Origin of the sequence: Enterococcus devriesei, assembly GCF_001885905.1 — a bacterium.
GTDB classification, from domain to species: Bacteria; Bacillota; Bacilli; order Lactobacillales; family Enterococcaceae; genus Enterococcus_A; species Enterococcus_A devriesei.
Map to the genome: position 1 here is coordinate 57,672 of NZ_JXKM01000008.1, position 57,671 is coordinate 115,342.

Genomic DNA, 57,671 nt, shown 5'->3' on the forward strand with positions numbered 1-57,671 from the left:
CATTAATGCGAAGACCCCATAAGGTGTTAGACGCAAAACCAAAGTAACGATACGCATAACGATTTTATATAAGCTTTCAATCAAGTTTGCAAAAAATTCTGCTTCCTTCGGCGCCTTGCGACGAACACCTAAAAAGGCGATACCGACAAAGGCCGCGAAAATAACCACGCCAATAGTACTTGTTGGGCGTGTTCCTGCGAAGTCAGCAAAAACATTTGTTGGAATGAAAGATAAAATTTGTTGCGGAATTGAGAAGTTTTGGACCATATCCTGACGATCGGCTAATTCTTTGATCCGAGCAGTTTCTGCTGCTCCTTTGGTGAAGGTTGCCCCATCTAAATTGAAGATCATCACAGCTGCGATACCGATCAAGGCAGCGATTGCTGTTGTTGCTAACAGTGTAACTAAGACGTTCGCACTGATCTTCCCCAGTTTCTTACTGGATTTCATCTTCGTAAAAGCACCTACGATAGAAATAAAAACTAGCGGCATAACTAACATTTGTAATAAAGAAATATAACCATTACCGACGATCCCGATCCATTCCATCGCTTGAGAAATGATTTTGCTACCATTACCTAAAAGTAATTGTAAAATTCCGCCAAAAATAATTCCGGCACCTAATCCAGCGAAAACTCGATTAGAAAATTTCACATGTCTTTTTTGCATTTGGTAGAAAGCCACAAGCAACGCAACGAATACTAAGATCACTAATACAGTGAACAGAGTTGTCATTGTATTCCTCCTTAAAATAACTTTCTATAATGACAAGTCTGTCAAAGGAAGTAAAGGTTCCCGGTGTCCATTCTTCAATGGAACACCCTAAAATATGATTGCGCAAGTCCAATATTTTAGTGACTTTTTTAGTATAACTCAGTTAAAATAATCTGTCTTATAAAAAGCATTATTACAGGAAAATTTTCAAGAAAAATTCCGACTGGAAGGATATCTAAATTTCTAAGATATCTTTCCAGTCGGAGGAAAATAAATAATTAAATTGTATTAGACGAAAAATTAATTTTAACGCCTGGTTTATCTAAAGCAATTTCCGTGATCTCATAGACCATCCGCTCGATCAAATTTAAAATAGGTCGAATCATTTCATTAGCTTCCGCTTCAGTCAAATCACTCTTTTGATTGATTTGGCGACCGATCACATGAATTACTTGCGACAAGACCCCGCCAATAATAAATTCTTCAAATGGAAGAATAAATTCGATTCGAACTCCCATTATACTATTTCCAGCAGGATAGGCCGGATCCGTTGAGTCCAATGGGCTAAAATTGATTAATAATTTCTGTTCGACTTTTTGATCTCTTGGAGGCAATCCATAATTAAAGGATTCTACAACCTCTTGATCCCGTTGTAATTCCATTTCGCACCTCCTATCCTCTATACCTTATGAAAGCCGTTCATCTTATTTTTATGCTAAAAAATCGGATTGGAGCAGACATCTTTAATTTAATTATAGCTTTCTCCGACATAAATTTATAGCATTTCTTTCAAATTATTTATCCGATAGGTGGCGTTGATGTCTTGCTTAAAATAATCCAAATCATAAAAAACAGTTTTAGTTTTAGCATTATTCCCCGCTTCAATATCTAGCTTCCGATCGCCAATCATAAAGGTCTGTTCTCTATCAAGCTGATACTTTTCAATAAAATAATTGATCGCCGCTGGATCTGGCTTACGAGGAAAAGCAGAATCACTGCCTACCACCTCGGTGATCAATGAATCTAAACCGTCTCGCTCTAACAATTTCCACGTCGCAGCAATTTGTCGATGAGTCAAAATAAAGTGCTGGCCGCCATTCGCTTTTAATCCTGTCAACACTTCCTTTGTCTCCTTAAAAGGAAGTGATTGATTCATATTCCGCGCCTCGTATAAATGATAAGTTTCATCAAAGGTCGGCACCGGCAGCTGCCAATCGATAATCATTTGATGAATAGAATCTTCTTTGATTTTCCGATAAACCTTCGCCTCTTCTTGTGGCAAACTAAATTCCGTAAAAGTTTTCATTAATGCTTTAATCATCATCGGGTACGTATCATACAACGTCCCATCAAAATCCCAAATATAATTCATGTTGCGCCTTTCTAATTAACATAATATTTTTATAAAATTATTTTTTCTTCGATTTGTAGCTTTCGATCAAATTTATAAACCATTGGTGTAGCATTGGGAATATCAATCTGATCCACCTGATCGGTTGGAATATTCTCTAAAAACTGAACAAGCGCTCGCAGACTGTTGCCATGTCCACAGACCAAAACCGTTTTTCCGGCCAATAATTGTGGTGCCACTTGATCTTTCCATAGCGGACGAACACGCTTTGAAGTCATGTGCAAACTTTCACCTGTAGGGATCAAGCGCGGATCCAACTGATCGTAGCGACGGTCAAAATGATTATCTTGCGTTAAAGGCGGCACCTCGTCGAAGCCGCGTCGCCATTTTTTGACTTGCGCCGCGCCAAAATCGCGGGCGATTAAATCCTTATTTTTTCCGACTAACGCGCCATAATGCCGTTCATTTAAGCGCCAAGTTTTATATTCCGGCACAAAGCTGGCATCCGCTTCAGCTAAAATCATTTTAGCTGTTTTGATGGAGCGTTTTAGAACAGACTCATAAGCGACGTCGATCAGTAAACCGGCTTCCTTGATTTTTTTACCTGCGTCTTTAGCCTGCTGAATGCCTCGATCAGTTAAATTAACATCCAACCAACCTGTCCAATAATTTTCAAAATTTGCTTCACTTTCGCCGTGGCGAACCAAAATTAAGTTCATCTACTCACCTTCTCCTTGATAGGATAACAGAAAAAGCCTAGTTTTAGAAACTAGACCTTTTTGACAAATTGCGTATGACAATTTTTACACGTTACTTTGATTTTTCCCCGACCTTTAGGTGCCCGCATTTTTTGTTTACACTCTGGACACTTAAAATAAGTATAGGGACTTTTCTTGCCTTTGAAAAAATCCTTCACTCGATTGAGCCACAGAAGAAATTTTTGGTTTTCATTGCTGCGAGGATAGATTTTCTTTGAACAAAAACGACAAATGACCAGCAAAAACGCAGCTAGAGCAATGATGTTCCCGATATAGTAAGGGATCCAATGATCAAAGATCGTAAAGACTGCCCAGATGATCAGCAAAGCTTTATTGATTTGGTCTAGCCTACCATAACGTCCCCGCATCAAATACGCGTACTTTTGATACACATTCATCAAGCGCTGCATCCAACGATTTCCCAACAAAAATGCTCCCTTCCAAACTACTTACTTATTAAAAATTTTCGGACCTTTACGCATGTTTTTACGGTCATTCTTAGGTGTTTCCATTTTCTTCGAACGTCCGCCGCCTTGTTTATTTTTAATGATTTCTAGCATTTTTTCTTTTTGATTCATCCCTTACACCGCCTTTACTAATAATGTGACTGATTCCACATGATGGGTTTGAGGGAATAAATCAACTGGTTGAACTTTTACCGCTTGATACCCAAAAGCTTCATATCTTTTCAAATCGCGAGCCAATGTCGCTGGGTTGCAAGAGATATAAACAATTTTTTCTGGATTTGCGGCCACGGAAGCTTCAATGAATTTTTCATCCAAGCCTTTTCTTGGTGGATCAACAAAAACAACGGATGGTTCAATACCTTCACGAGCCCAACGTGGCATAATTTTTTCAGCTTTGCCAACTTCATAATTGGCATTTTCGATCCCATTGCGTTTCGCGTTGGCTTTCGCATCATCGATTGCTTGAGGAACGATTTCCACTCCGTAAACATGTTTGACTTTTTCTGCTAATGACAACCCAATCGTACCGATCCCACAGTAAGCATCTACGACGATGTCTTCTTTGTTCAAATCAGCCAGATCGATTGCGATTTGGTACAATACTTCAGTTTGCTCGGTATTGACTTGATAAAATGACTGAGATGAAATCCGATACGTTTTTCCTAACAACGTATCATCGATCGTCGTCTTGCCCAACAAGACTTTTTCTTCACGCCCCATAATAACATTGGTTTTTTCTGGATTGACATTTTGAATTACTGAAACTACTTCAGGCAATTCCTTTTTGATCACTTCTGCAATTTCCATGCCTTTAAAGAAACGCTCGGTCCGCGTGACCAAGATCACCATCATTTCATGGCTGTAATGTCCGCGACGAATCACGATATGCCGAATGAAACCGGTATTGTCTCGTTCGTTATAGGCCTTTACGTTGAAACGTTGCAAGATGTCTCGCACAGTGATGATCGCTTGGTCGATTGCTGGATCTTGGATCAAATAATTTTCGATCGGCAGCAACGTATGCGAATTTTTACGGTAAAAGCCCGTCGTCAATTTGTTTTCAACTTTTTGTACTGGAATCTGTGCTTTGTTGCGGTAACCAAAAGGATCTTTCATCCCTAATGTCGTTTCAACAGGAAGTTCAGGCATCTTAGCGATTGATTTCAAAACTTTTTGAATTTGTTCTTGTTTGAAACGCAACTGATAGTCATAGGTCATATGGCTCAAAGGTGCGATTCCGCTTCTTAATAAGTCTAAGTCTTTTACTTCTTGGCGTTCAGGATTGTCATTGAACCGTTCCATAACTTTTCCATAGCCGAATTTTTTGCCGACTTTAACTGCTTTGATCGTCACCTTTTCGTCAGGTAACGCATTTTCAACAAAGAGCGGGAATCCTTCGATATGTGCAACGCCTAACCCTTCGTAAGACAGGTCATCGATTGTCACTGTATAGGTTTGATTTTTTTCTATCGTCATTGTATTCTCCTTTAAGACTGATTCACCTATCATAATGAATTCAAGCAAAAAAAGCAAGGTAACACGCTAGTTTTCCTCATTAAGAGTTTTGTAAGAATCCGCCGCTTTCCTTTCTTCACAAAAAAGAAGTGTGACCCTACTCAGTCACACCTCCGCTTACTATTCATCTTGATCTAGATCTTCGTCTTTGATTTTCTCAAATTCTTTAACCAATTCAATTCCCGCTTCTTTTTCTTCTGGATCAACGGTTCCTAAAATGGCATTGTCATCGATCTCATCGGTATTCGCGTAAAACTCAATATGCTGATGCAGGTTTTCAAAACTCATTGGTGCATCGCCACCATACTCGCCGTCTAAATTGATCATCATTTTTTTATCTGTATCAATCAGGCTAGCATCTAAAAAGCTGGTTTTAACATAAAGAACCTTCGAATCATTCACATGCTTGCCGCCGTTTAAGACGAGGGTAATCAATCGAACGATTTCGAAAAGATTTGCCGTTTTAACGACGATCAATGAAAATTTTCCATCGTCTAATTTTGCATCCGGGGCAATCGTTTCAAAACCGCCGATGGAATTGGTTAAGCCTAAGAAAAACATCGAGGCATTGCCTTCGTATTCGCCGCCTTCATAAACTAAACGCATTTTAGTTGGCTTGATTCGAGGCAGCATTTCAGCACCCTTCGCCAAATAAGCCAAGTAGCCAAAAATGCTTTTTAACTCAGAAGGTACTTCATAGGTTAACTCAGTCAAAGAACCGCCAGCCGCAATATTAATAAAATATGTGTCTGCAGCTTTACCGATATCCATCTTGACTGTCTGCTGTTTCTGGATGACTTCCGCCGCAGCTTTTACATTGCTGCGAGGAACTTTTAAAGCCCGAGCATAATCGTTGGTCGTACCTGCGGGAATGATCGCCATCTTAGGTCGTTTTTTTAGTCCAGCGATCCCGTTGACTACTTCATTGATCGTGCCGTCCCCACCTGCGGCTACTACTAATTCAAAACCAGCTTTCGCTGCGCGGGTCGCCTCATTTTTTGCTGAATCGGGTTCCGGAGTCGTAGCAAAAGCACTAGCTTCATAGCCTGCTTTTTCAATGGCATCCAAGATATCCGCCAAATTATTACGCATGATCTCTTTTCCAGAAACTGGATTATAAATCAATCGTGCTTTCCTCATGATTTGCTCCTTGTTCATATTAAGGTATTCATTTTTCTCTCGAAAAATCAATCTTATTTTCACGCCGTATATCATTCCACTAAATAAACTGAAGCTCAAAGTAGAACTGACACCCTTGATCATATTAAGATACTCATTTTTTTAAAGTAAAACTGAATTTCTTATCGTTTTGCTAATTCCTCTTGCAGTAATTTATTTACGACACCAGGATTAGCTTTACCTTTAGTTGCTTTCATAATTTGTCCGACTAAGAAACCAACTGCGCGATCTTTCCCGTTCTTGAAGTCTTCAACGGATTGATCGTTGTTATCAAGCACTTCGTTGATCATTGGCAACAATTGAGCCGGATCAGATAATTGAACTAAACCTTTTGCTTCAACGACTTCTTTTGCTTCGCCACCGTTTTGGATCAACTCGCGGAAGACTTTCTTCGCGATTTTTGAGCTGATCGTGCCATCTGCGATCAATTTGATCATGCCGGCCAAATTATTCGGCGTTAATTTTGTCTCTGCTAATTCTAATTTTTCACTGTTTAGATAAGCGGAAACTTCACCCATCAACCAGTTAGAGGCTTGTTTAGCATCTGCCCCTTCTTTCAATGTATCCTCAAAGAAGTCCGACATTTCACGACTTAGCGTTAGAACCATTGAATCATATTCTGGCAAGCCAAGCTCATTCACGTAACGGTTTCGACGTGACGCTGGCATTTCCGGTAGTGATACCCGAACTTTTTCGATCCATTCATCATCAATCTCAAAACGTGGAATATCAGGTTCTGGGAAGTAACGATAGTCACTTGATCCTTCTTTGACACGCATTAAAATGGTTTTGTTCGTACCTTCATCGTAACGGCGAGTTTCTTGTTGGATCGTACCGCCAGAAAGTAAGACTTTCGTTTGACGTTGAACTTCAAAAACAAGACCTTTTTTCACAAAGCTGATTGAGTTCAAGTTTTTTAATTCAGTTTTTGTTCCAAATTCTTCTTGACCGTAAGGGCGTAAAGAAATATTAGCGTCACAACGCATTGAGCCTTCTTCCATCTTCACATCACTAACGCCGGTGAACTGGATGATTGAGCGTAGCGCTTCTAAATAAGCGTTAGCTTCTTCTGGTGAGCGCATATCTGCTTCGGAGACGATTTCGATTAATGGTGTTCCTTGACGGTTCAAGTCGACATATGAATAGCCGCCGATACCGTGCATATTTTTACCGGCATCTTCTTCTAAATGCACTCGCTCGATCCGAATCTTTTTCTTTTTACCGTTCACATCGATTTCAATCCAGCCATCATGTCCGATTGGTTCATCAAATTGAGAGATTTGATAAGCTTTGGGATTATCTGGGTAAAAATAGTTTTTACGGTCAAAGTGCATGTTTTTTGAGATTTCACAGTTTAACGCTAATGCGGCTTTCATCCCAAATTCAATTGCCGCTTTATTCATGACTGGTAGAACGCCTGGATAACCCCAGTCAATAATATTTGTATTCGTGTTGGCTTCCGCACCAAAGTGAGCGGGCGCTGGTGAAAAGATTTTAGAGTTTGTTTTTAATTCCACATGGACTTCAAGTCCAATGACTGTTTCTAAATTCATTATTTGTCCCCCCCTAAAATCACTGGTTTTTGTTTATGGAAATCAGTCGCTTGTTCAAATGCATAGGCTGCTTTATACATGGTTGATTCATCGAAGTGTTTTCCGATGATTTGTAATCCGACAGGTAAGCCTTCTGAGAATCCAGCTGGAACAGACATCCCTGGTAGACCGGCTAAGTTGACGGGAATCGTCAAAATGTCATTCATGTACATCGTGATTGGATCATTGATATTCTCACCAATACCAAAAGCAACCGTTGGTGAGGTTGGGCCAATGATTAGATCGTAGTCTGCAAATACTTTGTCAAAGTCTTGTTTGATCAACGTCCGAACTTGTCCGGCTTTCTTAAAGTAGGCATCGTAATAGCCGGCAGAAAGAGAAAACGTTCCTAACATGATCCGACGTTTGACTTCATCACCAAAGCCCTCTGTCCGTGTATTCACGTAAACATCTTCTAGATTTTGCACGTCTTCTGAGCGGAACCCGTAACGAATACCGTCAAAGCGTTGCAAGTTTGAGCTTGCTTCAGATGAAGCAATAATATAGTAAACTTCTACCCCGTATTTTGAGTGAGGCAAGCTGACTTCTTCAACCGTCGCGCCTAAAGCTTTAAAGGTCTCAACTGCTTTAACAATCGCTGCTTTAACCCCAGGTTCAATTCCTTCAGCCATGAATTCTTTTGGAACCGCAATTTTCATACCCTTAATGTCCCCAGTCAAACCGGCCGCGAAATCAGGGACTGAAGCGCCAGCAGAAGTGCCATCTTTAGGATCATAGCCACTGATTGCATTCAAAGCTAAGGCATTGTCCTTAACGGTCCGAGTGAATGGTCCAATTTGATCTAATGACGAAGCGAAGGCAATCAAGCCAAAACGCGACACGCGGCCATAGGTTGGTTTCAAACCAACGACCCCGTTAAAAGCAGCGGGTTGGCGGATACTACCACCGGTATCGCTACCTAAAGAAACAGGGACTTCACCAGCGGCCACTGCTGCTGCTGAACCGCCTGAAGAACCGCCGGGAACCTTCGTTTGATCCCACGCATTTTTTGTCTTTTTAAAATAAGAAGTTTCGCTTGAGCTACCCATCGCGAATTCATCCATATTTAATTTTCCAACTGGAATCAAGTCAGAGCTGTAAACTTTTTCCATAACAGTTGCATCGTAGATTGGATTGAAGTTTGATAGGATTTTCGATGCGGCAGTCGTTAAGATTCCTTTAGTAACGATATTGTCTTTAATTCCGATTGGAATACCCGCTAGCGGATTTTCCTCAGTGATTCCTTTTGCATCAACAGCTTTCGCCATTTCCATCGCTTTTTCTTCATTCAATGTGATGAAAGCATCGATCTCTGTTTCGGTCGCTTTGATTCGATCAAAGGTTTCGCTTGTTAGATCAGTTGCTGTGATTTCTTTTGAAACAAGCAAACTGTGTAGTTCTTCAATTGATTTATCGAATAATTTTTCCATTATGCACCAGCCTCTCCGTTGTCGATGATTGCCGGAACTTTAATGAAGCCATCTTCGCTTTCCGGTACGTTTTTCATTAATTCATCACGGGACCAGCCTTCTGTGGCTACATCTTCTCGCATGACGTTGATCGTTTCTAACACGTTTGAAGTAAAGGGTACACCTTCTGTATCCACTTCCCCAAGTTGTTCCACCATATCGATTATTTTTCCTAATTGATCGGTAAAACCGGTCAATTCATCATCTGAAAAAGAAAGTTTCGCAAGTTTTGCTACGTGTTTCACTTGTTCTTCATTGATTGCCATAATATCCCTCTTTCTTTTGTCAATTTTCAATCATTTTATCATAACTCTGTTAGAATTCACGTCTTTTTTCTTGAAATTTTTTGAAAAGTTGTACAATTCAAAAAAATTGTATAAAAAACCGGATTTCTGCAGACTTTACGCTTTTTTATAATACTCGTTCGTTAATAGAATCGTCAACAATCTTCTGACTTAAAATACTTATTCCTGATGACTTTCTTCGATTGCTTGGATCATTTGCTGTTCATCCCAGACTTCGATCCCCAAGCTTTGGGCTTTTGTCAATTTGCTACCCGCTTCTTCGCCGGCCACCACGATATCAGTTTTCTTAGAAACGCTGCCGGTGACTTTACCGCCAAGATTTTGGATTTTTTCTTTGGCATCTTCACGAGTGTACTCCACTAATTTGCCCGTTAAAACGATAGTCTTATCTTTGAAAGGAGATTCGACGTTTTCCAATTGGCTCGCTCGAATGCCTTTGTATGCTAAATTCACTCCGCGATCTTCGAGTTCCTGCATCAATTCGTGGACTTCCTCATTTTCAAAATAAGTGACCACGCTATCCGCGATCGTTTCTCCCATTGTATTTAATGAAACGATTTCCTCTTTTTCCGCTTTGCTTAATGCAGTTAAACTGCCGAAATGTTCTGCTAAGATTCCCGCCGCCTTTGCGCCTACATGACGAATACCTAAACCGAAGATCAATCGTTCAACTGAATTTTCACGACTGGCATCGATCGCTTGCAAAATATTTTCTGCTGATTTGTCTTTGATCTTATCTAAAGTCAACAGCTGTTCTTTATCTAAGGCATAAAGGTCCGCTACATCTGAAACCAAACCTTTATCAAACATTTGTGCTAGCACTCTCGGTCCTAAACCGTCAATGTTCATGGCGTTGCGTGAAACGAAGTGACTCAAGCCTTCTTTGATTTGGGCCGGACATTTGGGATTGATACAGCGGAGAGCGACTTCTTCATCCAAATGGACTAGCTCGCTATCACAAACGGGACAATGGGTTGGTACGGGATAAGGTTCGCTATCTGCCGGACGTTTTTCCAAAATGACTTGCGCCACCTCCGGTATAATATCCCCGGCTTTATAAACTAAAATCGTGTCTTTTAAACGAATATCTTTTTTCTCGATGTAGTCGCTGTTATGCAGACTTGCCCGGCCAACGGTTGTTCCCGCTAAGCGGACCGGCTCCATGATCGCAGTTGGGGTTAAGACGCCCGTTCGCCCAATCGTCCAATCAATATCGAGTAAGGTTGTTTGTGCTTCTTCTGGTGGGAATTTATAAGCCGTTGCCCAACGCGGAGCTTTTACTGTAAAACCTAAATCATCTTGCAAGCTGAACTCATTAACTTTAATGACGATTCCGTCGATCTCATAAGGTAATTGATCCCGTGTTTCATGGAAGTTCTCAATGTATTCCCAAACCTCTTCAATCGTTTCACAAACCCGATGCTCCGGATTGGTGCGAAACCCTAGACGAGCCATTTCATTCAAAGCATGATCTTGCGTCGTTGATTCTAGCGGTCCGAAATCAGCCAACGTGTATAAGAACGTGCTTAAATTCCGTTTGGCTGCGATTCGCGTATCTAATTGCCGCAAACTTCCAGCCGCAGCATTGCGGGGATTGGCAAAAACTTCTTTGCCTTCTTCTTCCCGCTGCTGATTTAATTTAACAAAAGAAGACTTAGGCATATAACATTCGCCTCGGACTTCGATTGATAATGGTTCTTTTAGCCGGATTGGAATCGATTTGACAGTTTTCAAATTCTCGGTGATGTTTTCACCGACGGAGCCATCGCCACGAGTAGCACCTTGGACAAAGACGCCATTCTCATATTTCAATGAAATCGAAAGCCCATCAATTTTCAACTCAACGCAATAAGAAACCGGATGCCCTACCGCTTTTTTTACCCGTTCATCAAAAGTAATCAGTTCTTCTTTACTAAAAACATCGTTCAGACTATATAGGGGAATGTCATGAACGACCTTTTCGAACCCCTCTAAGACCTTTCCGCCAACACGTTGAGTTGGAGATTCCGGTGTAATCAAGTCTGGGTATTCCGTTTCAATCTCGACTAATTCTTGATATTTTTTATCGTAAACAAAATCTTCCACTGAAGGCTGATCTTGTACATAATATTCGTGAGCATATTGATTCAATTCTGCTCGCAGCTCCGCTGAACGCGACTCGGCCGCTTGAAAAGTCATTGGTTCCAAGAAGATCCCTCCTAAAAATAATTCGTCTTTAGATTTTTTCAATCGGCGCAAAGGCAGCCAATAAACGTTTCACACCTTGCTGTGGAAAGGCAATATCCAATTCAACATCTTTTGAATTGCCGCTGACTTTCACCACGGTGCCGACGCCCCACTTTTTATGTTGGACTTTATCTCCGGGATTCCAGCTTTCATTCTCGCCGCCGGAGGCCGTTCTATTCATGACCGGTTCCCGTGTGGCATGCTGATACTTAGGCTTCATTTGATTGCTATTATTTTTAAATGGACTGCCAAAAGTTGCAGCTTTTTGTTGCGGCTGCATCCCAACCGGATTTAAGAGACTCTCATCGATCTCCGCCACAAAACGGGAAGGCTGATTGTACTGGGTCTTTCCGTAAAGAGTTCGAGAAAAGGCATTGGTTAAAAATAAACTTTCTTCAGCCCGCGTGATCCCCACATAAGCCAAACGCCGTTCTTCCTCTAATTCCGCTTCTTCCATCAAAGAACGCGACAACGGGAAGATTTTTTCCTCCATCCCGATCAAGAAAACAATCGGAAATTCCAGTCCCTTCGCAGCATGGAGGGTCATTAGCGTAACTTGGGAGCTTTCTTCTTGATAATCGTCTAAGTCAGAAACTAACGCCAAATCATTCAAGAAAATCGCCAGTTTTTCTTCTGGTGCGTTGTCTGCGTCATCCTCTTCCACAGCGTTGCGCTTATCAAATTCTTGTGTGACGGAACGAAATTCCTCCAAGTTTTCTAAACGAGATTCAGCTTCTAAGGTTCGTTGGTTTTTTAATTCGTCTAAATAGCCTGTTCGTTCCAATACTTGATCGACTAATTCCGTTACTGGCAAATATGCGACCATTTCTTGAAATTGTGTGATCATTGTCGCAAATTCGCCGATCATACGGCCAGCTTTTCCAGAAATATTGGCTAAGTCAACGTTTTGAGCCGCCTCCACCATTGACCAATCATGCATCGTAGCAAAATTCCGTAACTTTTCAACGGAAGCTGCGCCAATTCCACGCTTCGGTGTGTTGATCACTCGTTCAAAGCTGACACCGTCACGAGGATTATTGATAATATTTAAGTAAGCAATTATATCCTTGATTTCTTTCCGATCGTAGAACTTATGTCCGCCTACCATTGTATAAGGCACATTTGATTTTACTAGCGTGTCTTCAATCACCCGTGATTGAGCGTTGGTTCGATACAGCACGGCAAAATCATTATAGCTGCGATTGTTGGTTTGGATTTCTTCTTTGATCTTACTAACGATGAATTGTGCTTCATCCCGTTCACTATCGGCGCGATAATACGTGATTTTTTCGCCGCTTTGGTTGTCAGTCCAAAGGTTTTTGTCACGGCGATTGCTATTGTTCTTAATAACTTGATTGGCGGCATCTAAAATACTTTTAGTTGAACGATAATTTTGTTCTAGCAAAATGACCGTAGCATCATTATAATCCTTCTCAAAATCTAAAATATTTTGCATGTCCGCTCCGCGCCAACCGTAAATACTTTGGTCGGCATCCCCTACGACACATAAGTTGCGGAACCGGGCTGCCAACATATTTACCAAAGTGTATTGGGCATGGTTGGTATCTTGATACTCATCCACATGAAGATAATGAAATTTATTTTGATAATAGGTCAACACTTGATCATTATCTTCGAATAAACGAATCGTGTTCATGATCAGATCATCGAAGTCCATACTCTGATTGTTCCGTAACGCTTTTTGATACGCGTCATAACAACGAGCAACAATTTCCTCAAAAAAAGAGCCTTGGCGTTCGGCGTAGGTTTCCGCTGTCAATAATTCATTTTTCGCGTTACTGATAGCACCTAGAATCGAACGTGGATCGTATTTCTTCGGATCAATGTTCAATTCTTTTAGAATTCGTTTCATTAAGGTCAACTGATCAGATCCATCTAAGATCGTAAAGTTCCGATCATAACCAATTGCGTCTACATCCCGGCGTAAAATTCGGACACACATGGAGTGGAAAGTCGAGACCCAAACATCTTGTCCCCCTTGTCCTAAGATGCCATTCACTCGTTCCTTCATTTCCCGAGCGGCTTTATTGGTAAAGGTAATCGCTAAGATATTCCAAGGATTCACATTTTTTTCTTCTATTAAATAAGCAATTCGATGAGTCAGGACCCGCGTCTTTCCGCTTCCTGCTCCAGCCATAATTAATAGCGGGCCTTCTGTGTGAAGTACCGCCTCTTTTTGTTTAGGGTTTAGTCCTGCTAACAACTCCTGTTTGTTTGGCATGCAAAACGTCCTTTCTCTTTTCAATCTTTTTTATTATAGCATCTCAGAAAGTTTCGCGACACTAGCAACAATTTAAAAAAGCGAATTCATTGATTCATCCTTGTTTTTCTTTTAATTTCGCGCTAAATTTAATAAGGGTATGGAGGGAATTCATGAAAAACGAACACGAAATCAAACGTTTAGATAGTACGAAAGTTATTTTTATTTTAAAGGGTGTCCTAATTGGCGCGCTTGCAGGGATTATCGTCAGTCTGTTTCGCTTACTGATTGAAAAGATGATGGAACATGTGGTGACCCTCTATTTATGGTTTCACGACAATCCCCTATGGCTAATTCCTTGGGCCTTTGTGATGATCGCTTTTGCCGTTACGATCGGCGCCTTAATGAAGTCCGATCCGAACATTAAAGGCAGCGGAATTCCACAAGTCGAAGGTACACTCCAAGGCGAGATCAAATTAAATTGGTTCTCAATTCTGTGGAAAAAATTTGTTGGTGGTGTCCTTTCCGTTGGTTCGGGGTTATTTTTAGGCCGCGAAGGTCCTTCGATTCAATTAGGGGCAATGGTAGGGCAAGGCTTTAGTGAATACACCCACGCCTCCACTTCAGAGAAAAAAATCTTTATTTCTAGCGGCGCGGCAGCTGGTCTAGGAGCCGCTTTCAACGCACCGATTGCTGGTTTATTATTTGTAATCGAAGAAATCCACCATCATTTTTCACCCTTGATCTGGCTGACTTCACTAACAGCAGCGCTGACTGCGAATCTCGTTTCACTGAATTTTTTTGGCTTAAAGCCGGTACTTTTCATCGCGGACGTTCCTTCGCTGCCGTTGAAATACTATGGCTGGCTCGTTGTCTTAGGAATTATTTTAGGTATTTTGGGTTATCTATATCAAATTGTTTTATTGTCATTACCACGTTGGTACAAACATACACATTTGCCAGAGCATCTTTATGGACTCGTTCCTTTTCTATTGATTATTCCGATTGCTTTCTTTTTGCCAAATTATTTAGGCGGCGGCAATCAAATTGTCCTAATGATTGGGCAGCAAAATTTATCGTTGACCTTGTTGATTGGTTTATTTCTGTTACGCTTTATTTTTTCGATGGTTTCCTATGGAGCGAATCTTCCCGGAGGAATCTTTTTACCAATTCTTACCCTTGGCGCCTTAATTGGTGCGATCTACGGGACGATTTTGCATCAGTGGTTTGGGCTGGATAATAGCTTGATTCGTGACTTTGCCATTTTTGCCATGGCTGGCTACTTTACTGCCATTGGGAAAGCGCCTTTGACAGCTATTATTTTAGTGACTGAAATGGTGGGAAATATTACTCACTTGATGCCCTTAGCGGTTTGTTCCCTGACTGCCTATGTCATCAATGATCTTTTAGGTGGTAATCCAATTTATGAATCGCTACTTGAACGATTAGTCAAAGGTTATTTGCCTAGCATTACCGGCAATAAAACAATCATTGAATTTCCCGTCACCGCAGAAAGCACGTTAGACGGTACGATGGTTCGTGATTTCAACTGGCCAAAAGAGATGCTATTGATCTCGATTCGCCGCGGCTCCTCCGAAATTCTGACTCATGGCGATACCGTTATGAAGGTTGGGGATTTATTGATGATTTTAACCGACGAAGGCTATACACAAAAAATAAAAACGTTGATTCGCGAACGTTCTCATGCAGCCGTCGCGAAAAAACAAGATAAAGCAATAAGAGGCTGAGCTAAGCTCAACCTCTTATTTTTTGTGCCATTTTTTCATTTACATAGACTGAAACTTGACCGTCATTAACGGTGAATGTTCCTTGTCCATTCTCATCTAATGTGATTTTTGCTTCATTATTTCCTAGCAGATCGACAAAGGTCTCGCCTTCATGAATCGCGCTGATGGTCATCTCTTTCTCACCACCACCAGCATTGGTCATGATGACTGCCATACCAGAATCCTTTTGATCAAAATCACCGGTACACGTCCAGCCAATAACATCAGGATCATCAAAATAATCGGCTTGGCTGCCAAAAACCAATTCTTCACGCAGCTTAATCAACGCATTCAAACCGTCGCCGACTGCCTCAGCATTTTCGGTTCCGTAAAGATCTCCCCAAAAAATCACCGGCGTTCCTTCGTTGCGTAGGAGAATCAGACTGTAGGCTTGAAGCTTGAACCAACCTTCCACCCATGACTCCAAACTTTGCCCTTGTTGCGTATCATGATTATCGACGAAGGTCACTGCCCAATCCGGTCGTGTCTCAATCAAAGTCCCGGCAAAGATTTGTCGCATATCAAAATTGCCCATCGTTGAAGCCGCTTGAAATAAATTAAAGTGCAGTGGTACATCAAAAAGTGAAATCAAATTGCCAGATGAATCTAAATACTCTTGCAGCTTTTCTAATTCATCCGACCAATATTCACCAACCACAAACAGATCAGAATCCTTTTCTTCCCGGCGATGCAAGATCCAATCAACAAATAAATCAAAACGAATGTGTTTCACCGCATCCAAACGATAGCCATCGACACCGGTTAATTCTTGATACCATTTGCCCCATTTGTCTAGCTGTTCGATTGTTTCAGGATTTTCCATGTCTAGGTTACAGCCCATCAAATAATCAAAATTGCCATTTTCATCATCGACTTTTGGCTCCCAGCCTTTATCGGCAAAATTAAAGATCGCGTGGTCTTTTTCCCGTGCGTCATAATCGACACCAGAGAAATTTTTCCACGTCCATTGATACTCATTGTATTTTCCCTGACGTCCAGGGAAAGTAAATTTAGTCCACGCTTCAATTTCTTCTTCGCCGGAAGTTGGTTTTGTTCGATCGTCGAAGTGATAAGAAACTGCCGAAACAATCTCCGTTTCATCCGCACCCATGAAATGATCAAAAACAATATCGGCATAAATTTTTAGCCCAGCTTTTTTCAATGCAGCAATACTGCTTAAATACTCATCTTTTGTTCCATACTTGGTTTTAACGCTACCCTTTTGATCAAACTCACCTAGATCATAAAGATCATAAGTCCCGTAGCCAACATCATTAGCCCCTTCTGATCCTTTATAAGCAGGCGGCATCCAGATTGCGTTAATACCAAAGTGACGTAATTCTTCTGCTTTTTCGGCGAGTGTTTTCCAATGTGTGCCATCAGCAGGAAGATACCATTCAAATCCTTGTAAAATTGTTTGTTTTTCCATAACCTTCACCTCTATATCTATCATACAGAATGTGAACGATCCTTCAAAATAAGATGACCTGCAAATTATCGATAAATGATTTTGAACGTTTTTGGATGTTTGTGGTTGAATTATTAAATTTACTATGTTACTATATCATTGAAGGAGGATTGAAAATGCTTACAGAAGAACGACACAAAAAAATAATCGAATGGTTAGAGCGTGACGGAGTCGTGAAATCACAAGAGTTAATTCAGTGGTTAGACTCTTCAGAATCCACCGTACGGCGAGATTTACACGAGTTAGAAGAATTAGGAATTTTAGAGCGTGTTCACGGCGGGGCCAAGCGCCCCCAACATCTCGAGCAAGAGTTAGGAATGTTTGAGAAATCGTCCAAAAACGTTCAGCAAAAACAGTTGATTGCACAATATGCCGCTGAACAAATTGCTGAAGGCGATGTGATCTATCTCGATGCCGGAACGACCACCTCTGAGATGATCCCTTTTTTAAAAAATAAAACCGTCACCGTTGTCACGAACTCCGTTGGACTAGCCGCCCGTTTAGTAGAAGCGCAAATCGCAACGATTGTTTTAGGTGGCCGGATTAAATTGACTACTGATGCCGTTGTAGGATCGCAAGCGTTGGAACAATTAAAACAATATCGTTTCAACAAAGCCTTCATGGGTATGAATGGCGTCCATTTGGATAGCGGCTACTCAACACCAGATGCAGAAGAAGCCATTTTAAAAAGAGCAGCCATCAAGCAATCTGAAAAAGCTTTTATTTTAGTCGATCATAGCAAGTTCAATCAAACGAGCTTTGTCAGTGTCGCTCCATTGCCGGCAGCTTCAATCCTCACCGATACCTGTCCTTTGGTTATCCATGATCAAATCACAGAACAAACTACCTTAAAGGAGGTTTCTGTATGATCTATACAGTGACACTAAATCCTTCGATTGATTATATTGTGCATGTCGACCAATTAACGATCGGCGATGTCAATCGAATGAAAAATGACTTAAAATTACCCGGTGGTAAAGGCATCAATGTTTCAAGAATCTTGAAACGCATCAATAACGACTCCACTGCCTTAGGTTTTCTTGGCGGATTTACCGGATCGTTTATTGAAAATTGGATGACCAAAGAAGCCATCAAAACAAATTTCACCACCGTTGCTGACGACACCCGGATTAATATCAAGCTAAAAGCCGACCAAGAAACTGAAATCAATGGTCAAGGCCCTGCTGTTTCTCCTGAAGAAATGGCTGAATTGAAAAAAGTCTTAACCAACCTTAACGCTGATGACATCGTCGTTCTTTCTGGCAGCAAGCCAGCCAGTGTTCCTACCGGCTTTTATCAAGAATTGATCGAAATCGTCAAAGCCCAAGGCGCTTCATTCGTGATTGATACCACCGGCGCAGATTTAATGGATGCTTTAGAACAAGCACCGCTACTGGTCAAACCAAATAATCATGAATTGGCTGATTTATACCAAACCTCCTTTGACTCCGTTGAAGCAATCTATCCCTTCGGTCAACGTTTACTAGACGAAGGTGCGCAACACGCATTAGTTTCAATGGCCGGTGACGGCGCGTTATTATTTACGAAGGACGGCATCTATCGCTCCAATGTGCTTAAACGAAACGTTAAAAACTCTGTTGGAGCTGGCGATTCAATGATTGCAGGTTTTGTCGGTAACTATACGAAAACGAAAGACCCAGTCGAAGCATTCAAATGGGGCGTAGCTTGCGGCAGTGCTACAACCTTTTCAGATGATTTAGCCACTGCTGATTTTATTCAAGAATTATTACCAGAAGTTGAGATCACAAAAGTAAAATAGCTTGCTCTCATCGCTTCTGTTAAAAAGTAAAAAAATGGAGGGACTACCATGCATATTAAAGATTTATTGATCAAAGAAGCCATGATCATGGATTTGCAGGCAACGACTAAAAAAGCCGCGATCGATGAAATGGTTCAAAAGATGTACGACGCTGGCCGCATTTCTGACATTGAGGTTTATAAAGAAGGAATTTTAAATCGGGAAGCGCAAACTTCAACCGGCTTAGGCGACGGCATCGCAATGCCCCACGCCAAAAATAGCGCGGTTAAGGAAGCGACGGTTTTATTTGCAAAAAGTAAAGCGGGCGTCGATTATGAATCATTAGACGGTCAACCTACTTACCTTTTCTTCATGATCGCTGCTCCAGAAGGTGCGAACGATACTCACTTACAAGCATTAGCCGCTCTTTCAAGACTATTGATTGATCCTGATTTTGTTGCGAAACTAAAATCGGCAGAAACACCTGAACAAGTTCAAGAAACTTTTGATACGGCCGAAAAGGCCAAAGAAGCAGAAGAAAAAGCGGAAGAACAAGCCGCCGCTTTAGAAAGTATCACGGATGAAAATCGTCGCTATCTTGTAGCTGTGACAGCCTGCCCTACCGGTATCGCTCACACCTATATGGCGGAGGACGCATTAAAGAAAAAAGCAAAAGAAATGGGTGTCGACATCAAAGTCGAAACTAACGGCTCTGAAGGAATCAAACATCGTCTAACTGATGAAGATATCGCTCGCGCAGACGGCGTCATCGTTGCGGCGGATAAAAAAGTTGAAATGAATCGTTTCAACGGTAAAGAATTAGTCAATCGTCCAGTTAGCGACGGTATCCGCAAACCAGAAGAGTTGATCAACTTAGCCTTAAGCGGAAGTGCTCCGATCTATCATGGCGATGGTGACAGTTCTTCGGCTGATGAAGAAAAAAGCGACAACGGAACCGTGGGACAACGGATCTATAAAGATTTAATGAACGGCGTTTCTCATATGTTGCCATTCGTTATCGGTGGCGGGATCATGATCGCATTGTCATTCATGATCGACCAATTTATGGGTGTTCCCCATTCAGAACTTGCTAATTTGGGAAATTACAACCAAGCGGCTAGCTGGTTCAACCAAATCGGTGGCGCAGCCTTCGGTTTCATGCTTCCTGTTTTAGCAGGATTCATCGCTTCAAGTATCGCTGACCGTCCTGGTTTGATCGCTGGGTTTGCAGCTGGTGCTTTAGCTAATACTGGCGGCGCTGGTTTCTTAGGCGCATTACTTGGTGGTTTTATCGCTGGGTATGTCATCATCTTCTTGAAGAAATTGTTTAAGAACTTGCCTAAATCACTTGAAGGAATCAAAGCAATTCTATTCTATCCTTTCTTTGGATTATTGATCACCGGCTTCTTGATGCTGTTAGTTAATATCCCTATGAAAGCGATCAACGATGCATTAAATGGTTTCTTGACTGGCCTTAGCGGATCAAATGCGATCTTACTTGGTGCTTTACTTGGTGGGATGATGGCGGTTGACTTAGGCGGTCCAATCAACAAAGCGGCCTACGTCTTCGGTACTGCAACACTTGCTTCAAGCGTTGCTCAAGGCGGATCAATCGTTATGGCGGCAGTTATGGCCGGCGGAATGGTTCCTCCATTAGCAATCTTTGTCGCGACTCGCCTGTTCAAAAATAAATTCGAAAAAGACCAAGTGGACGCAGGCTTGACCAATATTGTCATGGGCTTATCCTTCGTGACCGAAGGGGCGATCCCATTTGCGGCAGCCGATCCTATTCGGGTCATTCCAAGTTTCGTCGTAGGTTCAGCTTTAGCCGGCGGCTTAGTTGGGGCGGTTGGTATCAAATTATTGGCACCACACGGCGGAATCTTCGTAGTTTTATTACTGAGCCATCCACTACTTTATCTAGTCTTCATCACGATTGGCGCGATCGTATCAGGAGTCATTTATGGCTTAGTGAAAAAGCCCGTTGCGAAATAGTTGCAAACAAAAAACCACTTTCGAAAATTTTCGAAAGTGGTTTTTTTCTTCACTATCATTTATAACCAGCGATCTTTTCTGCGAACACGGACAGGCTGAGGTTTAGGTTCAATTGAAAAAAGAATCATTCCGATAAAGAACACTGCGATTGACAAAGGGATTTCTAATGATGCAAGTGGCAATCCAAAAATCATTCCAACGACTAATAAGCAACTACCCATAATCTTAATATATCTTAGATTCATAACTAACCTCTCCTTTTTGTGTTAAGTGTTAAATCTCCAGTATGTCCAAATGATTTTTAGCCGACACTTTTTTTTGATCAATAAATGACACAATCAAATGCTTTGCTTCTTTTTCCAATGAAAATGTTAAAGAATCATTTTTTCGGCTGACTTGATGGATCGTCATATCGTTTAACGCTGCTTTCAAATCTTCCAAAGGAAAATCCAAAAAGGCTTTTTTAGGAATAAATAATTGTAAAACAGCTGTGTAGTCTTTGTAACGGGCGTCCTGAATCTTGAATTCGATTGAATCCCGAATATAATACTCAAAAGCCGCTAAGCCTTTGTCTAACGTCAATTCAGGATATAAAATATGATAGTTCATCATACGTTCACTTTCATCATCGATCCAAGGAAAATAAGCGAGTGCATTTAGCCCGCCTTTCATTCGATTCACCCGGTATTGATTAGTTAAAAAATTATAGGTGCGTGTAACAAAATAGGAAGCTCGATTTTTTTCAGTTGGTTGAAACTGTTCATTTTGATACTGAACCGTTTGAATGACTGTATCTTCAAACGCAAATTCAATATACGGCTGCTTCAACAATCCAATTCCGTTCGTATAAGACAGTTGTGAAATCCCTAATTGATCACGAAACAGTTGCTGAAATCTTAGATTAGGTTCTTCCTGCCACTGAAATGGGTCCTTATATAATTCAAAAAAGACGCCGCCGCCAAGTTCACCCACTTTTTCAACTTGCTGAATCTCCAACAATAACGGCTTCGCAAATAATTTTTTATAGGACTCTCCTAGAAACAACCACCAGCAAGACGTTAGACAAACCCCTTTGTAAAAAACATCATAGCCTGGAAAATTATTACAATCCACCACTACGTCGCCATTAAGCCCTTTCATTTTTGGTAACGCTTGTGTTTCTTCCGCGGACTCAAAGGAACGCCGTTTTACTAGCTCACTAGTGTTATGATATAAATACTCGTCATACGAGCGTAGGTAGGCGAATAAACCGTGTTGAATCAAACGTGCCTTTAAATAATCCAAATAAACCGTATCCCAATAATAAAAGGTTTTTTCTCGGATGATCGACTTTTCAAAAAGAGTATCACCCAGTAAATGAATCGTCGTTTCTTCTTCAGGATTTTTTATTTGAAGCCAAAAATCCTCCTCCATACCAAAATTCTCAACGACTTGTTGCAATTCTTGATAGTCAAATGCTTGTTCAGAGCCGTTGATCGACATCTCATCTGGTTCCAGCAATAAACGACTCATAATCAACCAGTCAGCTAAGTGTGACTGAATATCGGATTGCTTTAAATCGCAAAGCTGGCTGACGCCATACAATTTTTGTTGTTTTGTCATTGCCTTCCCCTTTCTTCTTTCTCTATTTTAATTATATCTTAAAGATTTAAAAATCACTAAGAAATTGACCATTAAGTTTTCAAAAAATTGTATACTAGAATGAATTATGGTAAAAATAAAGCGGAGGTGTTCAGATGGGTTTAAAATTCGAAAGAGCCGATGATTTGGACAAGCTTTTTGAATCGTTTGCGGTTGATCCTGATAAAGAAGTCAAGAAAGATGCGGACATTCAAAAATTTTTAAAACCAAAGAACGACGATACAGATAAAAAAAAGGATCAAGCCTAAAGCTGATCCCTTGAAACTGTAGCCTTTGCTTAAACGCAGGCTGCAGTTTTTTATTTGATTGCGGCTTCAATTGCTTGCCAAGCCTCTTCTTTGCCTTGCTTTGTTTCCGAAGAAAAAAGGATGAAGGTGTCGCTTGGATCGAAATCCAATTTTTTCTTAATGGCGCTAGTGTGCTTGTTCCATTTCCCGCGAGGAATCTTATCGGCCTTCGTCGCTACGACGATCACTGGAATATCATAGTATTTCAGAAATTCGTACATCTGGATATCTTCTTTACTAGGATCATGACGAACATCGACTAGAGAAACGACGGCTCTCAGTTGTTTCCGGCTAGTGATATAGGTCTCGATCATCTCACCCCATTTTGCCCGCTCCGTTTTGGAAACTTTGGCATACCCATAGCCAGGTACGTCGACAAAATGTAAAGCATTTTCAATTAGATAAAAATTTAGCGTTTGAGTTTTGCCGGGTTTGCCAGAAGTCCGTGCAAGATTTTTACGATCAATTAAAGTATTGATGAAGGAAGATTTGCCAACATTGGAACGTCCAGCCAAAGCGATTTCAGGTAAATCTGTTTCTGGATACTGTTTGGGCGAGACCGCGCTAATTACGATCTCTGCATTATGAACTTTCATTCTTTCACGCCTTTCAAAAAAGGAGCTGGGACACGAATCTGTCGCAGCTCCTTTCACACATCTATTTTAGTGTAGCAACTTTCACTTTCGAATTCGCCTACTAACCGGCTTTTTTTTCGTCCGTTTGATATTCAATCACTGGTTTACCAGAACCGTCAACTGAATCTTTCGTAACAACGACTTTAGCGATTGTTTCGTCAGAAGGAATATCAAACATAACATCCATCATGACATCCTCAATAATGGAGCGCAGTCCACGTGCCCCAGTATTCCGTGCAATTGCTTTGTCTGCAATGGCATTCAGGGCATCTGGATCAAAAGATAACTCCGTTTCATCGTAAGAAAGTAATTTTTGATATTGCTTAACTAACGCATTTTTAGGTTCAGTCAAAATATGAACTAAATCTTCAGTCGTTAATTTTTCCAAAGCGGTTGTAACAGGTAACCGTCCAATGAATTCTGGAATTAAACCAAATTTCAACAAATCTTCTGGGATGATTTGTTGCATAATGCTTTCATCCTCATCGACTTTTTTGTTATTTGTTCCAAAACCGATCGTCTTTTCACCTAAGCGGTTCTTGACGATTGTTTCAATCCCATCAAAGGCACCACCGACAATGAATAAAATATTCGTTGTATCGATTTGGATAAACTCTTGATGTGGATGCTTCCGTCCACCTTGAGGCGGCACGCTCGCAACGGTTCCTTCAAGAATCTTCAATAATGCTTGTTGAACACCTTCACCGGAAACATCACGAGTAATTGAGACATTCTCGCTTTTACGAGTAATCTTATCAATTTCGTCGATATAGATAATTCCCTTTTCCGCACGTTCAACATTATAATCTGCTGATTGTAATAATTTTAAGAGGATATTCTCAACATCTTCCCCTACATAACCAGCTTCCGTCAAACTTGTCGCATCGGCAATTGCGAATGGAACGTTCAAAGTCCGAGCTAATGTTTGAGCTAAGAACGTTTTACCAGAACCAGTTGGTCCGATTAAACAAATATTACTTTTTTGCAATTCAACTTCATCGGTTCCATCGTTTTCAGTATTCACCCGTTTGTAATGGTTATATACCGCGACTGACAAAGCTTTTTTCGCTCGATCCTGTCCGATGACATATTGATTTAAAACATCTAATAGTTCTTTTGGTTTCGGTACATCGATAAATTCACGAATCGCTTCTTCGTGGAACTCTTCGTCGATAATCTCTTTACAAAGGTCGATACATTCATTACAGATGTATACTCCGGGACCCGCAACAACTTTTTTTACTTCTTCTTGGGTCTTGCCGCAAAATGAACAGCGAACTGTCTCACCTGCGCCTGTGCTTTCATACATAGCTGTCACCTCTTGTTTCTTTCTCTACAAGTGTTTCCACGATTGCAGTCTTTATCTATAATACCACAAAGCCTCAAAAAGACAAAGAAACCGAGAACAAATAGAAAGGATTTCTAAAGAACATTTATTGAAATGATCAGCTTTTATAATATGAGAAGTAATTTTCGAATAAGTTACTTCTAAAAAACATTTATTCACAAATAAAGAGGTGTGACGAAATTTCGTCACACCTCTTTTGAAGTTTATTTTGCGTACCAGCCGATGCCTTCATATTTCCAGCCTCGTGTCCTTAATACGTTTACTTCATTTTGATCCTTTGTGTAATGATGAGAGCCGCTTCTTAACCCTGGATTAAACAAGCGATGAATCTTCACGCTCTTATTATTATCAGAATACCAAGCGATACCTTCGTATGTCCATTTATGCTTTGTTGTTAAAACTTTTACTTCGTTCCAATCCAAAGTATAATGGTGGTCGCGAAGTGTAGAATTATACAATCGGTAGACTGGCGCTCCAGTGGAAGGCGCATTCCAAGCAATGCCTTCATATCTGCCCCAACCAATTTTTACTAAATGATTTTTTTCATTCAAATTTGCAGTATAAAAATGTTCATAATTATTAGGATTATACAATCGATACATAGGGATACTATTATTTGATGGAGGTTTTGGTGCCGGATTGCTAAACATCCCTGTATAATCGGCATTAATATCAAAATTCCCACTAATGCCCGGGAAAGTCAGTTGAGATGACCATTGCCAAGCGCCATATTGTGTATAAAAATTTTGGGTTGATAGATTGTAAGGATATGCTGCTACCCAAATATTTTTATTTCCTAAGGTCGCAGCATTGATTCGTCCAGAATTAATCCAATTCAAACCGATATAATGACGGACATTACCAAATCCCAATGCTTTCAACCGATTTTCAAAGGCTTTAGAATTGTTTGTATGGTTACCTTTACCAGCGATCTGAGGTTCTTCAATATCGTTTACCATCACTGTGCTATTATCAAGGCCAAATCTTCGAGCAGCTGCTGAAAAATAATTTGCTTCTGCTACTGCTTGAGCATCATTGACAAACCAACTATAGTGATAAGCAGAAACTTTCAACCCAGCAGCCTTGGCATTATTGATTTGAGCTTGGGCATATGGATTAATGTAACTCGTTGCTTCCGTTAATTTCACAACTACACCGGTTATTCCGTAACTTTTGATCTTTTGGAAGTTCGCTACTGAGATATTTCCATTATGGGAAGAAATATCAATGAAGCTTTTACTAGGTGTATTTGTATTTGTCACAGGGACTGTCGGTATAGCCGAAAATAATTGAATTGACGGAGCCAAATCGGAACGGCCTTTTGGTAGCATCATTGTTCCCTCTGCAGTATCAATTTGGCTCTCCACTACAGGTGCAGCTTCTTCACTTTCAGTGTTTTCAGTGTTTTCAGTGTTTTCCGTACTTTCTGTACTTTCTACTTCATTGGAGCTCGATATGATCTGTTCACTTGTCTGTGAGGTAGCTTGAGAAGCGCTTGTACTAGTTGTCTCGCTTCCCACTACTTCTGACGTGCTAATTTCATTTCCATCATTGACTGTCACCGATTCTTCAGCTGAAACGGTTTTAGCTAGGCCTAAGCAAACCGTAACTAATAGACTCAATCCTAAAATTTTCTTTTTCATTGTTTCCTCCCTCGATTAAATTTTAAACAATTATGATTTTTTCAAACTAAGCATGGCTTTTATCAATAACATAATTTTACTAAATATAAGGCTCTTTTTGAAGATAATAGTTTTGAAATACTCTAAAAAATAAGGGATATCGCCTTATAATTAAGCAATTTACTCTAATAAAATAATTCTAATTCTGTGAAATCTATCTTTATTCTTTTAGAAAATTGAAAGATAAAAAAGAGCGTCCCTTTAAAAGGGCGCTCTTGGCAAAAAACTTATTTTTCAACAGCTGTTCCGGTTACTAATTCAACAGCTTTTTTCATTTTAATATCATGTTCTAGCATGTCTTCCGTTAGAACGCGGCTGATTTGTTCTTTAGGCATTTGATACATTTCAGCTAATTCGTTGATTTCTTTTTCCACATCTTCTTTAGATGCTTCAATTTTTTCTGCTTCAACGATTGCTTCCATTACCAAGTTCGTTTTCACGCGGCCTTCAGCTTCGCCTTCAAATTGAGTATGCAAGTCTTCTTCTGTCGAACCAGTTAATTGATAGTACATTTCTGGTGAGATTCCTTGACGTTGCATGTTGTTTAAGAATTCATCCATTGAACGGTGCACTTCATCGTGAACCATTACGTGTGGTAATTCAACGATTTCCGCATTATCAACAGCTTGTTTGATAGCTGCTTCGTCTTTTGCTTCTTTCGCTGCTTCCGCTTTTTGTTTTGTTAATTCGTCACGGTATTTTGCTTTTAATTCGTCTAAAGAATTTACTTCTTCGTCAACGTCTTTTGCAAAATCATCGTCTAATTCAGGAAGTTCTTTAGCTTTTACTTCGTGAATTGTTACTTTAAAGACCGCTTCTTTACCAGCAAGATCTTCCGCTTGGTAATCTTCTGGGAAAGTGACAGTTACGTCTAAGCTTTCGCCAGCTTTGTGACCAACTAATTGTTCTTCAAAGCCAGGGATAAATGAGCCTGAACCTAGTTCAAGTGAGTAGTTTTCGCCTTTGCCGCCTTCAAATGGTTCGTCACCAACGAAGCCTTCAAAATCGATTACAGTTGTATCGCCGTTTTCAGCAGCTTCATCTTCTTTGATAACTAATTCTGCTTGCGCCTCTTGTTCTGATTTCACACGTGCATCCACGTCTTCTTCAGATACTTCCACTTCTTGTTTAGGAACTTCAAGTTCTTTGTAGTCGCCTAGTTTCACTTCAGGTTTCACTGTTACTTCAGCTTTAATAACCCAAGCTTCGCCTTTTTCCATGCTGTCTACATCGATTTTTGGTTGAGAAACTGGATCGATACCTGCTTCTTTAACCGCTGCTTCATAAGCAACTGGTAATACATCGTTTAATGCATCTTCATACAATGCTTCTTCACCGTACATCCGGTTAAATACTTGGCGAGATACTTTTCCTTTACGGAAGCCAGGTACATTAAGATTTTTCTTTACTTTGTTGAATGCATTTGTTAATCCCTTTTGAATTTCTGCTTGTTCAATCGAGAAAGTTAACACACCATCATTGGTGCCTGTTTTTTCAAAATTTGCAGTCACGTTTGTTCCCTCCGAATACTAATATACTTGCATTTTGCATACCTTTAAATAGTACACTACTGGTTCTTAATTGTAAATATAAAGCTTTTGCTCTCGGCATTTTTTAATGATAATCAAACATCATTTGTCTAATTTTTTGCCGAATCGCTTCCACCTGTTCATCTAACTCCGCAAGGCTGCCTGAATATTCCGCTAAATAACTTTCCGCCCACGCATCTGGCTTCATAAAAGAGTATTGTAAAGGATACAAAAAGGCCATCTCCAGTTTCAACTGCTCCAATAAATTTGCCAAAAGAATCGGGTCGTTATCCTCTAAGCGGTTCGTCAAACGAGCTTCAATCTCTTGCTGCAAGCTATCATCAAAAGCGGTCTCGGCTGGCGAAAGTTCAACAATCTCGCCTTGAATAGTCAAATAGCGAACTTTTTCGATTACGCCAACACGTCCTAAATTTTCAAACAGATAGCTGCGAACGAGCGGGGCAACATTGGGATCAAGCATCCATTTTTCTGCCCAGCTTTTCAAACGTTCTTCAGATAAGGCCTTGACCTTTCGTACTAATTGCAACTGCTCCATCGAGGACAATTCCGGCAACTTGATTAATTCAGTCTCCAAACTTTTGATTGCCGCTTGCTGCTGCTTTTGATAAAAATCCTCTTGATCATCGATTCGCAGGGTCCAAAGATTTTGCTGTTCCTCGGTGAGCATTTTATTTTTTTGTGCCCGCCATAAAAACTCGCGGGCTGCGAAAAAATTGTGTGTATAAAGTTGAATCTGTAAATATAGATCCAGTGTCTCTAGGGTTTCTAGATAGCTATCTTGTTCGTCGCCAGCATACGCTAGCGCCTCCGTAAAATTTCCCTGCTCCAATGCTAGACTAGCGATCAAATGATTCAGCTTGATCGACGGTGCTTCTTCATAAGCCAGCTTATAATTTTCTAATGCCATTACGTAGTCTCCGGTAGAAAAAGCTTCTTCGGCCAAGGTTAAATAATAGTGATCTTTATTTGGAAAATCGATCGGCTTCATGCTTCTGAAAAATCCTCTCTAGCTGTTACTAAATTTATCGTCACAACACTTGTATCGGAGAAATAATCTCCGAGGTGTTGCTTGTTCGGTGTAAAAATTGCTACTAAATAACCTAACATAAAAAATGATCCTCGTAGAATAAAACGACAGGCGCCTTCCCGCACCAACACAGTTTTCCAACTAAGCACAGCTTCGGTAAAGCAAACCACTCGGATACCAAAAATCATTTTACCGATTGTTTGACCATGATTTAATTTCGTCAATAAAATAAAATACGCTAAGTAAATGACTAACGTCGAAATGCCATAAATACTTATTAAATCTGTACTTTCATTCCAACCTAGCAGATTTGCCGGCAACCCTAACAAAATGCTGGTGATGGCCGAGATACAAAGCAGATCAATCAAATAAGCAAAAAAACGAATCCAAAAGCCACTATAAAAATAATCGGGATAATGGTTGAAGACTGGCCCTTGCTTTGGTTTTTTTAATAATTGTTGGACGGGACCTACCGCTGGTCGGTGTGTCATTTCTTCAGTCATCTTTATTCACCTCCATAAAGATACATCGCTTTAGGAGCTTGTGGAGTGCCGACACTTTCAACAATATTCCTTACTAAATCTTCTTGTTTTGGCTTGATTCCTTGGAGTTCTGCCAAGCTATTGCCTAGCCAAGTATTCATGAAATTGGTTGATCCACTAGTATAGGTAATCACTTTCGCACCACTTAACCCATGATCTTTTTGTAATGCTTTCAACGCTTGGTCGGGATAGCCAATCGCATCAACTAAACCATTTTCCACCGCTTGAGCACCATCATAAATCCGACCATCCGCTAGTTTACGAACATCTGCTTCATTCATTTTGCGACCTTCAGCCACTGTTTTAACAAAACGACCATACATGCTATCAACAAACGCTTGCAGCACTTCTTTGTCTTCCTTTGTTTGGGGACGGGAAGTCGAGCCGATATCTTTTAATGCACCGCTTTTGATCGTCGCATCTGTAATACCGAGCTTTTCCATCAAGCCAGAATAATTCATACTAGACATAATCACACCGATTGAGCCGGTCATAGTATCCTCGGTCGCAAAGATTCGGTCAGAATTTGCTGCGATATAGTACCCGCCGCTAGCTGCCTGACTCTCCATTGACGCATAGATTGGAATCTTCTTGTCCTGTTGTAACGCCCTCAATGCTCGGGTAATCTCTGCCGTCTCATAAACAGCTCCACCAGGTGAATTGATTTCTAGCAAAATTCCTTTCACCGTATCATCTTTTTTGATTTTTGCCAGTTGTTTCATAAATGCCTCGTGATTGTAACCACCACTTGAAAATAAACCACTGGTGCCGTCGTTGATAATCGTTCCTTCTACCACTAACTTGACGATTTTTTCTTTGCTGGAGCCATCGACTTCTGTTTTTTCCTGAGGCTCATTCGTGCCATATAATAGTTCGTTTACTTGGCTCAACTCTTTTTTGTCCTCAGCTTTTCGGCTAAGCGTTGAAGATAATACAGAAAATACCAGAAGTACTAGCGCGATCCCAACTGCAACCCAACGTCTCTTATTCATTTGATTTCCCCCTTATTAATATAGATTTCGAATGACCAACACTTTTTCGATAAGACCCTCACCCTTCATCTTTTCTGCTTTTTCTAATAAAGAATAGCCGCCGAAAAGCTCATGGGTCAAGGGATCTTCGATTTTAAAGGATTGCGCTTCCTCGATACTTAAGGCATCCGGGGTAATCTCTTGGATACTATCCCAACCTGTATCTAAAAATATTTTCGTTTCATCATTAATTTCTGGGTTGTCATTCAGCTGGGCTAAAAATTGACGGAGCTGGCCGACGGTTAAATTTTCTGGTTGATTCATGCTGTTTCCTCCTTATCAAATCTGTGAAGAAATTACTCGTTCAAATTCCACGTCTCCTCACTAAACGCTTTCGGTAAAAAATTCCCTTAGAAGGGTACCTCCTCATTTTACCTTATTCTCTCAATAGATGAAACGCAGAAAGTTTTTTTGTTTTGCTAACTGGTTTTTAACAAATTACATATATACCAATTTGTTAAAAATAAAAAATCATTTGACTAGACGACGAGTTTATATTATATTATTCATTGTTTCCGATGTTAAAACAAAAAAATCTCAGCTACACCAATGAGATAGCGCCAGACCTTTGATAGAGGTGACGAGGAAGAAGCTTATCGAAATATTCGGCGGGTGGCTTCAGGGCAGCTGTGCTCTACAGATCATTACAAAACTTTTATAAAAAAACAAAAAAATGGTCAGACAGATCGGAAACATATAATGATAGGAAAGTAGGAAGACATTATGTGTGGAATCGTAGGAATTGTAGGCAATGAACAAGCAACTAGTATTTTAGTGAATGGATTAGAAAAACTGGAGTATCGCGGATATGACTCTGCTGGAATCTTCGTAGCAGATCAACAGGATGACTATTTAATCAAGTCACAAGGACGGATCAAAGAATTAGCGGACAAGATCAGCGCGGATGTCCACGGCACAATTGGGATCGGTCATACACGCTGGGCAACCCACGGCGAACCAAGTGAAGAAAATGCTCATCCCCATACTTCACAAAGCAAACGTTTCGTCTTAGTTCATAATGGTGTGATTGAAAACTATGATGATTTGAAAGCCAATTTTTTAGCAGAAGATACCTTTTACGGTGAGACCGATACAGAAATCGCAGTTCACTTAGTAGAATACTTTGCTGAAAAAGGTCTTTCGACCAAAGAAGCCTTCCGTAAAGCATTAGCGGAGATTCATGGCTCTTATGCCTTTGGCTTGATCGACAAAGAAGATCGTGAGACTATCTATGTTGCGAAAAACAAAAGTCCGTTATTGATTGGCTTAGGCGACGGCTTCAACGTTGTCTGTAGCGACGCGATGGCGATGCTGGAACAAACTAACCAATTCGTTGAGATTAATGATGGCGAAATGGTTATCGTAACTAAAGACCATGTTGAAATCGAAGACCAAACAGGCAACGAAATCCAACGTGCACCTTATGAAGCGAAAATCGATCTTTCTGACATGGAAAAAGGAACCTATCCTTATTACATGCTAAAAGAAATTGATGAACAACCCGCTACGATGCGACGGATCATCAGTGAATACACTGATGAAACAGGAACCGTTGTTATCGAAGATCAATTATTACAAAGTTTATTAAACAGTGATCGAATTTATATCGTTGCTTGCGGAACGAGCAATAACGCCGGATGGGCCAGCAAGCAAATCATTGAAGGTCTGGCCAACATTCCAGTAGAGATCCATCTATCCAGTGAATTTGGTTATAATATGCCGTTGCTTTCAGAGAAACCATTCTTTATCTACTTAACTCAAAGTGGTGAGACTGCTGATAGCCGCCAAGTATTAGTGAAGACGAATGAATTAGGTTACCCTTCTCTTACAGTGACGAATGTGGCCGGTTCAACCTTGTCTCGTGAAGCGACTTATACAATGCTTCTACACGCTGGACCAGAGATTGCCGTCGCTTCAACTAAAGCCTATACAGCGCAAATTGCCGCTTTGACTGTCTTAGCCAAAGCAGTTGGTGAAGCGAAAGACGTGGTAGCCGCTAAATCTTTTGATTTGACGAAAGAGTTGGGTATTGCAGCCAACGCGATGGATGTCATGATCGCTGAAAAAGCTATGATTGAAGAAATTGCCGCAGAATATTTAGCAACCACTCGCAACGCCTTTTATATTGGGCGTGCCGAAGACTATTATGTTTCAATGGAAGTTGCTTTGAAATTGAAAGAAATTTCTTACATCCAAGCAGAAGGCTTTGCAGCTGGTGAATTGAAACACGGAACGATCGCTTTAGTGGAAGAAGGAACACCAGTGATTGGTATTATCACTGAAGCAGTAACCGCACCTCATACACGAGGAAATCTGCGAGAAGTTGAAAGTCGCGGAGCTCACACCTTAGTGATCGTTTCTGAAGAATTGAGCAAAGACGGCGACCAAATTATTTTACCCGTCGTTCATCAATTCTTACGTCCGTTAGTCTCTGTGATTCCTGGACAATTGATTGCTTATTACGCAACCTTATTACGGGGCTATGATGTTGATAAGCCACGTAACTTAGCAAAATCAGTCACTGTTGAATAATCAGTCGATAAACAAAAAAGCATCCAGCCTTTTATCGGGTTGGATGCTTTTTAACCCAAAAAAAGAAACACCTTTTGGACATTCTCATTTAGGATTGCCAAAAGGTGTTTTCGCTTCTTAATGATAAAATTGGACTTCTTTAATTAATCTAGCCCAATTTCTGCACGAACGACCGCCGCGATTTTTTCAACGTAGTAGTTTACTTTTTCATCAGTCGGTGCTTCCGCCATCACTCGTAGCAATGGTTCTGTTCCAGAAGGACGAACCAGAATACGTCCATCGCCATTCATTTCAGCTTCAGCTTCGTCGATTGCTTGCTTGATTGCGGGAACATCCATCGCGCCATATTTATCACTAACACGAATATTGACTAATTTTTGCGGATAAATCGTTACTTCCCCAGCTAGCTCAGAAAGCTTCTTACCTGTTTGTTTCATGATATTTAATAATTGAACGCCTGTTAACATACCATCACCAGTCGTATTGTAATCTAAGAACAATACGTGACCTGATTGTTCGCCACCAAGATTGTAATCATTTTTACGCATTTCTTCCACAACATAACGGTCACCGACTTGAGTGATGACATCGGATAAGCCAATTTCTTCGATTGCTTTATGGAAACCTAGGTTACTCATAACGGTCGTCACAACGGTGTCTTTCTTCAAGCGTTTACGTTCAGCTAAATATTTCGCACAAATAAACATGATCCGGTCGCCGTCAACGATATTACCTAATTCATCTACTGCAATCACCCGGTCACCATCACCATCAAAGGCCAAACCGACATCAGCACCCTTTTCAACAACCATTTCTGCTAATTTTTCAGGATGCGTTGAACCAACACCGTCATTGATATTCAAGCCATTTGGTGAAGTCCCCATCGTATAAAAATCTGTTTCTAAATCCGCAAACAAGCGATTAACACTCGTTGAAGTCGCACCATTAGCAGCATCTACACAGACTGTTAAGCCAGACAAATCTCCTGAAATGGTTTGAACTAAGAATTGCGAGTATTTTAATAACCCTTCGTGGAATTCATCCAACGTTCCTAAGCCTTCAGCAGAAGGACGTGGTAACTTGTCTTCTTCCGCATCTAATAATGCTTCGATTTCCGCTTCTTGTTCGTCGACTAATTTAAAACCATCTGCTCCGAAAAATTTGATGCCGTTATCTTCGGCTGGATTGTGTGAAGCAGAAATCATGACACCGGCTGCAGCCTTTTGTAAACGTGTTAAATAAGCAACTCCCGGCGTTGAAATGACGCCTAATTGAAAGACTTCGATCCCTACTGAAAGTAAGCCTGAGATCAATGCTGTTTCCAACAATTCTCCTGAGATTCGAGTATCACGCCCAACTAAAACCCGTGGCCGTCCCTCGCTTTCTTGGTGTTGACTTAAAACATAGCCGCCACAGCGTCCCAACTTGAAAGCTAATTCCGGTGTTAACTCCTTATTCGCGATTCCACGTACTCCATCTGTTCCAAAATATTTACCCATTAAATTATATTTCCCTTCTTCATCTAATTCGTTGATTGTGTTGTCGATTCAGCAGATGATTCTGTTGTACTGGATTGTGAACTCGTCGAATCCACAGAACTGGCTGCTTCGCTTGAATCTTCTTTTTCTGATGAACTAGAATGATTTGCATTACTTGATTCTGATTCTTGTGCATTTTTAAATACTGGTGTGACCTGTGCACTGACTGTTTTTGGATTCACTTGATAATTATCAGAAACAGGAACATCAATTAATTTTTTAACCGTTCCTTGGATTTGACTGACATCTACCGGTACTCCGATACTGTCTATTTGATCAAGTGCAGACTGTAAGCCTGTAATTGTTGCCTTCGTTCGGCTCAAATCAATCTTCACACTCTCTACCGCCGCTGGCAGCTGCCCTTCTTGGATCGGATAAAGCGAAACCTCTTTGCTTGGGGTTTGAATTTCAAATGAGACCGTCACATTTTGTGGCTCTGATTGAATCGGCAAAGCCTCACCACTGGAATTTAAGGCTTGAATCTGCGCCTGAACACTCTCTTGATCAGTGGAAAGCTTGCTCGTATCCACCGATGCCACCACACGATCAATTTCCTTCATCGTGTTTTCTCCGGTAGTAATTTCGACTTTAGCAGGTTCCACTGACATCTCGCCGATCTTTAAACCATTGTTGCTGGTCGTACTGCTTAATACTGGCGACACATCGAATTGCTTTTTCTCTCTTTTCTCAATCGTTACCGAAATGGTCTCCGGCTCGATCGTCGCAAATAGTGAACTTGCTAAATTTTTCGTCTTTAAGCGGACTTCGTGAGTGCCAGAAGAAAGCTTAGTTAAATCAGCTACCACACTAAAGTCTCTTGTATCAGGGTCCACTTCTTTATTTAATTGGATTCGGTTCGCTCCACTTAATTTGACTGAGACATTTGATGAAAAGACATGAACAAAATACTCATCCGAATCATATAAAACATTGATCGGTACATTTTGAATGGCTTCTTCGTAATTCGTTTCAGAAGAAATCAAACGACTGACGTTTTGGCTATTCACATTGAAAAAAAGAATCAAACTAAACACCAGTGAAATCAAGATATACGGCAGATTGCCTTTTTTAAACTTGATAATCATTTTTGGCCTCCTTTAGTAAACCCTTCTAAAAAAGTTTGTAAGAGACTCTTTTTGCCAGTGCTCTTTTCATCCGGCAACAACTCCCGCCGCATGACAGCCAAGTATTCCTCTTGTGACAAATCATGGAGAAAATCATTGTTCAAGGTAATACTCACTCCACCAGTTTCTTCAGACACGATAAAAGTCAACGCGTCGCTGACTTCACTAATACCTACTGCGGCACGATGACGAGTCCCAAATTCTTTTGGGATCAGCATACTGTCTGACAGTGGCAAATAGGCGGAGGCTACAGCGAGTTTGCCATTTTTCACAATGACTGCGCCATCGTGTAACGGCGTGTTAGGAATGAAAATGTTGATTAGCAATTCTCCAGTAATATCCGCATCTAAGGCAATCCCCGTTTCAATGTACTCTTCCAAGCCGGTGAAACGCTGGATTGTGACAAGAGCACCGATTTTTCGCTTAGACATGTATTGGATTGCTTTGTCGAAAGCTAAAATCATTCGTTCATCATCACGCTCTTCCTTTTTCGATGTTTTGAAAAAAGAACTACGACCCAAATGCTCCAAGCCACGTCGGACTTCCGGCTGAAAGATGACAATGGCCGCGATCACTCCGTAAGTAATGATCTGATTCATTAGCCATGACAAGGTATGCAGACCGATGAGTTCAGCCAAGATCCGAATACCAATAAAGATCGCCACGCCCTTGATCAATTGGACGGCTTTTGTACCGCGAACCAATTCAAACAAACGATAGATCAAAAACCAGACAACAAATATATCTAAAAGGTTGACGATAATATCCCAAGTTGAAAGATTCTCAGAAAAAAAGCTAAGCCAATATTCTGGTTTGAATAATTCAATTAGACGATTAGGCATAGATAACCTCTCTTTCTATACAAAATTCTTTACAATTATACCACAGTGGTACAGCTCTAGCATAAAATTTAAGAAGAGCCTTAGCCAAGCTAAGACTCTTCTTATAAATTTACTTGTTTCGTTTTTCAGCACGCGCCGCTCTCCGAGCCGCGCGACGGGCTTCCGCTTCAGGATCAACAGTCCGTTCTCGCTTAGGCTTTTCAGCTACCGCAGTGTTAGCTTCTGCTGAAACCCCAGCAAGCTTCGCACGGATTTTCTCTTCTTGTCCAGCTAAACGGGCATAGTTGTAAAAACGAGTCTCCGCATCGTTGACTGTCTTTTGGTATAACCGTTGCGCATCATCTGGTTGCACTCGTTCTAAGGCAGAAAAGCGAACTTGCTGTTTCATGAAACTGATCATCGTTTCGAAGTTCGGTTTCTTATAATCCAAGATCATCGGATTTTTGCCCTTTTCACGTTGAGCCGGATTGTAACGATATAAGGACCAATAGCCAGATTCGACGGCTTCTTTTGCTTCTCGCAAGGTTTGACTCATTCCACCTCGTAAACCGTGGTTAATACATGGTGTGTAGGCGATAATTAATGATGGTCCAGGGAATTTTTCTGCTTCTTCTAAGGCTTTGATGGTTTGCATTTGGTTCGCTCCTGAGGCGATTTGTGCCACATAAACATTCCCATAAGTCATGGCCATCATTCCTAAATCTTTCTTCGATTGATACTTCCCACCAGCCGAGAATTTTGCGATTGCTGATGCTGGTGTTGCTTTAGACGTTTGTCCCCCAGTATTAGAATAAACTTCATTGTCCATAACTAGAATATTAACATCTGCACCACTAGCCAAGATATGATCGATCCCGCCAAAGCCAATATCGTACGCCCAGCCATCGCCACCAAACATCCATTGACTCGTTTTGACAAATAGATCACGATTGTCGTAAATATCAGCCAATCTGGCATCTGTTAGACCTTCTGTTTCAAGAGCAGCCGTTAATTTGGTTGCCCGTTGCTGCGTACCTTCAGATTCAAACATGTGATCCATCCAGTCTTCCATCAATTCACGTAACTCATCGGAAACTAGGTCTAAAACGTCATTGATTTTATCCGCTAATTCTTTTCGACGAGTTTGGTTGGCTAGGAACATCCCATAGCCATATTCTGCATTGTCTTCAAACAAAGAGTTGGACCAAGCAGGCCCTTGTCCTTTGTCATTGGTTGTATATGGGCTAACTGGTGCTGCCGCACCCCAAATCGAAGAACAGCCCGTCGCGTTAGCAATCATCATCCGGTCACCAAACATTTGCGTCATTAATTTCACGTAAGGCGTTTCACCACATCCCGCACAGGCACCAGAGAATTCTAACAATGGCTTATTGAATTGGGAACCTAGAACAGAATTTGTTTTAGCTGGGTTGGCTTTTTGCTTCAACGTCATCGAAAACGCCCAATTGATTGCTTGTTCTTTTTCTTCTTCATAAGGCTTCATAACTAAAGCTTTCCCTTTTGCTGGACAAGCTTCGACACAAAGCCCGCAGCCGGTACAATCTTCCACCGATACTTGAATCCGGTATTTCAATCCGTCTGCTCCACGCATCTCACGGACAATGTAGCCTTCCGGCGCTTCAGCCAGTTCTTCATCATCTGCTAAAAACGGACGAATCGCTGCATGTGGACAGACAAAGGAACACTCATTACACATCGTACAGCGATCGCTAAGCCAATGGGGAACTTCCAAAGCGACTCCGCGTTTTTCAAATTGAGTCGTTCCTGTGGGAATCGTCCCGTCGGTCATACCGTTAGCAACTAAATCATTGACTGTTAGATCATTGCCTCGTTGTGAATTCATTGGTTCAACAATTTCCTCAACATATTGAGAAACTGGCGTCTTCCGGATTTTTTTCGGAATCTCGACGGTTTTCCATGCTTCAGGAACTTGTACTTGATGTAATAATTCAACGGTTTGATCGATTGCCGCGATATTTTTTTCGACGATCTCTAACGATTTGCGGCGATAACTTTTATCCGCTTCGGCTTTTAAGATATCTAATACCTCGTCAAAAGGAATAATTCCTGTCAAACTGAAGAACGCCGTTTCCATGACTGTATTGATGCGTGAACCCAATCCAACTTCCATCGCCAAATTCGCCGCATTAATCGTATAAAACTGAATCTCATTTTCCGCGATATAGCGTTTCATTTTGGCTGGTAATAGTTTATCCATCTGCTTATCATTCCACATTGTATTCATTAGGAAAATTCCGCCAGGTTTTAACCCCTTCAATAAATCATAGGTATGGATATAAGCTGGTGTATGACAAGCGATAAAATCTGCGCTTTCGACTAGATAGGTCGAGCGGATCGGCGTATCGCCAAACCGTAGATGGGAAACTGTCAGTCCACCAGATTTCTTCGAGTCATAACTAAAATAGCCTTGTGCATATTTATCAGTATGGTCCCCGATGATCTTAATTGCTGATTTGTTCGCGCCAACGGTTCCATCAGAACCAAACCCCCAGAATTTTGCTTGGAAGGTGTTTGGATTCGTTAAATCCACGATACCTTTCGATTCTAGTGACATATGGGTGACATCATCCACGATCCCGATCGTAAAACGCTTCTTCGCTTGCTGTTTGTCCTTCAACAGCTCATCGTAAACAGCGATAATTTGATCCGGTGTCACGTCTTTTGACCCTAATCCAAAACGGCCACCAATAATTTTCGGACGAATATCTGCTTCGTACATTACGCCTTGAATATCTAATAATAACGGCTCGCCGTCAGCACCTGGTTCCTTTGAACGATCTAATACCGCGATTGATTTGACTGAATCAGGAAGTTTTTCTAGAAAATTTTCCGTTGGGAATGGGCGGTACAAATGAATGTTCAAAAAGCCGACTTTACGACCATTAGCATTCAAATAGTCCACCGTTTGTTCAATCGTTTGAGCCACTGAGCCCATTGCCACAATGACTTCTTCAGCATCCTCAGCCCCATAATAAGTCACAAGGTCATAATTAGTGCCGCGTAATTGATTGATTTCAAACATATATTTTTGAACAATTGAAGGCAGCTTATCGTAATAGCGATTAACGGTTTCCCGTTGTTGAAAATGGACATCTGGATTCTGATTGGTCCCACTGATCGTCGGATGATTCGGATTCATACTGCGCTTACGAAAAGCTTTCAGTTTTTCTTGGTCGATCAAAGGTGCCAACTCGTCATAGTCCAGCACTTCAACCTTTTGAATCTCGTGACTTGTTCGGAAACCGTCAAAAAAGTTCATGAAGGGTACGCTGCCTTCGATTGCAGCTAAATGTGCCACCGCTGACAAGTCCATGACTTCTTGAACACTACTTTCTTGTAACATGGCAAATCCTGTTTGACGAGCGGCCATCACATCCCCATGATCGCCAAAAATATTTAGTGCGTTCGTGGTGACTGCTCGACTGGCAACATGAAAGACCCCAGGTAATAATTCACCAGCGATTTTATACATGTTGGGAATCATTAATAGTAATCCTTGTGACGCTGTATAGGTCGTCGTTAACGCACCGGTTTTTAAAGCTCCGTGAACGACTCCTGCCGCCCCAGCCTCCGATTGCATCTCTGTTATTGAAACTGGCTGACCAAAGATGTTTTTCTTTCCTTGTGACGCCCATTGGTCAACAAGTTCAGCCATAGTTGAACTAGGAGTAATTGGATAAATGGCGGCTAATTCCGTGAAGGCATATGAAATATACGCCGCAGCTGTATTTCCATCCATCGTTTTTTTCTTACGCATGTTTCTCCCCCATATTCTATCTTTAGCGGATTTTTTGTTCCCGCAATTTTGTCATAAAACGTACAACTAACTTATTTTCTATCAAAAATAGCAGCCTATTTAAGATAATCGTTAATGTTGCACGCGTGCTTTTATAATCTTTATAACAACGGATTCATTATAAACTAACATTTATTATTTTTAAACCTACCCTATGTTCTTTTTAACTTTTCTAATTAAAAAGAGTTTGTTTTCTAAGAAATATTTTGTAAACTAATAGGTGAAGGATGTGAATAACGATGGATACTACTGTTATCAATGCAAAGCTAGTCAATGACTTCAACGGTATCAAAATTGGTTCAGCCAACGCGCCAAAGCGGATCATTGAATTTATTAATCTTCGTTGCCCTTACTGTAAAAAATGGTTTGAAGACTCTCAAACCACTTTGGCACAGGCCGTTGCTGAAGGTAAAGTTCAACGAATCATTAAATTATTAGACAAAGATAAAATCAGCCTACAACGAGGCAATGTCATGCACGAGTACATCAGCGCTGATCCTAAAAAAGCCTTGCTGCAGATTCAGCAAGCCTACGAGACCCAAGAGGTTTGGGAAGATTTTGAATTAGAAGCCGTTGCCACTTACGCTGAAAAAACATTGCACTTGTCACAACATGCTAATCAAGAATTGCAACAAGAAATTCGTAATGAAGCTCAGCAAGCCAACATTCAGTTTGTTCCGACGATTATTTTAGGGGAACACATCTTTGATGAATCGATTGATCAAGCAACTTTAGCAACCTATCTAAATGAATAGAACCACTTAAAAAGGAACCGTTTGAAAATCAAACGGTTCCTTTTCTTAGATTATCTGCAAAATCGTTGATTTTTCGAATGCGATGATTAATGCCTGATTTAGAAATCGCGCCGGAAGGGATCGTCTCCCCTAGCTCTTTCAAACTGATCTCCGGATTTTGAATTCGCAGCTCAGCGATCTCTTGTAATTTCTCAGGTAGCGACTGCAAGCCTACCGTTGCTTCGATGAAATGAATATTGTTAATCTGCTTCGATGCGGCATCAATCGTTTTATTCATATTAGCAGTCTCACAATTGACTAAACGATTGACTGAATTACGCATATCCCGCACGATTCGAACGTCTTCAAACTTCAGCATCGAATTAGTTGCGCCGATCAAAGTAAGAAAATCAGCAATCTTCTCAGCGCCCTTTAAATAAGTAATATAGCCATTTCTTCGTTTCAAAGTACGGGCATTCAAATCAAATTGATTGAGCAAATCACAAATATCTTGGTTATGTTCCTCATAAATCGACGAAATTTCCAAATGATAGCGGCTCGTTTCGGGATTATTAACTGACCCGGAGGCTAAAAAGGCGCCCCGCAAATAGGCGCGTGTTTTTTCATCAGAACGCTTGATTTCATCAGAAATATGGGCCTGAAACATCATGCCATCCATAATATCTAAACCTAGTAGTACGCTTTGTGTTTCCTGCTTTAATCGTACGATGTATACATTGTTTTTCTTTAGCTTCATTTTACGACGAACTAATAATTCACTGCGTACGCCGTAGTGCTCCTTCAGTAAGGTAAAAATCCGTCGAGCGATCGCGGCATTCTCTGTTTGGACGTTCAAAACAAATTGATGATTACTCAAACTTAATGAGCCGTTCATCCGAATCAACGCGGCCAGCTCTGCTTGAGCTAGATTTTTTTGGACGGCCAGACCCGTTAATTCTTTTTTTACTTCTGCTGCAAAAGACATGACGAGCCCTCCTTTATTTCAAATTCCACTTAAATTTTTGCTCCAAAAACGATTCGGAACAATTCATCTACAACTTTGTCGCCGTCATGAAATACACCGCCATCACGCAACTTTAAAAAGTCCGTCGAGACCACGCGGCAGCCTTCTTCCCGTAAGCCATTAAAGTCATGGGTCACTTGGACTAAATATTCGTCGTAGACTTCTGGGTCCATATAACCTTCAGGAACTTTTTCCGTATTCACTAATACTGTATTGATAAATTGACTATCCAAATGCTGATGCAATACACGGATATGATCAGCGTCACTAAAATGTTCTGTTTCACCTTTTTGAGTCATGATGTTACAGATATAGACGACTTCGGCCTCCGTTGTTTTCACCGCATTGCCTAATTCCTCGATTACTAGATTCGGTAAAATACTGGTAAATAATGAGCCCGGGCCGAGCACCACCATATCTGCTTCTTGGATTGCTTGAACCACTTTACGAGCAGCGTGGATCGCTTTATCGCCATTTTTTTCTGTTACGTAGACTTTTTCAATCGTCTTTCGATCCAGCGCAATCTTTGATTCACCCACAGCGCTTGTACCATCGGTAAAATCAGCATGCAATACTAACGGTGTTTCAGAAGAAGGATAGACATGACCATCCACGTGCAGCATCAAAGAAAGCAATTGAATCGCTTCATAAGTACTGTTACGCATCTCAGACAAAGCTGCAATCAGCAAGTTACCGATCGTATGATTAGCCAAAAATTTATCGTCCTTGTGGAAACGATATTGAAAAAGATCCTCATAAAGTTTCGGCATGTCAGAAAGTGATGCCAAGACATTTCGCAAATCCCCCGGTGGCGCCATGTCAACCGAATCACGTAGTTCGCCGCTGCTGCCACCATCGTCAGCTACCGTTACTACTGCTGTGATATCGGCACTCTGATTGCGTAAACTTTTTAAAATAACTGGCAGACCAGTGCCGCCGCCAATCACCACGATCTTAGGTTTGCGGATACGATACGTTTTCATTTTCATGATCGATTCACCGTCTCTTTCCGCTTGTCCTTGTCACGATGAGTAATATTGACTTTGTAATCCGCATCCTTCAAGGCTTTGCCAACTCGTTCAGACAATGCGACCGAACGGTGTTGTCCACCGGTACATCCAATCGCCACCGTCAAAGAGCTCTTTCCTTCTTTAACGTAGCCAGGCATAATATCCATCAATAATTTTACGAAGGTTGTATAAAAGCTCTCCGTTTCAGGAAAAGACATCACGTAATCGTAGACCGGCTTATCTAACCCTGTCTGTGGTCTTAATTCAGGAATATAATGGGGATTTGGTAAGAAACGAACATCCATGACGATATCTGCATCGATTGGCAAGCCGTACTTGAAGCCAAAAGAAACTACCTCAATATGAAAACCAGCATCATCATTTCCTTTGTAAGATTGATTGATTTTTTCCCGCAGTTGACGCGGTGTCAAATCCGTCGTATCGATCATCAAAGTCGCACGAGCCTTTAAATCCTCCAAGATCGCCCGCTCTTTGCGAATCCCCTCAGTAATCATCCCGTCCATCGCCAATGGATGGGCCCGTCGTGTTTCTTTATAGCGAGAAACCAGTTCTTCATCAGAACAATCTAAAAATAAAATGCTTGTATCGATAAATCCGGTATTCTCTATTTCTACCAACATATTCTGAATGTCTTCAAAAAATGAACGTGAACGTAAATCAACTACTAATGCAATTTTTGTTACTTTGCCAGACTCGCGAATCAACTCCCAGAATTTCGGAATCAATCCCGGCGGCATATTATCCACACAAAAATAGCCCATATCTTCAAAACTTTGAATCGCCACAGTTTTCCCTGCGCCGCTCATTCCAGTAATGACAACTAAATGCAAACTCTCAGTCATTCGTGTCACTCCTCTCTCAATTTTAAGGTTATTTATTTTTGTTTTTGTTACGTATATTGATTTTCACTATATGATTGCATCGAAAATCAAAATTTTTTCAAATAAAAAGACGCCAAAGAAACTAACCGTAGCTTCTTTCGCTATCTAATAAATTATAACATTCCTGGCGTGTCTTTGCTACTTTTTTGTCATTCTTTATAGAATCATAATCAACGAAGCCATCGCTATAAGCTGAAATCGTTTTTTTACAAAAAAACAGACCTTCTATTTAGAAGATCTGTTAGCTAAAGCTATTTCAATCGTGCGATCCGCCAAAATAGATTGCGCATCGATTACCGGGTACGGGTCGTTTTTAGTCAACTCGTGCACTAAAGATAACTCAGTACAGCCTAAAATTGCATTTTGACAGCCATATTTTTCAAAAACATCAGAAAGGATTTCTAAATACAGCTCGCTATTGATGAAGTCATTTTCTTTCACATCGTGATAAATCAAATGATTTACTTTCGCTTGTAATTCTTGGTCAGGAGCCAAAACTTCAAAGCCTTTTGCTTCCAACTCATTTTGATAAACTTTAGCACTCATCGTTCCAGCGGTCGCCAGTACGGCAATCTTTTCTCCTGGTTGATGATGTTTCACCACTTCCCTGACGGCTTCCCGAGGCATGTGTAGGATTGGAATCTTCGTTGCCGCTTGTAATTCCTCAAAAAAGTAATGGGCGGTATTACAAGTCAAGACAATAAAATCCGGCTGCAATAAATTTTGCTTTTCGATATCATCTAATAAAAACGGCAACGGGCTATCCGCGTGATGATCTAAGATATAAGCTGTCCGATCTGGGACAGTCGCATGATTGAACATGACGTAATTTAAATATTCTTGGTCGTTATGGGCATGAGTCCGCTGATTTAGGATTCTGACGAAACTTTCCGTAGCCATGGTTCCCATTCCTCCCAAGATACTAAAGAAATTTTCCATAATTACCCTTCTTTCTCTTTAAAGAATAGGTCAAAACGTCCTTTATATTTACTAAACATGTATTTCATCAAGACCCAACGCATGAAGGACATATCTTTTTTATAAAAGACCGTTGTACCCCATTGTTTATTTTTGATTAAGGCTAAGGCTTTTTCTTTATCATCGTTATTTCGCGCAAATTTTTCGAAAACGCCTTTAGGTACACCCATCCACAACATTGAGGTTGCTGATTCAGCTTTCCCGTAAATCGTTGTCTCAAATGGTTGTTCAAAGACACGATCTTCCGTTACGTATTGAGCTAAATTGAAGCCATTTAACGTCACAAAGAAACTGCTTCGGCCTTGACGCAAGTTGATCTCAAATAATTTATATTCTCCATCTCGCGGATCATATTTCATATCAAAGTTAGCGAAGCCGGTGTAATTGATTCTTTCTAAAAAGCCTTTGATCGTTTGATAGATTTTTTCATTGTATTCAGGCATGATCGCCACGTAGTTACCGATCGCTTCTGGGGAAGGATCTTCTAACAACGGATGACCCAGACACATCATACGAACTTGATGATTTTGATCAACATATGCATTTAATACGCGCATATTGCTGTCGTCGCCGGGAATAAAATCTTGGGCGATCATTTCGCTGGTGTAACCCGCTTGATAAATCCGTTCGATAATCACATCAAACTCATCTCGTGTATCCAAGATAAAGGCTTTCTTCCGTCCTTCAAAATCAACGGATAGCCATTCTACACTGTTGGCTGGTTTCAAGGCTACTGGAAAATCAAATGGCAAATTCTGTTTCAATTTACCGGCTTCCAGCATTTCTTCACGAATAATGAAGGTATTTGGATAAGGCAGTTCATATTTTTCACAAATTTCATAGAAGCTGACTTTACTGATTAAACGTTGCAATAAATCAAACTCAATATAAGGGCAAATAAACCATTCAGAAAGTTCTTCTTTGTGTTGCGAAACCAATTCTGCGTACCCATCGCCACAAGCAATCAATAAATACTTCGTCGCAGGATCGTTATAAGTATTCTTACCAAGTTCACGCATTTGCTCCATAAATGCCGGGTCTTTATCGAATCCCGGAACTACGTGAACATTCACGATTTTGCTATATTTTGTTGGCGCCAGCTGTAAGCCAGCATAAGCTTCAGAAACGATTCCGTAGGCTTCGTGAAACGAACGAGCCATGCCGTAAACATTGATATCGCTTCCTAGTAGAATCGGTACAAATTTTTGATTTTCATTCATATTTTCTTACACCTTCTCATTCTAAATCCTTGATAATCATACCATAAAGAAAAATGCAAGCAAAGGAGAATCCTTCACTTGCATCAAGCCTTAGTAGTAATTTATTTTTTGAGAACTCGTTTCAAATAATGACCGGTGTAACTTTCTGGTACTTCAGCGATTTCTTCCGGCGTTCCAGTCGCTAAAATCGTACCACCGCCATCGCCGCCTTCTGGTCCAAGGTCAATAACATAATCAGCCGATTTAATCACATCTAAATTGTGTTCAATCACTAGTACCGTGTTCCCGGCATCAACGAATCGTTCAAGAACTTTTAGCAGACGAGCGATATCATCTGTATGGAGTCCCGTCGTTGGTTCATCTAAAATATAGAAATTTTTACCGTTAGAACTCTTATGCAACTCGCTGGCTAGCTTCATCCGCTGAGCTTCTCCACCGGATAACGTTGTCGCCGGTTGGCCCATCGTAACATAGCCGAGACCAACATCAACGATTGTTTGTAGCTTGCGATGAATCTTAGGAATATGTTTGAAGAATTCGACCGCATCTTCCACAGTCATTTCTAAAATATCCGCGATGTTCTTTCCTTTGTAATGAACCTCCAACGTTTCAGAATTATAACGTTTGCCATGACAAACTTCGCAAGGCACATAAACATCAGGTAAGAAGTGCATCTCAATCTTAATAATCCCGTCTCCGCGACAAGCTTCACAACGTCCACCCTTCACATTAAAGCTGAAGCGACCCTTCTTGTAGCCGCGAATTTTCGCTTCATTGGTTTGCGCAAACAAATCACGAATATTATCAAACACGCTCGTATAAGTGGCTGGATTGCTTCGTGGTGTCCGACCAATCGGACTTTGATCAATATCGACTAATTTTTCAATATTGTTGTAGCCGGTAATTTTTTTGAACTTCCCGGGCTTGTTTGAATTACGATTCAATTTTTGAGCCAAAGCTTTTTTCAAAATTTGGTTCACTAAGGTAGATTTTCCTGAGCCGGAAACACCCGTTACTGCCACAAACTTTCCTAAAGGAAACTCAACGTCGATATTCTTCAAGTTATTTTCTGCAGCACCAGTTACTTTGACCTTTTTGCCATTCCCCTTGCGGCGTTCAGTTGGTACGGCGATTTCGCGTTTTCCTGATAAATATTGACCGGTTAAAGAAGCGGGATTGTTTTCTACTTCTTGCGGCGTCCCAGCCGCAACGATTTCTCCCCCTTGATCGCCAGCACCAGGGCCGACATCGATTAAGTAATCAGCTGCTCGCATCGTATCTTCATCATGTTCCACGACAATCAAGGTATTTCCTAGATCACGCATTTTCTTTAAGGATTCAATCAAGCGATCATTATCTCGCTGATGCAACCCAATCGACGGTTCATCTAAGATATAAAGAACCCCCGACAGATTAGAACCAATTTGAGTCGCTAAACGGATTCGTTGTGCTTCACCACCAGATAAGGTGCCTGATGCCCGACTCAATGTTAAATAGTCCAATCCGACATTTCGTAAAAAGCTCAAACGATCCTTGATTTCTTTTAAAATTGGTTTAGCGATCACTTTTTCTTGTTCGCTTAATACAACTGTATCGAAGAAATCTAACGTGCCATTGATAGAATCTTCACTGACATTTCCAATGTTTTGTCCGTTGATCTGAACCGATAACGCTTGTGGATTCAAACGATAGCCGTGACATGTTTGACAAGTCAATTCTGTCATATACAGACGCATCTGATCCCGTGTGAAGTCACTATTGGTTTCCGCATAGCGCCGATTGATGTTGTTAATGATCCCTTCAAAGGGAACCTCAACATCTCGCACGCCGCCAAAATCATTTTCATAATGGAAATGGAAGTTTTCACCATTCGAGCCATTCAAGATAATCTCTTGATGTTCTTTCGGCAAGTCTTCAAAAGGTGTGTCCATATCAATCCCAAAGCTTAACGAAGCTTGCTCCAGCATTTGCGGATAATATTGCGAGCTGATGGGATTCCAAGGAATCAACGCACCTTCACGCAGTGTTTTGCTTTGATCAGGAATCACTAAATCCATATCGACTTCCAACTTCACTCCCAAGCCGTCACAATCTGGACAGGCGCCAAATGGAGCGTTGAATGAAAAAAGTCGCGGTTCAAGTTCACCGACAGTGAAGCCGCAATAAGGACAGGCATAATGTTCACTAAAGAGCATTTCCTTTTCCCCAATTACGTCAACTACCGCATAACCGTCAGCCAATCGCAAAGCGGCTTCAAAGGAATCAAACAACCGGGAACGAATGCCTTCTTTAACCACGATACGGTCTACGATGATTTCAATATCATGTTTTTTGTTTTTCGTTAACTCCGGCGCTTCGGTCACATCATACATTTCTCCATCCACGCGCATACGAACGTAGCCTTCTCGTTGGATCATTTCAAAAACCTTTTTGTGTTGTCCTTTTTTCTTAGCGACAACTGGCGCGAGAATTTGAATTTTAGTTCGTTCTGGTAATTCCAATACCTTATCTACCATTTGTTCAACCGATTGAGAGGTGATCTCGATATGGTCGTTGGGACAAATGGGATGCCCAACACGCGCATATAATAACCGTAAATAATCATTAATCTCGGTGACCGTTCCCACCGTTGAACGTGGATTTTTGCTAGTCGTCTTTTGGTCAATTGAAATCGCCGGACTCAGTCCATCAATGCTATCTACATCTGGCTTATCCATTTGACCTAAAAATTGGCGAGCGTAAGCAGACAAACTTTCAACATAACGCCGTTGTCCTTCAGCGTATAAGGTATCAAAAGCCAATGAGCTTTTCCCAGACCCAGACAAACCAGTAACAACTACCATCTTGTCACGAGGAATCGTAACGTCAACATTTTTTAAATTATGAGCACGCGCTCCATGAATTACAATCTTATCATTTGCCATTTAATAACCTCAATTTCATTGTATTCGTTTTTATCACGGACATTCATCCATTTTACTCTGCTGCTTTTAATTCTAATATCGTATCTCGCAAAGTTGCGGCTGTTTCGAAGTCCAGCGTCTTAGCGGCTTCACGCATCTCATCTTCCATTTTCGCGATTAATTCTTTTCGTTCTGCTTTCGATAGGTCTTCATATGAAGTCGTTTCATACGTCCCCTTATCTTCAGCCACTTTGCTGATAGAAATCAGATCCCGAATTTCCTTAATGATCGTTGTTGGCGCGATGCCGTGCTCTTCATTGTATTGATTTTGGATTCCACGTCTCCGAGCGGTTTCGTCGATCGCCCGTTGCATCGAATCAGTCACCTTATCTGCGTACATGATGACTTTCCCGGAAGAGTTGCGGGCAGCGCGTCCAATGGTTTGGACAAGGGAACGTTCACTCCGCAAGAAGCCTTCTTTATCGGCATCTAAGATTGCTACTAGTGACACTTCTGGTACGTCGATTCCTTCACGAAGCAAATTGATCCCGATCAAGACATCAAATTTCCCTAAACGTAAGTCACGAATAATTTCTGTTCGTTCCAATGTTTTGATGTCACTATGGAGATATTTGACTTTGATTCCTAGTTCTTTGAAGTAATCGGTCAAGTCTTCTGACATCTTTTTCGTCAAGGTCGTCACGAAGACCCGTTCGTTTCTTTCCGCTCGTTCATTAATCTCTCCAACCAGATCATCAATTTGACCCATAATCGGTCGGACATCAATCACGGGATCTAACAAGCCCGTTGGACGAATGATCTGTTCTACCACTGTATCAGTCTGTTCATGCTCATAAGGTCCCGGCGTGGCAGACACGTAAGTAATCTGATTGACTCGTTCTTCAAACTCTTCTAACCGTAACGGCCGGTTGTCTAAAGCCGACGGCAAACGGAAGCCATAATCAACTAACATTTGTTTACGAGCGCGGTCACCGTTATACATGCCGCGGACTTGTGGCATTGTCACGTGAGATTCGTCGATCACCATTAGGAAATCGTCTGGGAAAAAGTCGATCAACGTGTAAGGTGGTTCGCCTTCTTTACGGCCATCCATATGACGGGAATAATTTTCGATTCCTGAGGTATAACCCATTTCTCGCAGCATTTCAATATCATAGTTTGTTCGCTGTTCTAAGCGTTGGGCTTCTAACAGCTTATTCTCACTGCGTAAAACCTCTAAACGATCTGCCAACTCAGCTTGAATATTGCTGATGGCAACTTCCATGTGGTCTTCATTTGTCAAAAAGTGGGTAGCTGGGAAAATCGCTACGTGTTCGGTTTCGCCGGTTATTTCCCCCGTCAATGCGTCAACTTCGCGAATCCGTTCGATTTCATCACCGAAAAACTCAACTCTCAGCGCACGTTCGTCGCGAGAAGCCGGGAAAATTTCGACAACATCTCCGCGAACACGAAAACGGCCCCGTTGAAAATCAATGTCGTTCCGTTCAAATTGAATATCGATTAAATTGCGCAATAATTGATTGCGATCCATTTCCATCCCGACACGCAAAGAAACCACCTGTTCCATGTATTCCTTGGGTGAACCCAAACCAAAAATACAAGAAACAGAAGCAACAACGATTACATCATTTCTTTCTAGTAATGAGCTAGTGGCGGAATGACGTAGTTTATCGATTTCATCATTAATACTAGAATCTTTTTCAATATATGTATCACTGGAAGGTACATATGCCTCAGGCTGGTAGTAGTCATAATAGCTGACAAAGTATTCCACCGCGTTGTTAGGAAAAAACTCTTTGAATTCCCCGTATAACTGACCTGCTAATGTTTTATTGTGAGCGATAATCAAGGTAGGCTTGTTGACTTCCTTGATGACATTTGAAATGGTATAGGTCTTACCAGTACCGGTTGCACCTAAAAGTATTTGTGCTTTCTTTCCATTGACGATGCCTTCTGATAATTGCGCAATTGCTTCAGGCTGATCGCCAGCAGGCTGATATTTTGAATGAAGGTCAAACGTATTGTCTGTGACTCTTTCAATCATACAAAAATCCCCCTTTTTCAATTAATAATCTATGATTTCTCATTTTAAAATTATAGCATACCGAACATATTTTCGCCATTTTTTGTTCTTACTAAAACGAATCTTAAAAAAGCACATGTCACATTTCGTTACATGTCGTGTGAAGAATATTTAGCTTTTTTTCATTCCAACAAGGAACCCACTTGTATTTTGGCATTAAACTAACATATAATAAATGGATGATAAGTAATTAGGAGGATTATTATGAGAAAAAACAAATTAATTCCTTTCGTTGTTTGCTTAATGGCAAGTCTTTTTACAATTGGCTTTGCTAGCAAAACACACGCCGCGGAAAAAACATATAAAATTGGGACCGACTTAACCTTCGCCCCTTTTGAATTTCAAAACTCTGACGGTGAATATGTTGGAATCGATGTGGACTTACTGAACCAAATCGCCAAAGATCAAAACTTCAAAGTTGATCTGCGTCCATTAGGCTTTGACAGTTCGATCCAAGGCGTCCAATCGGATCAGCTTGATGGCATGATCGCCGGCATGAGTATTACGGATGAGCGGAAAAAAACTTTTGACTTTTCTGATCCTTACTTTGATAGCGGGATTCAAATGGCAGTCAAAAATGATAATACGGATATCAAAGATTACAATGATCTAAAAGGCAAAACGGTCTCTGCTAAAATCGGAACAGAGAGCGCGACTTTCTTGAATGACAATAAAGACAAATATGGCTACGAAGTAAAACAATACGAAGCCGCCGACGCGATGTATAACGCGTTGAACAACGGAAACGTCGAAGCGATCTTTGATGATTATCCCGTTCTTGGTTATGCGGTAACCAATGGTCAGCCTTTTAAATTGGTCGGTGATCCTGAAGAAGGCAGCTCTTATGGTTTTGCGGTAAAAAAAGGTGAAAATAAAGAGTTGCTCGAAAAATTCAACAAAGGATTAAAAGATTTAAAGAAAAACGGCAGCTATGACAAGATCGTCAGTGAATATATTTCTAGCGGTTCTGAGAATCAAGCAGCCTCTTCGGAAATGAAAAAAATCGAACCGAAGAAAGACGTGTACACGATTGCCAGCGACTCGGCCTTCGCACCGTTTGAATATAAAGACAGTGACGGCGAATACAAAGGGATCGACGTTGATTTAATGAAACGGATTGCTGAGCTGCAAGGCTTCAAGATCGATTTCAAATTCATCGGCTTCTCTTCTGCGATGCAAGCGTTAGAATCCGGTCAAGCGGACGGCATGATCGCCGGCATGACGATCACCGATGAACGAAAAGCCAACTACGACTTTTCTGACCCATACTTCCAAAGCGGGATTCAATTAGCGGTCGCAAAAGACAACAAGGATATCAAAGCCTACAAAGATTTAAAAGGCAAAACAGTTGGCGCGAAAGTTGGAACAGAAAGCGCAGACTTCTTGGAAGCTCACAAAGACGAATATGGTTATACGATTAAAAGTTTTGATGCAGCTGATCAATTATATGACGCATTGAAAATCGGCTCGATCGACGCCATGATGGATGACTACCCAGTTATCGGTTATGCGGTTAAACAAGGGCAAGACTTAAAAACACCAATCAAGCGCGAAGTCGGCGGCGAATATGGCTTTGCGGTGAAAAAAGGGCAAAATCCTGAGCTAAGAGAAATGTTCACTGAAGGCTTGAAAGAATTAAAACGAACTGGTGAATATGACAAGATCGTGAATCAGTATATCGGTTCAGGCAGCGAAGAAAAGAAAGAAACTGTCGATGAATCAACCATTACCGGTTTGATCAAAAATAACTACAAATCCCTATTAGAAGGTTTATGGAAAACCATCGTCTTAGCGTTAGTTTCCTTTGCTTTAGCCTTGATCTTAGGTGTCATTTTCGGGTTGTTCCGGGTCTCTCCTTCAAGAGCATTGCGGACCATTGCCGGGATTTACATTGATATCATCCGCGGAATTCCAATGATGGTATTGGCCTTCTTCATTTTCTTCGGTCTACCGGGAATCACGGGGATAAAAATTCCTGACTTTGCCGCTGGGATTATTACCTTAACCTTGAATGCCAGCGCCTATATCGCTGAGATCGTCCGAGGCGGGATTAACGCCGTACCAGTTGGCCAAATGGAAGCCTCACGAAGCTTAGGGCTTTCTTACAACCGAACCATGCAAAAAATTATTTTACCGCAAGCCGTGAAGATCATGATCCCTTCTTTCATCAATCAATTTGTTATTAGTTTGAAGGATACCACGATTATTTCTGCTATCGGTGTGGTAGAACTATTGCAAACCGGAAAAATCATCGTGGCACGGACCACACAAAGTTCTTACGTGTATTTGATCATCGCGATCATGTACTTGATTTTAATTACGATCTTAACTAAGTTAGCGAACCGTTTAGATAAGAAGGTGAAATAAGATGGAAAAAAAAATAGTAGTCAATCATTTAGTAAAAAAATTCGGCGACAACACGGTGTTGAACGACTTGAATATCAGTATTAGCGAAGGTGAAGTTGTTTGTATTATCGGCCCATCTGGTTCAGGAAAAAGTACCTTCCTGCGTTGTATGAATCGTCTGGAAGATCCAACTTCTGGTGAAATTATTATTGACGGACAAGACTTGACGGACCCTCATACTGATATCAATCTAGTCCGTCAGCATATCGGCATGGTGTTCCAGCATTTTAACCTGTTCCCTCACTTGACTGTGCTGCAAAATATCACCTTAGCGCCACTAGATTTAAAAGGTGAAGCAAAAGAGGCTGCAAATAAACGAGCGGTTGAATTATTGACCCAAGTTGGTCTAGCCGAGAAAAAGGATGATTACCCTGATAGTCTTTCCGGCGGACAGAAACAGCGGGTAGCGATTGCTCGCGCGTTAGCGATGAATCCTGACGTGATGCTGTTTGACGAACCGACTTCCGCCCTCGATCCTGAGATGGTGGGCGATGTACTTCGGGTTATGAAGGATTTAGCGTTACAAGGAATGACGATGGTAATTGTGACCCATGAAATGGGCTTCGCCAAAGAAGTAGCCGACCGTGTAATCTTTACTGACGGCGGCAAGATTTTAGAAGACGGCACCCCAGAACAAGTCTTTAACAATCCTCACAATCCAAGAACTCAAGACTTCTTAAATAAAGTCTTAAACGTATAAAATGAAACCCGAGAAATCAACTTTAGATTTCTCGGGTTTTTCTATAATCTAATAAGCTTCGATAAATCCTTTCTCTCGTCACTGGTGCTTGACTGCGAATGATTCCATCCTCAAATGAAAAAGCCAATTCAGTCACTCTTTTTAACTCCTCAGCCGATGGAAAAAGTGACAAATCTTCATAGCTCGTTGGTAAGCCCAAGCTTTCAAATAATTTCCGGTATTTTTTTAATTCAGCGTCTCGCCCTTCACTTTGTAGATGCTGCAAAGTTGTTAAAGCAATAATTTGCCCATGGCTACCTTTGATCTCACTCCCCCAAAGACTGACCATGCCATTATGTAACGCGTGAGCAATACTCAAGCCGCCTGATTCAAAACCAATCCCGCTTAATAAAGTATTCGCCTCAACCACCGCTTCAAAAGCTGGCGTAACGGTTCCCTTTTCATTGGCTTCGACTGCCGCTTCGGCAAACGCCAACAATACTTGCTGACATTTTTCAGCGATAGCCTCTGCCGCCAAGGTCGGTACGGTTCCTAAAGTATTCACTCCAGCATTTTCACGAACCGTCCGTGCTTCAACAAAGGTTGAAAGCCCGTCAGCGATTCCTGCCTTTAAAAACTGAACCGGACTATTGATTAGGATGGCCGTATCCACTAAAACTAAATCAGGGCTTTGACGGTAATAATTGTATTTTTCAAAATGTCCCTCAATGTAGCTAACCGAGATCCGCGAAGTCGGCGCATCAGTTGAGGCAGCGGTGGGAATCACGACGCAGCGCAAATTATTCTCAAAAGCCAACGCCTTGCCTAAATCAATCGCTCGACCACCACCTAAAGCAACGACATAATCAAAACCTTGCTCAATGCGTGGCTCCTCTACTAGCCAAAACGCAAGATCTCCACCGCGATCCGTCAATTCTTTTAATAATTTTTCACCGATCATTTGATAGACAAAACGGTCCGTTACCAATAATCCTTTTGCTCCAAAGGCTAAAATATCCTCCAAATGATTCCATACAACATTTTTTCCTTGACGATAGGTCATAGGACTTGCGAAGACTTTCTCCATGCGTGGCTCCCTTTCCTTCAATCATTTATTGAAACAATCATAGCAAGACAAACAGCCGCTGACAAGCCAACGTTGATTTTACTTTACGAAAAGAGCCACCGTAAGAAAGGCTTTCGCGAACTCGCTCAGCTTTTGAGAGCAATAAGACCAAACGTTTGATAAATGACTGAGAAACACAAAGTTTTAACTTTGATGTTGAACAGTTCCTACTTGGTGCTTCTCTAATTTCGAAATCGTTTTACTTATTGCCGATAAAGCTAGTTCGTGAAGCCGGACATGGATGTGCCTGCTGTAAAGCGATTTATTCATGCGGAGATTTTACACTTTCTTTATAGTCAAAAAAGCACGCGACCAAAAGGCCCCGTGCTTAGTAAATCCTATTATTTTTCGATTTCAGTTACGATACCTGAACCAACGGTCCGTCCACCTTCACGAATAGAGAAGGTTGTACCTTGTTCTACCGCGATTGGATGAATCAAGTCAACGTCGATGGTTACGTTATCGCCAGGCATTACCATTTCAGTACCTTCTGGTAATAAAATGTTACCAGTAACGTCGGTTGTACGGAAGTAGAATTGAGGACGATAGTTGTTAAAGAATGGTGTATGACGTCCGCCTTCTTCTTTGGTCAATACGTAAACTTCAGCTTTGAATTTTGTATGTGGTGTGATTGAACCTGGTTTAGCAAGAACTTGGCCACGTTCGATTTCATCACGAGTGATACCACGTAATAGAACCCCAACGTTATCGCCGGCTTCACCATAATCCAATGTTTTACGGAACATTTCAAGTCCGGTAACGACCGCTTTTTGAACTTCAGGTTTGATCCCGATGATTTCAATTTCGTCGCCGACTTTGACTTCACCACGATCGATACGACCAGATGCAACAGTACCACGACCTGTGATTGAAAAGACATCTTCCACTGGTAACAAGAATGGTTTGTCGTTGTCACGTTCTGGAGTTGGAATGTATTCATCAACAGTATCCATTAAGTCAAGGATAACTTGTTCTTGTTCTGGATCGCCTTCTAAAGCTTTCAAAGCAGAGCCTTTAAGAACAGGAATATCATCGCCTGGGAAACCATATTCAGAAAGTAATTCACGAACTTCCATTTCAACTAAATCGATCAATTCTTCGTCATCTACTAAGTCAACTTTGTTCAAGAAGACGATCAAGTATTTAACACCTACTTGACGTGATAACAAAATATGTTCACGTGTTTGTGGCATTGGGCCATCAGTAGCTGATACAACTAAGATTGCGCCATCCATTTGAGCAGCACCGGTGATCATGTTTTTAACATAGTCCGCGTGTCCTGGAGCGTCGATGTGAGCATAGTGACGTTTTTCTGTTTCGTATTCTACGTGTGCGGTATTGATAGTGATACCACGTTCACGTTCTTCTGGTGCAGCATCGATACTAGCGTAGTCTTGAGGGTTTGCTAGACCTTTTTTACCTAATACCGTAGTGATTGCTGCCGTCAATGTTGTTTTACCATGATCGACGTGACCGATGGTACCAATATTAACGTGTGGTTTACTTCTATCATAATGTTCTTTTGCCATAATAAACAAACCTCCTAGAAAGTGTAAAAATTCTTACGGATATAGTGTAAAACATTTTTAACAAAATGAAAAAGATTTACACTTTTACTTTTTGTAAGTAACCGTCTGACAGTATAATACATCAGAATTGGTCAAACTCCAAATAATATGTTTCACTTGTATGAGAGTACATTACATTTTCTGAAAGCTTTACAAAATTGTAAGAAATGCCGTTTTATAAAGGCTGATAGTATACAGAGAATATGATTCTTGGTTTAATAATAGTATAGATTGTTTTTATAGGATGGAGGATGTTTATGGAAGACTTTCAGCAACAATTAGCTCAATTTCCTATTGAGCTGAGAAAAGCATGGAGCGTTGGCTTCGTGTTCGTCAAGGAAGCTGACCATTATTGGCATTTTCCCGCTAGGCAGTGGGAGGACAAGCAAATTCAAAACTATTTTTTTGAACGTTTTAATCAATCAAGCTCGTTTGTTTCTTATCCTGAATTAGGATTAAAACAACTAGTCATTAAAAATCGGCCGGAGCTCCTGATTATCATCCCTTATAGCCCTGAATAGAATTTTTTCCATAGAAAACCCGCCCGAAATCAGAGAGCGTTCTGATTCTGGGCGGGTTCTTTTATACTAGCAAATTGTATAATGTTTTGTTCTG

48 protein-coding genes (2 of these 48 cut by a window edge) are annotated in these 57,671 nt (G+C 41.0%); 10 read left to right on the forward strand and 38 right to left on the reverse strand.

Going from position 1 to position 57,671, the window contains the following annotated elements; translation table 11 throughout:
- From RV00_RS11615 to pcrA, 13 genes are all read right to left on the reverse strand, one after another.
- A protein-coding gene (locus RV00_RS11615; RefSeq protein ID WP_071862759.1) for an L-cystine transporter crosses the window boundary here: on the reverse strand, positions 1–735 show its 5' portion. The gene continues 657 nt to the left of window position 1, outside the view; the window shows 735 of its 1,392 coding nt (coding positions 1–735); its start codon is at positions 733–735; its stop codon lies off the left edge, out of view.
- A 257-nt stretch (positions 736–992) separates the two neighbouring features.
- Positions 993–1,376, reverse strand: coding sequence for a DUF1149 family protein (locus RV00_RS11620; protein ID WP_071862760.1), 384 nt, complete (start codon positions 1,374–1,376; stop codon positions 993–995).
- 113 nt (positions 1,377–1,489) lie between these two features.
- A complete protein-coding gene (locus tag RV00_RS11625; protein ID WP_071862761.1) occupies positions 1,490–2,086 on the reverse strand; it encodes an HAD-IA family hydrolase in 597 nt (198 codons plus the stop codon).
- A gap of 29 nt (positions 2,087–2,115) precedes the next feature.
- Positions 2,116–2,784 (reverse strand): 2,3-bisphosphoglycerate-dependent phosphoglycerate mutase, encoded by a 669-nt coding sequence (locus RV00_RS11630; protein ID WP_071862762.1) that lies wholly within the window; start codon positions 2,782–2,784, stop codon positions 2,116–2,118.
- A 50-nt stretch (positions 2,785–2,834) separates the two neighbouring features.
- Positions 2,835–3,233, reverse strand: coding sequence for a hypothetical protein (locus tag RV00_RS11635; RefSeq protein ID WP_071862813.1), 399 nt, complete (start codon positions 3,231–3,233; stop codon positions 2,835–2,837).
- A 39-nt stretch (positions 3,234–3,272) separates the two neighbouring features.
- A complete protein-coding gene (locus RV00_RS16825; RefSeq protein ID WP_071862763.1) occupies positions 3,273–3,401 on the reverse strand; it encodes a hypothetical protein in 129 nt (42 codons plus the stop codon).
- Positions 3,402–3,404: 3 nt separating this feature from the next.
- The gene (gene rlmD / locus RV00_RS11645; protein WP_249024101.1) at positions 3,405–4,766 is read right to left on the reverse strand and encodes a 23S rRNA (uracil(1939)-C(5))-methyltransferase RlmD; all 1,362 of its coding nucleotides are present in this window, start codon (positions 4,764–4,766) and stop codon (positions 3,405–3,407) included.
- Positions 4,767–4,925: 159 nt separating this feature from the next.
- Positions 4,926–5,945 carry a diacylglycerol kinase gene (locus RV00_RS11650; RefSeq protein WP_071862764.1) on the reverse strand — a complete coding sequence of 340 codons (1,020 nt, stop codon included), beginning with the start codon at positions 5,943–5,945 and terminating at the stop codon, positions 4,926–4,928.
- 161 nt (positions 5,946–6,106) lie between these two features.
- Positions 6,107–7,537 carry an Asp-tRNA(Asn)/Glu-tRNA(Gln) amidotransferase subunit GatB gene (gene gatB, locus RV00_RS11655; RefSeq protein ID WP_071862765.1) on the reverse strand — a complete coding sequence of 477 codons (1,431 nt, stop codon included), beginning with the start codon at positions 7,535–7,537 and terminating at the stop codon, positions 6,107–6,109.
- Entirely contained in the window at positions 7,537–9,006 is a 1,470-nt protein-coding gene (gene gatA / locus RV00_RS11660; protein ID WP_071862766.1) for an Asp-tRNA(Asn)/Glu-tRNA(Gln) amidotransferase subunit GatA, read from the reverse strand. The genes gatB and gatA overlap by 1 nt, the downstream gene beginning before the upstream one ends.
- Entirely contained in the window at positions 9,006–9,311 is a 306-nt protein-coding gene (gatC, locus tag RV00_RS11665; RefSeq protein ID WP_071862767.1) for an Asp-tRNA(Asn)/Glu-tRNA(Gln) amidotransferase subunit GatC, read from the reverse strand. The genes gatA and gatC overlap by 1 nt, the downstream gene beginning before the upstream one ends.
- A 198-nt stretch (positions 9,312–9,509) precedes the next feature.
- Positions 9,510–11,528: an NAD-dependent DNA ligase LigA gene (ligA, locus tag RV00_RS11670; RefSeq protein ID WP_379925304.1), complete on the reverse strand. Its 2,019-nt coding sequence runs from the start codon at positions 11,526–11,528 to the stop codon at positions 9,510–9,512.
- Positions 11,529–11,565: 37 nt separating this feature from the next.
- Positions 11,566–13,818 (reverse strand): DNA helicase PcrA, encoded by a 2,253-nt coding sequence (pcrA, locus tag RV00_RS11675; RefSeq protein ID WP_071862769.1) that lies wholly within the window; start codon positions 13,816–13,818, stop codon positions 11,566–11,568.
- Between the two features lie 152 nt (positions 13,819–13,970).
- Between pcrA and RV00_RS11680 the strand changes: the two genes are divergently transcribed.
- Positions 13,971–15,545 carry a ClC family H(+)/Cl(-) exchange transporter gene (locus RV00_RS11680; RefSeq protein WP_071862770.1) on the forward strand — a complete coding sequence of 525 codons (1,575 nt, stop codon included), beginning with the start codon at positions 13,971–13,973 and terminating at the stop codon, positions 15,543–15,545.
- 7 nt (positions 15,546–15,552) lie between these two features.
- On the opposite strand, the gene RV00_RS11685 is transcribed toward RV00_RS11680, so the two are convergent.
- On the reverse strand, positions 15,553–17,013 hold the full coding sequence (locus tag RV00_RS11685) for an alpha-amylase (RefSeq protein WP_071862771.1): 1,461 nt from the start codon (positions 17,011–17,013) through the stop codon (positions 15,553–15,555).
- 155 nt (positions 17,014–17,168) lie between these two features.
- Between RV00_RS11685 and RV00_RS11690 the strand changes: the two genes are divergently transcribed.
- The 3 genes from RV00_RS11690 to RV00_RS11700 are packed head-to-tail and all read left to right on the forward strand — an operon-like array spanning position 17,169 to position 20,806.
- The gene (locus tag RV00_RS11690; RefSeq protein WP_071862772.1) at positions 17,169–17,921 is read left to right on the forward strand and encodes a DeoR/GlpR family DNA-binding transcription regulator; all 753 of its coding nucleotides are present in this window, start codon (positions 17,169–17,171) and stop codon (positions 17,919–17,921) included.
- Positions 17,918–18,832 carry a 1-phosphofructokinase gene (pfkB, locus tag RV00_RS11695; RefSeq protein ID WP_071862773.1) on the forward strand — a complete coding sequence of 305 codons (915 nt, stop codon included), beginning with the start codon at positions 17,918–17,920 and terminating at the stop codon, positions 18,830–18,832. The genes RV00_RS11690 and pfkB overlap by 4 nt, the downstream gene beginning before the upstream one ends.
- Before the next feature lie 48 nt (positions 18,833–18,880).
- Positions 18,881–20,806 (forward strand): PTS fructose transporter subunit IIABC, encoded by a 1,926-nt coding sequence (locus tag RV00_RS11700; RefSeq protein ID WP_071862774.1) that lies wholly within the window; start codon positions 18,881–18,883, stop codon positions 20,804–20,806.
- Between the two features lie 59 nt (positions 20,807–20,865).
- On the opposite strand, the gene RV00_RS11705 is transcribed toward RV00_RS11700, so the two are convergent.
- The gene (locus RV00_RS11705) at positions 20,866–21,051 is read right to left on the reverse strand and encodes a hypothetical protein (protein ID WP_071862775.1); all 186 of its coding nucleotides are present in this window, start codon (positions 21,049–21,051) and stop codon (positions 20,866–20,868) included.
- Between the two features lie 28 nt (positions 21,052–21,079).
- A complete protein-coding gene (locus RV00_RS11710; protein WP_071862776.1) occupies positions 21,080–22,408 on the reverse strand; it encodes a hypothetical protein in 1,329 nt (442 codons plus the stop codon).
- A gap of 134 nt (positions 22,409–22,542) precedes the next feature.
- Between RV00_RS11710 and RV00_RS16450 the strand changes: the two genes are divergently transcribed.
- A complete protein-coding gene (locus RV00_RS16450; protein WP_169818953.1) occupies positions 22,543–22,695 on the forward strand; it encodes an SPJ_0845 family protein in 153 nt (50 codons plus the stop codon).
- Positions 22,696–22,745: 50 nt separating this feature from the next.
- Here the strand turns inward: RV00_RS16450 and yihA are convergent, their stop codons facing one another.
- From yihA to RV00_RS11750, 8 genes are all read right to left on the reverse strand, one after another.
- Positions 22,746–23,330, reverse strand: a complete 585-nt coding sequence (yihA, locus tag RV00_RS11715; protein WP_071862777.1) for a ribosome biogenesis GTP-binding protein YihA/YsxC — start codon at positions 23,328–23,330, stop codon at positions 22,746–22,748.
- A 100-nt stretch (positions 23,331–23,430) separates the two neighbouring features.
- On the reverse strand, positions 23,431–24,678 hold the full coding sequence (clpX, locus tag RV00_RS11720) for an ATP-dependent Clp protease ATP-binding subunit ClpX (RefSeq protein WP_071862778.1): 1,248 nt from the start codon (positions 24,676–24,678) through the stop codon (positions 23,431–23,433).
- Positions 24,679–24,920: 242 nt separating this feature from the next.
- Complete coding sequence (locus RV00_RS11725) at positions 24,921–26,360, reverse strand: GH25 family lysozyme (RefSeq protein ID WP_071862779.1); 1,440 nt, start codon at positions 26,358–26,360, stop codon at positions 24,921–24,923.
- A 266-nt stretch (positions 26,361–26,626) separates the two neighbouring features.
- Positions 26,627–27,910 (reverse strand): trigger factor, encoded by a 1,284-nt coding sequence (gene tig, locus RV00_RS11730; protein ID WP_071862780.1) that lies wholly within the window; start codon positions 27,908–27,910, stop codon positions 26,627–26,629.
- Between the two features lie 103 nt (positions 27,911–28,013).
- Positions 28,014–28,937: a tetratricopeptide repeat protein gene (locus tag RV00_RS11735; RefSeq protein ID WP_071862781.1), complete on the reverse strand. Its 924-nt coding sequence runs from the start codon at positions 28,935–28,937 to the stop codon at positions 28,014–28,016.
- Positions 28,934–29,467 (reverse strand): RDD family protein, encoded by a 534-nt coding sequence (locus tag RV00_RS11740; protein WP_379925302.1) that lies wholly within the window; start codon positions 29,465–29,467, stop codon positions 28,934–28,936. Before RV00_RS11740 ends, RV00_RS11735 begins: the two co-directional genes overlap by 4 nt.
- 14 nt (positions 29,468–29,481) lie before the next feature.
- Positions 29,482–30,510: a signal peptide peptidase SppA gene (gene sppA, locus RV00_RS11745; RefSeq protein ID WP_071862783.1), complete on the reverse strand. Its 1,029-nt coding sequence runs from the start codon at positions 30,508–30,510 to the stop codon at positions 29,482–29,484.
- A 15-nt stretch (positions 30,511–30,525) separates the two neighbouring features.
- Positions 30,526–30,813 (reverse strand): hypothetical protein, encoded by a 288-nt coding sequence (locus RV00_RS11750; RefSeq protein WP_071862784.1) that lies wholly within the window; start codon positions 30,811–30,813, stop codon positions 30,526–30,528.
- A gap of 459 nt (positions 30,814–31,272) precedes the next feature.
- On the opposite strand from RV00_RS11750, the gene glmS reads away from it, so the two are divergent.
- Positions 31,273–33,081: a glutamine--fructose-6-phosphate transaminase (isomerizing) gene (gene glmS / locus RV00_RS11755; RefSeq protein ID WP_071862785.1), complete on the forward strand. Its 1,809-nt coding sequence runs from the start codon at positions 31,273–31,275 to the stop codon at positions 33,079–33,081.
- A gap of 143 nt (positions 33,082–33,224) precedes the next feature.
- Here glmS and glmM read toward each other — a convergent pair whose 3' ends face one another.
- The 4 genes from glmM to nifJ all read right to left on the reverse strand — a co-directional run bounded on the left by glmM (position 33,225) and on the right by nifJ (position 40,363).
- A complete protein-coding gene (glmM, locus tag RV00_RS11760) occupies positions 33,225–34,580 on the reverse strand; it encodes a phosphoglucosamine mutase (RefSeq protein ID WP_071862786.1) in 1,356 nt (451 codons plus the stop codon).
- Between the two features lie 23 nt (positions 34,581–34,603).
- The gene (locus tag RV00_RS11765) at positions 34,604–35,704 is read right to left on the reverse strand and encodes a CdaR family protein (RefSeq protein ID WP_071862787.1); all 1,101 of its coding nucleotides are present in this window, start codon (positions 35,702–35,704) and stop codon (positions 34,604–34,606) included.
- Positions 35,701–36,585 (reverse strand): diadenylate cyclase CdaA, encoded by an 885-nt coding sequence (gene cdaA, locus RV00_RS11770; protein ID WP_071862788.1) that lies wholly within the window; start codon positions 36,583–36,585, stop codon positions 35,701–35,703. Before cdaA ends, RV00_RS11765 begins: the two co-directional genes overlap by 4 nt.
- 109 nt (positions 36,586–36,694) lie before the next feature.
- Positions 36,695–40,363, reverse strand: a complete 3,669-nt coding sequence (gene nifJ / locus RV00_RS11775; protein ID WP_071862789.1) for a pyruvate:ferredoxin (flavodoxin) oxidoreductase — start codon at positions 40,361–40,363, stop codon at positions 36,695–36,697.
- Positions 40,364–40,641: 278 nt separating this feature from the next.
- On the opposite strand from nifJ, the gene RV00_RS11780 reads away from it, so the two are divergent.
- Positions 40,642–41,157, forward strand: coding sequence for a thioredoxin domain-containing protein (locus tag RV00_RS11780; RefSeq protein ID WP_071862790.1), 516 nt, complete (start codon positions 40,642–40,644; stop codon positions 41,155–41,157).
- Between the two features lie 28 nt (positions 41,158–41,185).
- Here RV00_RS11780 and whiA read toward each other — a convergent pair whose 3' ends face one another.
- The 7 genes from whiA to uvrB form a co-directional block, all read right to left on the reverse strand.
- Positions 41,186–42,121, reverse strand: a complete 936-nt coding sequence (gene whiA / locus RV00_RS11785) for a DNA-binding protein WhiA (protein ID WP_071862791.1) — start codon at positions 42,119–42,121, stop codon at positions 41,186–41,188.
- Positions 42,122–42,150: 29 nt separating this feature from the next.
- Positions 42,151–43,149 carry a gluconeogenesis factor YvcK family protein gene (locus RV00_RS11790; protein WP_071862792.1) on the reverse strand — a complete coding sequence of 333 codons (999 nt, stop codon included), beginning with the start codon at positions 43,147–43,149 and terminating at the stop codon, positions 42,151–42,153.
- Positions 43,146–44,033 carry an RNase adapter RapZ gene (gene rapZ / locus RV00_RS11795; protein ID WP_071862793.1) on the reverse strand — a complete coding sequence of 296 codons (888 nt, stop codon included), beginning with the start codon at positions 44,031–44,033 and terminating at the stop codon, positions 43,146–43,148. The genes RV00_RS11790 and rapZ overlap by 4 nt, the downstream gene beginning before the upstream one ends.
- Positions 44,034–44,297: 264 nt before the next feature.
- Positions 44,298–45,011 (reverse strand): amino acid racemase, encoded by a 714-nt coding sequence (locus RV00_RS11800; protein ID WP_071862794.1) that lies wholly within the window; start codon positions 45,009–45,011, stop codon positions 44,298–44,300.
- A 2-nt stretch (positions 45,012–45,013) separates the two neighbouring features.
- On the reverse strand, positions 45,014–46,270 hold the full coding sequence (locus RV00_RS11805) for a carboxylate--amine ligase (protein WP_071862795.1): 1,257 nt from the start codon (positions 46,268–46,270) through the stop codon (positions 45,014–45,016).
- A 101-nt stretch (positions 46,271–46,371) separates the two neighbouring features.
- On the reverse strand, positions 46,372–49,194 hold the full coding sequence (gene uvrA / locus RV00_RS11810; RefSeq protein WP_071862796.1) for an excinuclease ABC subunit UvrA: 2,823 nt from the start codon (positions 49,192–49,194) through the stop codon (positions 46,372–46,374).
- A gap of 52 nt (positions 49,195–49,246) precedes the next feature.
- Positions 49,247–51,238 carry an excinuclease ABC subunit UvrB gene (gene uvrB, locus RV00_RS11815; RefSeq protein ID WP_071862797.1) on the reverse strand — a complete coding sequence of 664 codons (1,992 nt, stop codon included), beginning with the start codon at positions 51,236–51,238 and terminating at the stop codon, positions 49,247–49,249.
- Positions 51,239–51,481: 243 nt separating this feature from the next.
- On the opposite strand from uvrB, the gene RV00_RS11820 reads away from it, so the two are divergent.
- Positions 51,482–53,644 (forward strand): amino acid ABC transporter substrate-binding protein/permease, encoded by a 2,163-nt coding sequence (locus tag RV00_RS11820; RefSeq protein ID WP_071862798.1) that lies wholly within the window; start codon positions 51,482–51,484, stop codon positions 53,642–53,644.
- A 1-nt stretch (position 53,645) separates the two neighbouring features.
- A complete protein-coding gene (locus tag RV00_RS11825; RefSeq protein WP_071862799.1) occupies positions 53,646–54,383 on the forward strand; it encodes an amino acid ABC transporter ATP-binding protein in 738 nt (245 codons plus the stop codon).
- 22 nt (positions 54,384–54,405) lie between these two features.
- Here the strand turns inward: RV00_RS11825 and RV00_RS11830 are convergent, their stop codons facing one another.
- Together RV00_RS11830 and tuf are read right to left on the reverse strand one after the other, a co-directional pair.
- Positions 54,406–55,449: a glycerol dehydrogenase gene (locus RV00_RS11830; protein WP_071862800.1), complete on the reverse strand. Its 1,044-nt coding sequence runs from the start codon at positions 55,447–55,449 to the stop codon at positions 54,406–54,408.
- Positions 55,450–55,829: 380 nt separating this feature from the next.
- Positions 55,830–57,017 (reverse strand): elongation factor Tu, encoded by a 1,188-nt coding sequence (tuf, locus tag RV00_RS11835; protein WP_071862801.1) that lies wholly within the window; start codon positions 57,015–57,017, stop codon positions 55,830–55,832.
- Between the two features lie 296 nt (positions 57,018–57,313).
- On the opposite strand from tuf, the gene RV00_RS11840 reads away from it, so the two are divergent.
- A complete protein-coding gene (locus RV00_RS11840; RefSeq protein WP_071862802.1) occupies positions 57,314–57,577 on the forward strand; it encodes a hypothetical protein in 264 nt (87 codons plus the stop codon).
- Positions 57,578–57,638: 61 nt separating this feature from the next.
- On the opposite strand, the gene ilvA is transcribed toward RV00_RS11840, so the two are convergent.
- Positions 57,639–57,671 carry the 3' portion of a threonine ammonia-lyase IlvA gene (gene ilvA, locus RV00_RS11845; protein ID WP_071862803.1) on the reverse strand. 1,224 nt of this gene lie beyond the right edge of the window, so only the last 33 of its 1,257 coding nucleotides appear in the window; the start codon falls outside the window, past its right edge; the stop codon is at positions 57,639–57,641.

Bases quoted from the DNA above. Each gene is read 5' to 3' on its own strand.
- RV00_RS11740 (WP_379925302.1), bottom strand. From the start codon at position 29,467: ATGACACACCGACCAGCGGTAGGTCCCGTCCAACAATTATTAAAAAAA.
- RV00_RS11680 (WP_071862770.1), top strand. From the start codon at position 13,971: ATGAAAAACGAACACGAAATCAAACGTTTAGATAGTACGAAAGTTATT.
- yihA (WP_071862777.1), bottom strand. From the start codon at position 23,330: ATGAAAGTTCATAATGCAGAGATCGTAATTAGCGCGGTCTCGCCCAAA.
- uvrA (WP_071862796.1), bottom strand. From the start codon at position 49,194: ATGGCAAATGATAAGATTGTAATTCATGGAGCGCGTGCTCATAATTTA.
- RV00_RS11750 (WP_071862784.1), bottom strand. From the start codon at position 30,813: ATGAATCAACCAGAAAATTTAACCGTCGGCCAGCTCCGTCAATTTTTA.
- RV00_RS11690 (WP_071862772.1), top strand. From the start codon at position 17,169: ATGCTTACAGAAGAACGACACAAAAAAATAATCGAATGGTTAGAGCGT.
- gatA (WP_071862766.1), bottom strand. From the start codon at position 9,006: ATGGAAAAATTATTCGATAAATCAATTGAAGAACTACACAGTTTGCTT.
- rapZ (WP_071862793.1), bottom strand. From the start codon at position 44,033: ATGACTGAGAGTTTGCATTTAGTTGTCATTACTGGAATGAGCGGCGCA.
- glmS (WP_071862785.1), top strand. From the start codon at position 31,273: ATGTGTGGAATCGTAGGAATTGTAGGCAATGAACAAGCAACTAGTATT.
- pcrA (WP_071862769.1), bottom strand. From the start codon at position 13,818: ATGCCAAACAAACAGGAGTTGTTAGCAGGACTAAACCCTAAACAAAAA.
- RV00_RS16450 (WP_169818953.1), top strand. From the start codon at position 22,543: ATGGGTTTAAAATTCGAAAGAGCCGATGATTTGGACAAGCTTTTTGAA.
- RV00_RS11790 (WP_071862792.1), bottom strand. From the start codon at position 43,149: ATGAAAATGAAAACGTATCGTATCCGCAAACCTAAGATCGTGGTGATT.
- glmM (WP_071862786.1), bottom strand. From the start codon at position 34,580: ATGGGTAAATATTTTGGAACAGATGGAGTACGTGGAATCGCGAATAAG.
- RV00_RS11780 (WP_071862790.1), top strand. From the start codon at position 40,642: ATGGATACTACTGTTATCAATGCAAAGCTAGTCAATGACTTCAACGGT.
- whiA (WP_071862791.1), bottom strand. From the start codon at position 42,121: ATGTCTTTTGCAGCAGAAGTAAAAAAAGAATTAACGGGTCTGGCCGTC.
- RV00_RS11800 (WP_071862794.1), bottom strand. From the start codon at position 45,011: ATGGAAAATTTCTTTAGTATCTTGGGAGGAATGGGAACCATGGCTACG.
- RV00_RS11825 (WP_071862799.1), top strand. From the start codon at position 53,646: ATGGAAAAAAAAATAGTAGTCAATCATTTAGTAAAAAAATTCGGCGAC.
- RV00_RS11710 (WP_071862776.1), bottom strand. From the start codon at position 22,408: ATGACAAAACAACAAAAATTGTATGGCGTCAGCCAGCTTTGCGATTTA.
- RV00_RS16825 (WP_071862763.1), bottom strand. From the start codon at position 3,401: ATGAATCAAAAAGAAAAAATGCTAGAAATCATTAAAAATAAACAAGGC.
- RV00_RS11635 (WP_071862813.1), bottom strand. From the start codon at position 3,233: ATGCAGCGCTTGATGAATGTGTATCAAAAGTACGCGTATTTGATGCGG.
- rlmD (WP_249024101.1), bottom strand. From the start codon at position 4,766: ATGACGATAGAAAAAAATCAAACCTATACAGTGACAATCGATGACCTG.
- tuf (WP_071862801.1), bottom strand. From the start codon at position 57,017: ATGGCAAAAGAACATTATGATAGAAGTAAACCACACGTTAATATTGGT.
- clpX (WP_071862778.1), bottom strand. From the start codon at position 24,678: ATGTATGAAAGCACAGGCGCAGGTGAGACAGTTCGCTGTTCATTTTGC.
- nifJ (WP_071862789.1), bottom strand. From the start codon at position 40,363: ATGCGTAAGAAAAAAACGATGGATGGAAATACAGCTGCGGCGTATATT.
- RV00_RS11620 (WP_071862760.1), bottom strand. From the start codon at position 1,376: ATGGAATTACAACGGGATCAAGAGGTTGTAGAATCCTTTAATTATGGA.
- cdaA (WP_071862788.1), bottom strand. From the start codon at position 36,585: ATGCCTAATCGTCTAATTGAATTATTCAAACCAGAATATTGGCTTAGC.
- gatB (WP_071862765.1), bottom strand. From the start codon at position 7,537: ATGAATTTAGAAACAGTCATTGGACTTGAAGTCCATGTGGAATTAAAA.
- ligA (WP_379925304.1), bottom strand. From the start codon at position 11,528: ATGACTTTTCAAGCGGCCGAGTCGCGTTCAGCGGAGCTGCGAGCAGAA.
- sppA (WP_071862783.1), bottom strand. From the start codon at position 30,510: ATGAATAAGAGACGTTGGGTTGCAGTTGGGATCGCGCTAGTACTTCTG.
- RV00_RS11685 (WP_071862771.1), bottom strand. From the start codon at position 17,013: ATGGAAAAACAAACAATTTTACAAGGATTTGAATGGTATCTTCCTGCT.
- RV00_RS11725 (WP_071862779.1), bottom strand. From the start codon at position 26,360: ATGAAAAAGAAAATTTTAGGATTGAGTCTATTAGTTACGGTTTGCTTA.
- gatC (WP_071862767.1), bottom strand. From the start codon at position 9,311: ATGGCAATCAATGAAGAACAAGTGAAACACGTAGCAAAACTTGCGAAA.
- RV00_RS11700 (WP_071862774.1), top strand. From the start codon at position 18,881: ATGCATATTAAAGATTTATTGATCAAAGAAGCCATGATCATGGATTTG.
- RV00_RS11830 (WP_071862800.1), bottom strand. From the start codon at position 55,449: ATGGAGAAAGTCTTCGCAAGTCCTATGACCTATCGTCAAGGAAAAAAT.
- uvrB (WP_071862797.1), bottom strand. From the start codon at position 51,238: ATGATTGAAAGAGTCACAGACAATACGTTTGACCTTCATTCAAAATAT.
- RV00_RS11820 (WP_071862798.1), top strand. From the start codon at position 51,482: ATGAGAAAAAACAAATTAATTCCTTTCGTTGTTTGCTTAATGGCAAGT.
- pfkB (WP_071862773.1), top strand. From the start codon at position 17,918: ATGATCTATACAGTGACACTAAATCCTTCGATTGATTATATTGTGCAT.
- RV00_RS11625 (WP_071862761.1), bottom strand. From the start codon at position 2,086: ATGAATTATATTTGGGATTTTGATGGGACGTTGTATGATACGTACCCG.
- RV00_RS11630 (WP_071862762.1), bottom strand. From the start codon at position 2,784: ATGAACTTAATTTTGGTTCGCCACGGCGAAAGTGAAGCAAATTTTGAA.
- RV00_RS11840 (WP_071862802.1), top strand. From the start codon at position 57,314: ATGGAAGACTTTCAGCAACAATTAGCTCAATTTCCTATTGAGCTGAGA.
- RV00_RS11765 (WP_071862787.1), bottom strand. From the start codon at position 35,704: ATGATTATCAAGTTTAAAAAAGGCAATCTGCCGTATATCTTGATTTCA.
- RV00_RS11705 (WP_071862775.1), bottom strand. From the start codon at position 21,051: ATGAATCTAAGATATATTAAGATTATGGGTAGTTGCTTATTAGTCGTT.
- RV00_RS11735 (WP_071862781.1), bottom strand. From the start codon at position 28,937: ATGAAGCCGATCGATTTTCCAAATAAAGATCACTATTATTTAACCTTG.
- RV00_RS11805 (WP_071862795.1), bottom strand. From the start codon at position 46,270: ATGAATGAAAATCAAAAATTTGTACCGATTCTACTAGGAAGCGATATC.
- RV00_RS11650 (WP_071862764.1), bottom strand. From the start codon at position 5,945: ATGAGGAAAGCACGATTGATTTATAATCCAGTTTCTGGAAAAGAGATC.